The sequence below is a fragment of the Akkermansia sp. UNK.MGS-1 genome (assembly GCF_000980515.1).
GTDB lineage: Bacteria > Verrucomicrobiota > Verrucomicrobiia > Verrucomicrobiales > Akkermansiaceae > Akkermansia > Akkermansia muciniphila.
In genome coordinates, this window is record NZ_LBCB01000002.1 from 10,038 (window position 1) to 52,370 (window position 42,333).

At 49.0% G+C, this 42,333-nt stretch carries 55 protein-coding genes and 1 tRNA gene; 49 read left to right on the forward strand and 7 right to left on the reverse strand.

All coding sequences use genetic code 11. The annotated features are described in order from the left end of the window. Positions 1-219, reverse strand: a 219-nt coding sequence (locus WW58_RS12700) for a hypothetical protein (protein ID WP_288143384.1), incomplete at its 3' end; no start/stop codon positions are given. Between the two features lie 116 nt (positions 220-335). Continuing rightward, positions 336-461: transfer RNA gene (locus WW58_RS12705), tRNA-Pro, on the reverse strand. 150 nt (positions 462-611) lie between these two features. Between WW58_RS12705 and WW58_RS01150 the strand changes: the two genes are divergently transcribed. Together WW58_RS01150 and WW58_RS01155 are read left to right on the forward strand one after the other, a co-directional pair. Then, entirely contained in the window at positions 612-1,589 is a 978-nt protein-coding gene (locus WW58_RS01150) for a PA14 domain-containing protein (RefSeq protein ID WP_046434672.1), read from the forward strand. Between the two features lie 133 nt (positions 1,590-1,722). Then, positions 1,723-2,301 carry a hypothetical protein gene (locus WW58_RS01155; RefSeq protein WP_288143385.1) on the forward strand — a complete coding sequence of 193 codons (579 nt, stop codon included), beginning with the start codon at positions 1,723-1,725 and terminating at the stop codon, positions 2,299-2,301. Positions 2,302-2,369: 68 nt separating this feature from the next. On the opposite strand, the gene WW58_RS01160 is transcribed toward WW58_RS01155, so the two are convergent. Beyond that, positions 2,370-3,431 (reverse strand): DUF4190 domain-containing protein, encoded by a 1,062-nt coding sequence (locus tag WW58_RS01160; RefSeq protein WP_253822390.1) that lies wholly within the window; start codon positions 3,429-3,431, stop codon positions 2,370-2,372. Positions 3,432-3,548: 117 nt separating this feature from the next. Next, positions 3,549-4,064 carry a hypothetical protein gene (locus WW58_RS01165; RefSeq protein ID WP_253822391.1) on the reverse strand — a complete coding sequence of 172 codons (516 nt, stop codon included), beginning with the start codon at positions 4,062-4,064 and terminating at the stop codon, positions 3,549-3,551. A gap of 111 nt (positions 4,065-4,175) precedes the next feature. Between WW58_RS01165 and WW58_RS01170 the strand changes: the two genes are divergently transcribed. The 22 genes from WW58_RS01170 (at position 4,176) to WW58_RS01280 (ending at position 17,438) form a co-directional block, all read left to right on the forward strand. Then, entirely contained in the window at positions 4,176-4,373 is a 198-nt protein-coding gene (locus WW58_RS01170; RefSeq protein WP_046434680.1) for a hypothetical protein, read from the forward strand. Further along, entirely contained in the window at positions 4,370-5,338 is a 969-nt protein-coding gene (locus WW58_RS01175) for a hypothetical protein (RefSeq protein WP_046434683.1), read from the forward strand. Before WW58_RS01170 ends, WW58_RS01175 begins: the two co-directional genes overlap by 4 nt. A gap of 250 nt (positions 5,339-5,588) precedes the next feature. After that, the gene (locus tag WW58_RS01185; protein WP_046434686.1) at positions 5,589-5,774 is read left to right on the forward strand and encodes a hypothetical protein; all 186 of its coding nucleotides are present in this window, start codon (positions 5,589-5,591) and stop codon (positions 5,772-5,774) included. Between the two features lie 19 nt (positions 5,775-5,793). Then, positions 5,794-6,024, forward strand: coding sequence for a hypothetical protein (locus WW58_RS01190; RefSeq protein ID WP_046434688.1), 231 nt, complete (start codon positions 5,794-5,796; stop codon positions 6,022-6,024). 66 nt (positions 6,025-6,090) lie between these two features. Further along, a complete protein-coding gene (locus tag WW58_RS01195; protein WP_046434690.1) occupies positions 6,091-6,519 on the forward strand; it encodes a hypothetical protein in 429 nt (142 codons plus the stop codon). A 64-nt stretch (positions 6,520-6,583) separates the two neighbouring features. After that, entirely contained in the window at positions 6,584-7,456 is an 873-nt protein-coding gene (locus WW58_RS01200; protein WP_253822392.1) for a recombinase RecT, read from the forward strand. 5 nt (positions 7,457-7,461) lie between these two features. Then, positions 7,462-8,448, forward strand: a complete 987-nt coding sequence (locus tag WW58_RS01205) for a hypothetical protein (protein ID WP_046434692.1) — start codon at positions 7,462-7,464, stop codon at positions 8,446-8,448. A 14-nt stretch (positions 8,449-8,462) separates the two neighbouring features. Further along, positions 8,463-9,083, forward strand: a complete 621-nt coding sequence (locus tag WW58_RS01210; RefSeq protein WP_253822393.1) for a lambda exonuclease family protein — start codon at positions 8,463-8,465, stop codon at positions 9,081-9,083. A gap of 44 nt (positions 9,084-9,127) precedes the next feature. Beyond that, positions 9,128-9,616 carry a hypothetical protein gene (locus tag WW58_RS01215; RefSeq protein ID WP_253822394.1) on the forward strand — a complete coding sequence of 163 codons (489 nt, stop codon included), beginning with the start codon at positions 9,128-9,130 and terminating at the stop codon, positions 9,614-9,616. Then, entirely contained in the window at positions 9,613-10,032 is a 420-nt protein-coding gene (locus WW58_RS01220; protein ID WP_253822395.1) for a RusA family crossover junction endodeoxyribonuclease, read from the forward strand. The genes WW58_RS01215 and WW58_RS01220 overlap by 4 nt, the downstream gene beginning before the upstream one ends. Then, complete coding sequence (locus WW58_RS01225) at positions 10,029-10,325, forward strand: hypothetical protein (protein ID WP_046434698.1); 297 nt, start codon at positions 10,029-10,031, stop codon at positions 10,323-10,325. Before WW58_RS01220 ends, WW58_RS01225 begins: the two co-directional genes overlap by 4 nt. Next, positions 10,312-11,073 carry an N-6 DNA methylase gene (locus WW58_RS01230; protein WP_046434700.1) on the forward strand — a complete coding sequence of 254 codons (762 nt, stop codon included), beginning with the start codon at positions 10,312-10,314 and terminating at the stop codon, positions 11,071-11,073. The genes WW58_RS01225 and WW58_RS01230 overlap by 14 nt, the downstream gene beginning before the upstream one ends. 1 nt (position 11,074) lies before the next feature. Further along, on the forward strand, positions 11,075-11,434 hold the full coding sequence (locus WW58_RS01235; RefSeq protein WP_046434702.1) for a hypothetical protein: 360 nt from the start codon (positions 11,075-11,077) through the stop codon (positions 11,432-11,434). Further along, complete coding sequence (locus WW58_RS01240) at positions 11,431-11,826, forward strand: hypothetical protein (protein WP_046434704.1); 396 nt, start codon at positions 11,431-11,433, stop codon at positions 11,824-11,826. The genes WW58_RS01235 and WW58_RS01240 overlap by 4 nt, the downstream gene beginning before the upstream one ends. Continuing rightward, positions 11,819-12,238, forward strand: a complete 420-nt coding sequence (locus WW58_RS01245; RefSeq protein WP_046434706.1) for an ASCH domain-containing protein — start codon at positions 11,819-11,821, stop codon at positions 12,236-12,238. The genes WW58_RS01240 and WW58_RS01245 overlap by 8 nt, the downstream gene beginning before the upstream one ends. Further along, positions 12,235-12,570: a hypothetical protein gene (locus tag WW58_RS01250; protein WP_046434708.1), complete on the forward strand. Its 336-nt coding sequence runs from the start codon at positions 12,235-12,237 to the stop codon at positions 12,568-12,570. Before WW58_RS01245 ends, WW58_RS01250 begins: the two co-directional genes overlap by 4 nt. Next, positions 12,567-13,043 (forward strand): hypothetical protein, encoded by a 477-nt coding sequence (locus tag WW58_RS01255; RefSeq protein ID WP_046434710.1) that lies wholly within the window; start codon positions 12,567-12,569, stop codon positions 13,041-13,043. Before WW58_RS01250 ends, WW58_RS01255 begins: the two co-directional genes overlap by 4 nt. Beyond that, positions 13,040-14,734: a DNA cytosine methyltransferase gene (locus WW58_RS01260; RefSeq protein WP_046434711.1), complete on the forward strand. Its 1,695-nt coding sequence runs from the start codon at positions 13,040-13,042 to the stop codon at positions 14,732-14,734. Before WW58_RS01255 ends, WW58_RS01260 begins: the two co-directional genes overlap by 4 nt. Continuing rightward, complete coding sequence (locus WW58_RS01265; protein ID WP_253822398.1) at positions 14,731-15,333, forward strand: hypothetical protein; 603 nt, start codon at positions 14,731-14,733, stop codon at positions 15,331-15,333. The genes WW58_RS01260 and WW58_RS01265 overlap by 4 nt, the downstream gene beginning before the upstream one ends. After that, positions 15,330-16,115 carry a DNA adenine methylase gene (locus WW58_RS01270; RefSeq protein ID WP_046434712.1) on the forward strand — a complete coding sequence of 262 codons (786 nt, stop codon included), beginning with the start codon at positions 15,330-15,332 and terminating at the stop codon, positions 16,113-16,115. The genes WW58_RS01265 and WW58_RS01270 overlap by 4 nt, the downstream gene beginning before the upstream one ends. 2 nt (positions 16,116-16,117) lie before the next feature. Next, positions 16,118-17,155, forward strand: a complete 1,038-nt coding sequence (locus WW58_RS01275; RefSeq protein ID WP_046434714.1) for a hypothetical protein — start codon at positions 16,118-16,120, stop codon at positions 17,153-17,155. Positions 17,156-17,180: 25 nt separating this feature from the next. Continuing rightward, the gene (locus WW58_RS01280) at positions 17,181-17,438 is read left to right on the forward strand and encodes a hypothetical protein (RefSeq protein ID WP_046434716.1); all 258 of its coding nucleotides are present in this window, start codon (positions 17,181-17,183) and stop codon (positions 17,436-17,438) included. A 143-nt stretch (positions 17,439-17,581) separates the two neighbouring features. On the opposite strand, the gene WW58_RS01285 is transcribed toward WW58_RS01280, so the two are convergent. Then, positions 17,582-17,842, reverse strand: coding sequence for a hypothetical protein (locus WW58_RS01285; RefSeq protein ID WP_046434718.1), 261 nt, complete (start codon positions 17,840-17,842; stop codon positions 17,582-17,584). Positions 17,843-18,014: 172 nt separating this feature from the next. On the opposite strand from WW58_RS01285, the gene WW58_RS01290 reads away from it, so the two are divergent. From WW58_RS01290 to WW58_RS01315, 6 genes are all read left to right on the forward strand, one after another. Beyond that, positions 18,015-18,698, forward strand: a complete 684-nt coding sequence (locus WW58_RS01290) for a ParB/Srx family N-terminal domain-containing protein (RefSeq protein ID WP_253822400.1) — start codon at positions 18,015-18,017, stop codon at positions 18,696-18,698. After that, positions 18,688-20,076, forward strand: coding sequence for a ParB N-terminal domain-containing protein (locus tag WW58_RS01295; RefSeq protein WP_046434719.1), 1,389 nt, complete (start codon positions 18,688-18,690; stop codon positions 20,074-20,076). The genes WW58_RS01290 and WW58_RS01295 overlap by 11 nt, the downstream gene beginning before the upstream one ends. 1 nt (position 20,077) lies before the next feature. Continuing rightward, positions 20,078-20,374 (forward strand): hypothetical protein, encoded by a 297-nt coding sequence (locus WW58_RS01300; protein ID WP_046434721.1) that lies wholly within the window; start codon positions 20,078-20,080, stop codon positions 20,372-20,374. Next, on the forward strand, positions 20,374-21,006 hold the full coding sequence (locus WW58_RS01305) for a hypothetical protein (RefSeq protein WP_046434723.1): 633 nt from the start codon (positions 20,374-20,376) through the stop codon (positions 21,004-21,006). Before WW58_RS01300 ends, WW58_RS01305 begins: the two co-directional genes overlap by 1 nt. A 187-nt stretch (positions 21,007-21,193) precedes the next feature. Next, complete coding sequence (locus WW58_RS01310; RefSeq protein WP_102727710.1) at positions 21,194-21,787, forward strand: hypothetical protein; 594 nt, start codon at positions 21,194-21,196, stop codon at positions 21,785-21,787. Next, a complete protein-coding gene (locus WW58_RS01315) occupies positions 21,784-23,685 on the forward strand; it encodes a phage terminase large subunit family protein (protein ID WP_046434727.1) in 1,902 nt (633 codons plus the stop codon). The genes WW58_RS01310 and WW58_RS01315 overlap by 4 nt, the downstream gene beginning before the upstream one ends. Here the strand turns inward: WW58_RS01315 and WW58_RS01320 are convergent. Continuing rightward, complete coding sequence (locus tag WW58_RS01320) at positions 23,682-24,851, reverse strand: hypothetical protein (RefSeq protein WP_253822402.1); 1,170 nt, start codon at positions 24,849-24,851, stop codon at positions 23,682-23,684. The two genes, WW58_RS01315 and WW58_RS01320, sit on opposite strands and share 4 nt — an antisense overlap. A 124-nt stretch (positions 24,852-24,975) precedes the next feature. Here WW58_RS01320 and WW58_RS01325 point away from each other — a divergent pair, with 124 nt between their 5' ends. The 14 genes from WW58_RS01325 (at position 24,976) to WW58_RS01390 (ending at position 37,159) form a co-directional block, all read left to right on the forward strand. Beyond that, the gene (locus WW58_RS01325) at positions 24,976-25,260 is read left to right on the forward strand and encodes a hypothetical protein (RefSeq protein WP_102727712.1); all 285 of its coding nucleotides are present in this window, start codon (positions 24,976-24,978) and stop codon (positions 25,258-25,260) included. A 4-nt stretch (positions 25,261-25,264) separates the two neighbouring features. Continuing rightward, positions 25,265-26,881 (forward strand): phage portal protein, encoded by a 1,617-nt coding sequence (locus WW58_RS01330; RefSeq protein WP_046434731.1) that lies wholly within the window; start codon positions 25,265-25,267, stop codon positions 26,879-26,881. After that, on the forward strand, positions 26,865-28,067 hold the full coding sequence (locus WW58_RS01335; protein WP_253822405.1) for a head maturation protease, ClpP-related: 1,203 nt from the start codon (positions 26,865-26,867) through the stop codon (positions 28,065-28,067). The genes WW58_RS01330 and WW58_RS01335 overlap by 17 nt, the downstream gene beginning before the upstream one ends. Positions 28,068-28,087: 20 nt before the next feature. Beyond that, complete coding sequence (locus WW58_RS01340; RefSeq protein ID WP_046434733.1) at positions 28,088-29,179, forward strand: major capsid protein; 1,092 nt, start codon at positions 28,088-28,090, stop codon at positions 29,177-29,179. 34 nt (positions 29,180-29,213) lie between these two features. After that, complete coding sequence (locus WW58_RS01345) at positions 29,214-29,549, forward strand: Rho termination factor N-terminal domain-containing protein (RefSeq protein ID WP_046434734.1); 336 nt, start codon at positions 29,214-29,216, stop codon at positions 29,547-29,549. 14 nt (positions 29,550-29,563) lie between these two features. Then, entirely contained in the window at positions 29,564-29,851 is a 288-nt protein-coding gene (locus WW58_RS01350; RefSeq protein ID WP_253822407.1) for a head-tail joining protein, read from the forward strand. 5 nt (positions 29,852-29,856) lie between these two features. Beyond that, positions 29,857-30,411, forward strand: coding sequence for a hypothetical protein (locus WW58_RS01355; protein ID WP_046434739.1), 555 nt, complete (start codon positions 29,857-29,859; stop codon positions 30,409-30,411). A gap of 4 nt (positions 30,412-30,415) precedes the next feature. Then, complete coding sequence (locus WW58_RS01360; RefSeq protein ID WP_046434741.1) at positions 30,416-31,870, forward strand: phage tail sheath family protein; 1,455 nt, start codon at positions 30,416-30,418, stop codon at positions 31,868-31,870. Positions 31,871-31,902: 32 nt separating this feature from the next. Then, positions 31,903-32,412, forward strand: coding sequence for a phage major tail tube protein (locus WW58_RS01365; RefSeq protein WP_046434743.1), 510 nt, complete (start codon positions 31,903-31,905; stop codon positions 32,410-32,412). A gap of 31 nt (positions 32,413-32,443) precedes the next feature. After that, entirely contained in the window at positions 32,444-32,821 is a 378-nt protein-coding gene (locus WW58_RS01370) for a phage tail assembly protein (RefSeq protein ID WP_046434746.1), read from the forward strand. Between the two features lie 140 nt (positions 32,822-32,961). Beyond that, entirely contained in the window at positions 32,962-35,181 is a 2,220-nt protein-coding gene (locus tag WW58_RS01375; protein WP_046434747.1) for a phage tail tape measure protein, read from the forward strand. Beyond that, entirely contained in the window at positions 35,174-35,395 is a 222-nt protein-coding gene (locus WW58_RS01380) for a tail protein X (protein WP_046434750.1), read from the forward strand. The genes WW58_RS01375 and WW58_RS01380 overlap by 8 nt, the downstream gene beginning before the upstream one ends. A 124-nt stretch (positions 35,396-35,519) precedes the next feature. Then, positions 35,520-36,824 carry a phage late control D family protein gene (locus tag WW58_RS01385; protein ID WP_253822409.1) on the forward strand — a complete coding sequence of 435 codons (1,305 nt, stop codon included), beginning with the start codon at positions 35,520-35,522 and terminating at the stop codon, positions 36,822-36,824. 5 nt (positions 36,825-36,829) lie between these two features. Further along, a complete protein-coding gene (locus WW58_RS01390; protein WP_046434755.1) occupies positions 36,830-37,159 on the forward strand; it encodes a hypothetical protein in 330 nt (109 codons plus the stop codon). A 6-nt stretch (positions 37,160-37,165) separates the two neighbouring features. Here WW58_RS01390 and WW58_RS01395 read toward each other — a convergent pair whose 3' ends face one another. Beyond that, positions 37,166-38,113 carry a hypothetical protein gene (locus WW58_RS01395; protein ID WP_046434757.1) on the reverse strand — a complete coding sequence of 316 codons (948 nt, stop codon included), beginning with the start codon at positions 38,111-38,113 and terminating at the stop codon, positions 37,166-37,168. A 181-nt stretch (positions 38,114-38,294) separates the two neighbouring features. Between WW58_RS01395 and WW58_RS01400 the strand changes: the two genes are divergently transcribed. From WW58_RS01400 to WW58_RS01420, 5 genes are all read left to right on the forward strand, one after another. Next, positions 38,295-38,768, forward strand: coding sequence for a hypothetical protein (locus WW58_RS01400; protein WP_253822578.1), 474 nt, complete (start codon positions 38,295-38,297; stop codon positions 38,766-38,768). A gap of 89 nt (positions 38,769-38,857) precedes the next feature. After that, complete coding sequence (locus WW58_RS12710; RefSeq protein ID WP_253822581.1) at positions 38,858-39,028, forward strand: hypothetical protein; 171 nt, start codon at positions 38,858-38,860, stop codon at positions 39,026-39,028. Between the two features lie 169 nt (positions 39,029-39,197). Continuing rightward, positions 39,198-40,187, forward strand: a complete 990-nt coding sequence (locus WW58_RS01410) for a baseplate J/gp47 family protein (protein ID WP_288143388.1) — start codon at positions 39,198-39,200, stop codon at positions 40,185-40,187. Beyond that, on the forward strand, positions 40,184-40,840 hold the full coding sequence (locus WW58_RS01415; protein ID WP_253822589.1) for a phage tail protein I: 657 nt from the start codon (positions 40,184-40,186) through the stop codon (positions 40,838-40,840). The genes WW58_RS01410 and WW58_RS01415 overlap by 4 nt, the downstream gene beginning before the upstream one ends. A gap of 17 nt (positions 40,841-40,857) precedes the next feature. Further along, a partial coding sequence (locus tag WW58_RS01420; protein ID WP_046434764.1) for a phage tail-collar fiber domain-containing protein occupies positions 40,858-42,333 on the forward strand: 1,476 nt, incomplete at its 3' end.

The window sequence follows — 42,333 nt, forward strand, 5'->3', positions numbered from 1 at the left end:
CGGGGCTTTTTTGTGGAGGAGGTTCATTCTCCTGTGTTTAGGGGGGATGTTATAGAGTACTTCCGCAGCGGCTGTGATGCTGCCTGGCATAGGGGTGAGAATTGGGCATAGATAATTTTTCCTCTGCATCGGTAAATACCCCCGACATCCTCCAGGCTTAATTGAGAAGATTTGCCCGTTTGATTTTGTTCCTGTGAGGAGGGTAAATTCAATCAGCATGATGCTGTTTATTTGCCTTGGCGCAAAATAGGGGAAGTGCAGAGTTATTAATGAGTAAAATTGTTTTATATCAGTAAATAAGTAATCAAAAAGCCGCCCGGAGGCGGCTTGGAAATTGGTCGAGCTGACAGGATTCGAACCTGCGACCTCTTCGTCCCGAACGAAGAGAATTCATTTTTTGACTATTGATAGTCAATGGTTATGTTTCTTGTACCCTTTCCATACCCTTTATTTTCCGCTTGATTATCGTGTCGTTTTAACCTTCCCCTACGTGGTGAATGAGGGGTGAACTACGCGTTAAACGTGTTGATAAGAAACGAGAAATTTTTCAAGGTATCCATGAACTGAATGTTCAGTTCATTCAACAATAAACGATTAGAAAACATAACATTATGGCTATATCAACTAAACCATTTCACCCGCTGGATGCTGAGAACAACCGCCGTTACAAGGTGACGAAAAAAGCCGCCCCCAAGATCGCATGGCACAAGACGGAAGAAACCGGCGCCCATAACTGGGAAGGCTATATCCGCATCCCGGAAGAGGGAGATTATACCTTCTCCGTCACTTTGGATGATAACGGCTACATTGAAATCAACGGCCAGAAGGTCGTGGAAATCACGGGCACGAACTCATCCAAATCCAAGACAGGAGACCCCGTACACCTCAAGAAAGGATTCCACTATACCAAGCTTCAGCACCGGAACGAGGAAGTCCCGGAAGCCATCGCCCCATATCCCAATGCAGAGGAATTCGTTCCCAAGATGGGAGAAACTGATCTGGAACTTTGGGAAATTGATGCTCCCAAGAACCTGATGAAGGCTGCGGATGCTCAGAAGCTGCTGGGACATTACCAAGGGCTGGTGGATTACAAGACGATTCCTTCTGATCAAAGCGATAAGGTCTGGGAGAAGTTTGGAAAGAAGGTTGCTACGGATATGGCAGGAGAACAAACCTGTGCTACGCGCCTGAGCATTGCCCTGAACCGCTACGGATACCGGCTGAACGGGGCCAAGTACCCTAATGGTTCCCAGGCATCCAATAATGTGTTGAACATGGGGGGCGACATCGGCATTCTGAATCCCGGCATGACTCCGGAGAGCGATCCGTCCAGTTTAGGTAAGCATATTATCATCAGCGCCGAGGTCATGGCCGGGCACCTGAACGGCACCATCATGAAGAACATGGGATGCGATGGCTCGGATTACACTTCCCCCGAAGATTACAGTACCCCGCAGCAGGGGGATATTGTGATTTTCGGTGATTCCCTGCATGTGGGGATGTGCCCCGGTGACGATGAGAGTGTGGGATCATTCTTGTCTGGGGGAGTCTGGTTGCTGTACCGAAGCACATTGGACGATAAGGAATAAGCGGGCATCCCGCTTGTTTTCGGGGAGCAGGGCGACCTTCTCCCTTTTTTATTAGCGTGAAGCGGTGAAGAGATGTCTGGAAATGGCGAAACATTCGTTTGCATTTTCTTTATTTATGGGGTAGGTATTTTTTATGTTTCAAAAATTTTTATTGTTTCCTCTTTTAACGGCTTTTTTGTTGTGCGGAGCTTCCGCCCGCTCCGAGGTATTGAAAACGGTAGATATTGCACCAGAATCCTGCGAAGATGTGCTGACCGCTTACTTGAAGCGGGCGGATACTGTGTTGCTGGTATGTGTATATGAAGCGCGATTTTCTCCGAGAGCTGTCAGGAAAGGCGTTCTATGGGACAAGGACTATCAGTGCCGCATTGTCCAGACCTTGCGGGGGAAGGTTCCCATGGGGGGCCTGCTGGTTCTGCACAAGAAGGCGGAGAGTCTGCCTGACGCAGGAGTAGTGAGGACAGAGGGGGATAATCGTTTTATATCCGCCCTGGTGCCGGGAACGTTGTGGTATGTATTCCTGGATTCGCGTAAGCTGAAGAACTTGGGAAACAACAGTTGTGAATATTCGCTGGATACGATGTGGCTTAATCCTCTCTCCTGGTCTGACCGGGAAGGGCTAGCGGCTTTTAGAAAGCTGGTGCGCGTAGAAGAAGGTCGTATTACTGAAGAATCGGAAGCTGCCCGTTTCCAGCCGGAATCCGGCGAGTAATTCGGTCTTCCCTTCTTGCTTCGACTTAATTTGAATCATCCCCGCTCATGAAATATGAGCGGGGCTTTTTATTGCGGATTTTCAACTTGGTGCCTTTGCACATCTTCAATTAAAATCCCTTGGAAAGATGGCTCTGTACTTGTTGTTGCTTTTTCGTCAAGGAAAGTATCTTTGTCGTAGTCATAGACGACAACGGCGTAGTTAATTGCCTTATTGCCAAGAGCATTTTTTCCTCGAAATGCTTCTTGAAGTATGAGTTGTCCAAGGTCTGTTTTTTTCTTACCCTTTTTGAATTTACAGGTTAATGAAACATGCTCAAATGAGGCTGGATCGTGAAGGGTAGGTTTAATGAGGGATTCTAGGAGAGGGAACCTGTAAGTTCCTTCTCCAGACATGATGTTCAGAAACCTTTTTTTAAAAACAAAGAATGCTTGCTCTCTTTGCGAGAACGCGGCAAGGCAACTTTTCTCAGACAGTCGCCGGTCGGAAGCTCGTGGATCGTCATTTTGCTTTTGATGTTCCGCTTTGATATGAAGATTCAGAAGTTCTTCTCGTTCTTCTTCCGTTATTTTCAAGTGGAGGATATCATTTTTCGTATAAATTCCAGTCGCCGCTTGATACTTTCTGGCCATAAGGCATGGTGGAAATGCTGGTTCTTTGTATGGTTCGTCTATAGGAGCATCTGCTTCTTTTTTCTTAACCTCTGTTAGTCCATGAAGCCTTGACGGCTTCATGAATTCCTCCTTTAAAACTTCTGGTTGTAAATCATTTACTTCTAGATTTTTTTGATCCTCAATTGCGTCAGTTCTAAATGTTTCGGAAGTATGGTTTTGTTGAGGATTTTCATGTGTCGCCCCTTTGTTGACCGTCTCTGCAAGGGGACTCACAGAGTCCATAAAAATCATAATGGGAATGATCAGTATGAAGCCAAAGAGGGAAAGACTTGATAGAATAAGTCCGATCAAAGATGGCACTTTTCCGTATCCTGCTTGTTGATTTGCTTTCTTGATGCCTTTGATTCCGCAAATGAGTCCAGCTATGGAAGGAATCAAAAAGGGGAAAAGAGGGATGGAGGAAATACTTAAAAAGAGAGATATTTTACTTGCCTTGTTAGAATACTGAACATTCATGAGATATAGCGTAGCAACTCCCAAAATGTATCAGAATATTATGCCGGATTTCAAATAAAAAGCCCCTCTCTGCTTATGATGCAAAGCAGAGAGGGGTGGAGTTACCAATCCAGTAAGTTAATGATCTTCCCCTTGGGTAGTAGTCGTCTGATGCAGCGGATTGCTGCTCGGAGCATTTCCTTCTCCGATAACGACGGGCGAGGTGGTGTCTGTGTTGAAGGAATGACTTTTCTTTTTACTCACGTGAAGAGAGGTAATTTCAGTTCTCATTTCTTCGTTGGAGGCAGCATATTCCACAGCCAGGGAACAATAAGCCGTAACAGTCAGTCCCAGTCTGTAGGCTTCTTGGTGGACTAAATCCTGAATATTGGGTTCAAGGGTAATAAACATCTTTCCGAGATTTTCTACAAATGGAAGATCTTCTAATTCTTGATGCTCATTAGAAAATATTTGTGGAATTAGGTTCATAAGAGCCAGTTTTGTTTTTGCAGAAATAGGTTTTTTACTCATTTGTGCTCTGAGTGATTGTCCTTTCAAACCTAGTTTTGTCGCAAGTTTTTCTTGAGTATATTTATTGTCTTTGAGCCATGCTCGGACTTTTTCTCTGATTTTGTCGTCTGTCATCTCATGCATGGATGTAGTGTAGCCTAAAAATCAACACATAGCAAGACATTTGAGAATGGCAGTGGATAAAAAGACCACAAATGTATTGACTCGTGGTCAAAAAATCTACATAGTCGGGGCATGCAACCGAAAAAAGAAATAGTCCCATACGAAGCAAGCCAGCGAAGCAACGAAGCAAACGCGTTTGTACTTAGCGTCGCCGCCGAAAAAAATATCACTCCGCAAGATGCCTTGGCTCTCATTGTGGAAACCGTTGCCCGTGGCAAAAAGAACGTTACCCGGAACACCAACGCTAAGAAGGAGGAGGTAGAAGCATGAGTGATTTTCATTCTTACATGAATGATATTGTGCCTGGGTTTGCTCGCGACGCATACCAGGCTGCAAGCTGGGATCCTGAAAAAAGAGGAGAGGAATTTAGGAAAGCGTATGCTCAGGAAGTCATCAAATTCCGTGATGAATTATATGCGTTGGCTGAAGGGCATCCTGAACGCATGGAAGAAGTAGATGAATTTTTTGAAGAGTTCCGTGCCGGTTATCTTGAACGTGCAAACATTTTGTTGAGGGCTATTTCTCGGACGGCATCTTCCGCAGTTGTTGGACGTTCCAATTTCCCTGTTCGACAGAATGAGAAGCGTCTCCAATCAGAACAGAAATGGAGAGTCGAATATATCAAATATCCCGCAAATCGAATGGCCTGCTTCAAGCGTCATTGGGGAATACGAAAAAGTACAGCTATCAGGACTGAGGATGATGATGCCGTTATCCGCATGGAGGCAAAAATCAAGAAGATGGAAGCCATTCAGGAACGCATGAAAAGAGTGAATGCTATTATCCGGAAGGCGAAGGGAAATGACAATCAGGCCAGAGAGGAAATCAGCAAGGAATTCCCGAAGTTATCACACAAGGAAATAACCCTCCTTTTAATGAAAAATCCTAACAGGGGCCAATTCCGGAAGGGGTATCAGGCTTATGAAATGAGCAACAACAACGCCAACATCAAAAGATGCCGGGAACGTTTGGCGAAGTTGAAACGCGCCAAGGAAACCCAAGACCAAGAATTTGCGTGCCAGGATGATATCTCCGTAGAGATATCCCATTCCGAGAATCGGGTGAAAATCTTTTATCCTGATAAACCGGATTTAGAGACACGGCAGAACTTGAAGTCTTCCGGATTCCGTTGGGCTCCATCTGAGGGCTGCTGGAAGGGATATGTAAACAGAAACACATTAAACTTTGTGAAACCCATTGTGGCCGCCTCTATGGCCTCCAAGCCCGCTATTTGATTATGTACGAAGAAACAGACATTTTGACCAGCGCGGATCTTGTGAAAGAGTTCCCCAAAACATTCAGAACACAAAATTCCGTCGCTTATATGGTTCGGAAGCAAGGGCTGCCACACCGCCGTTTATCTGCCAGGAAGATTCAGTTTTCCCGAATAGCTATAAAGTCGTGGCTTGCATCAAAGGAATTTGGAAAGACGAAAAGCAAGGCAGCTTCCAAGATTATATTTTAACCATCAGATAATAAAACGATATGAATAACGATTTCGATGAAGAGATGGGGCGAATTTGGCTGAATGAGCAATGGATGAACCACGAACAGGCAACCGATTATTTAGAGAGTTTGCGCGAACAGGTCAGCGATCTGGAAGAAGACCTCTTTGAATGGCCCGGACCTCTTAAAGGATCTTCCAACCCGGACGGTCACCGAGACGAATGATCTTAATTCCAAATCAGTCATGAAGAAAAAATATAAATCTCCCTACAAGGCGCTGAACCCTAAAACTCGGTTTGAGTGCAGTCTTTCCCCACAAAAAACACACGTCAAAATAGATGGATTCTACGGCGAATCCTATTGCGAAGAAGACCCCATGAGGCCCGCCCGCGGAATTGTCCAAAGCCTGGTTTTCTCTGCGTTGCTGGTGGTAATCGGAACCATTGCTTGGTTCGTTTGGCGCGCAAGTTTTTGACGGTTTATCAAACCGTTCCGCTCTCCACGGATTGGAGAAAGTAATAACAAACAGAAAAACAATACAATGGACAATACAACCGAAGATAATCATACGCAAAACGGCACGCCGGAAGAAGGCTGCTGCTGCGATACCGCCGAACAAGCACCCGTTACTGTGGAGATGATCGAAGAAGCTTTTGAGTATCTGAATAACATGGTGAACCGATGCCAGACCCCCGTGTTGGCGCATATACTCATTGAGAAAGGAGACCGTGTAGACGGAAAGAGCACCACCTGTGAAGCTGTTGTGGAAATGTCCGGACCAAAAGGTACGGAATGGCTCGCGGCTCGCGGTTATATCTTTGCTTCCGGAAATTGTTTCTCCGGCAATCCCGAAACTATCTCCCAAGGTGTGAAGCTCGCTTTTAAGGAGGCTCATAAGAGAGTTGGCACGAACCCCATTGTGACCGTGCTCGAAATCGCTGGCTGCGAGTGCAAAGAATGCCAAGACTGATTCAGTTGGCTGGGGTCGGCGGCCACCGATCCCCAGCCCGTTACAACAAACCCGTCGAAAGATTATGAGTAACACAAAACCTTATAAACCAAAATACGAGGACAGACAAGGACAACAGGCCCTTACCCTGTCAACCCCGAAAGAGCTTGCTGGCTTTTTAACCAGGTCAAAAACCTCCATTGCCGCCGCTCTGCCGGCCCATCTCAACCCGGACCGTATGATTCGTCTCGCGGTAACTTGCTTTTCACAAAACCCAGCCTTGCAGCGGTGTTCCGCTGTAAGTATCTTTTCCAGCTTGCTCATTGCCTCCCAGCTTGGGCTTGAGCCGGGAGTAGCCGGGCAGGGATATCTTATCCCCTACAAAGGTAAGTGCACCTTTGTTCCCGGCTGGCAGGGCCTTGTAGGACTGCTCAACAACACGGGCAGGGCTACCGCCTGGACGGGGGTAGTTTACGAGGGCGACCAGTTCCAATTTGAGCTTGGAGCCTATCCTATCCTCCGCCACATCCCCGGCATCAACTACGGGGATGAGAACAAAATGACATGGGCCTATGCCTGCGCCCGGGTTAACGGAGCGGAAACCCCTGTCATTGAGGCATGGCCCATGGAACGCATCTGGCGCCACAGAGACGCACACAACGAGGTCGGAGAAAAGCATTACTCCTACAAAAACCGCGAAATGTACGCCCGCAAGGTGGTTCTGCTGCAAGTTCTCAAATACATGCCGAAAAGTGTGGAAGTGGCAAATGCCATTGAAGTCTCCCATGCCGCGGAAACGGGACGTGTCGTCAAAATCGACGACGGCGTTGTCATTGACGGCGAAATTGTATCGAAAGATGACCCCGGCATAGATGACTACCCGTTAGACCGTCAAGACCCGACCCCGATGCCGGAACCGGCCCCAGCCTCCGAACCCTCCACCACAAACCTCCTTTAAACGCCATGAGCGAACAACTTGTAATTATCCCCCTGAATGTGAGCGCCAAAGGCGAAGTGCTCTCTTCCAATCTTGCCGAATTCCGCGCCTCCGTCAAAACCGTCCTGGACAGTATCAGCCTCACCCCCGAAACCGATGAAGAATTCGGACTTGCTGAACAAAACGTCAAAATGCTCAAAGGAGCTGAAGATACTGTCAAGGCGGCCAGGGAAAAAGCCCTGAAGGATGCCGAGAGCCTCCATGAATTCTTTGCCGCGCTAGACGAATCCAGTGAAGAAATCCGGCAGGCACGGCTTACCCTGGAAAAGAAGATCGCCGGGGAGAAAGAGAAAATCCGCAACAAGCTGATCGATGACGCCCTTGACCGCCTGGAATGCGCTCCCCATTTGCGGAAGAAAGTATTTGGCGGCACAATGGCGGAAGCCATCAAAAGCAAGCGCACCATTAAAAGCATTGAGGCCGCGCTTGATGCCGCCGTGGCAAAAGCAAACAAAGACATCACAACCAATCGTGAAATCATTTGTGAATTCATTGATTTGTACGGTGGCAACCTCGTGTTGGACGAAGACGAACTTGAAACGAAATCCACTATCTATGTTGAGGCTGAGCTGCGTCGCCGTCAGGATGTTGCCAAAGCCGCCGCAGAACGCGCCAGACTGGAGGAAGAGGCCCGAAAGGCACGGGAAGAAGCTCAACGGGCAAAAGCGGAATTGGAAGAACAGGGCAAACCTCCTGTCCCTCCGGCCCCCGCCTCCATCAACATGACCGCGTTTGACCAGGAACCGGTACAGGCTCCTGCAACATTCCCGGCTCCAAAGAGCGAATCAGAAGAATGGAGGCAATTCCAGGAATCCGTTTTTGAAGCCTTTGCAAAACTCAAGGATGCCCGAGAGAAGCTTACTCACCCCGCCAACAAAAGCCGCGTTGCCTATTTTGCTCAAGCCGTCAACGAGGCCTGGAAAGCCTGCATAGCGGAAGGAGGTGAGAAATGAAAATCTGGCCCTCCATGGAACAACGTTCGGAAGCTTGGTTCCGTGCCCGTGCCGGCCGTCTGACAGCCAGCAATTTTCACCGGGTTTTAACTCCCTCGGGAAAAGACTCTTCCCAATGGCGAGAACTTGCCATTGAAATGTGTTGCAGCCGCATCCGTCCTGATGAAATACAGTGGGAAGGAAACCGCCACACGGACCGCGGGGAAGAACTGGAACCGGAAGCGCGGGAAGAATTCAGCCGAATCATGGGGCTGGAAGTGGAACAGGTGGGATTTATCGTCCAAGACAATGAACTGGTGGGCTGCTCCCCTGACGGCATGATCAAGATCAATGGTCAGTACGCGGCGGGTGTGGAGCTGAAATGCCCTCTTGCAAAAAATCACGCGGAATACCTGCTGGACGGCGTATTACCCGGCCAATACAAGGCGCAGGTACACGGTTCCATGATTGTGACTGGATTGCCCTACTGGTACTTCATGAGCTACTGCCGGCGTCTCAAGCCCCTGATTTTACGGGTGGAGAGAGACAGCTATACCGACACGCTACAAGATGCCCTTGAACGGTTTATCATTTATTACGCGGACGTTTATAAGCGCATCATGCCTATCCTTTCCGAAGGGCAGAAGGACGCATGAGGATGTCATTTGAATTCATAAATTAAACATTAACTAACAATATTATGCAAAAAATAAAAAAAGTCTATCTGGTCCCTTCTATGGGAGAAAATATTCTGGCCTTCACCAATTTTTCCGGGGCCTGGGAAAACGTCTGCCAGCACCCTGACCGACGCGTTTACACGGTCAAGGGGAAACTAGCTGCCCGTTACGCCCCTCTGCAGGTTCGTCCTTCCGTCCTGACGGCGTGCGAGAGTGTTCCAAAAGATCCCCACATGGAGAAGCTGAAAGGAGAGATTGATGCCGTAGCCTGTGCTATCGTGGAATCCTGCAACCTCAAGAAGTACGACAAAATCCGACAGGAAGCCATAGAAGCGTTAGTACCCCTGTCCTTAAGTTTTTCTGTAAAAGTGGATTATCAGAAATTCCGGGCCGATGCCAGCATGAGCGGAAGCATCAAAGTGAAGGGAGAAGGTGTAGCCCTCCTTCCGGATGATTGCCAGCCGGAATTCAATTTTGATGAAGATGAAAATGAGGAAGGAGGCGAAATATGAAGATTTTCCTCCCCATCGTCCCGCCGAAGACAACACACCATTCAAAGAAGATTGTCCGCATAGGAAAGTTTCACAAACTTGCCGACAAGCCGGAGTTGACGGAGGTCATTAGTGACTACATGTCTCTATTACAGCCCTATGCTCCCCCTCGTCCCCTCTCCGGACCAATCATTCTGAACCTGGAATTTGTATTTCCTTGGCGAAAGTCGGAACCGAAGCGGAACCGCATTTTAGGAAAGATCCCGATGACATCCAAACCGGACAGGGACAACATGGAAAAGACTCTCAACGATGTGATGACCAAGCTTGGCTTTTGGACGGACGATGCACAAATCTTTGACGGTCGAACATCCAAATATTGGGGCGATAACGTCGGAATAACCATCGAATTTGCAGAATGGAGACCAACCAAATGAAGACCATACCGCGAGAATTCAACAAGCATGGCTATTCTTACACGCTTGTCACACGTATCGGAGATATTGCCATTTACAGTCAGGAAAAGGAATCACACCGGAATTTTGAGGTCATGGTTATTCGAAAGCGCAAATCTGACAATGACTTTGCCGGAACAAAGGCTGGTGATGAATACATGCCAAGTCCTGAAGAGTGGGGAATTTATGGATGGACATTGACCACATACGAGGAAGCCATTCGGAAAGCGAAAACATGGTTACAAAAAGGAGTTCCCGACTATGAAAGCAGATGAAGAAGACAAGCTGTTTCATACTGACGGCGCTTGGTGGACTTTTTTGAAATCCGGGAAGTGGAATGGAGAAAACGACTACACCCTTTTTGTGGAATTTGTGGATTTGATGTTCACGGCTCTTACACAAGGAAAAGTCGATTGGGAAAAACGTCCTATGTTCATAAAAGATCAGGACGAGAAAATAGCCCGAATTCAGAAGTCCATGATTCTTTTGGGAAATGAGATGGAACGTCATCCATTTTCCGATATTCTTGGTTCTCTTCATCAGGAGCTTTCAAGTTTGAGCCACCGTAGTTCCTTGGGTTCGTTTTATACTCCGGATTCGGTTTGCCAAATGTGCGCGGGAACTGTCAACTCTGCCGATTTGCGGAGAAAGATTGAGAATGGGAAAACCGTCTCGATTCTTGACCCTGCTTGTGGTTCTGCGCGGATGCCGCTTGCTATGGCGGCCGAGCTTGAAGACGTGCGTAATCGCCTACGCATAACCTGCGTAGATATTGAACTTTTGGCATGTAAAATGGCCTATGTCAACCTTGCTTTTTGGGACATTCCGGCAACGATCATACATGGAGATACCTTGAGATGCAAAGAATGGGGAACTTGGAAAACTCCATCTTTAATTATTGCCGAACAAGAAGAAAAGTTCAGGCAAAAGTGGGAAGCCATTATTGACTTCTTTAAATTTCAACAAGAACAATTCTCTTCCAATGTGGGAGAATTGAAACAAATGGAACTTCAATTTAACTAAAATGAAAGATATTAAATGCCCGCTGTGCAAAGAAAAATTAGAGCAATTTAACGTATTGCGAGATGGAACACTCGTGGAAGTTGGTTGCCACAAATGCAAATGGTCAACACATCCAAATTCCCCGGAAGAAGCCTGGAAGGAAGTTGAAGAATTTATATCCCTGTTCCCTCCATTTATGCGAGTAAATCAGGGAGACAATATCAAGTTGGATTTTGAAGACGATATTTTAACTGTCATTGGTAAAGATACCGACCGCTGTAAAATCTATCTTGAGGATTGCAATGGAAATACAGAGATAGCCACGCCGGATGACGTGGAACAATGGCCCTGGGAGCTTAACAGGAAGGAGGGCCAGCAATGATGCAGAACACATTTTATTGGGAGGCCGCCCGGTACATATCCGTGGCGATCATACCCGGTGCGGGGGCAAGGTATTTCACTTACGCCAACGAATCTGACGCACGCCGCCATGAAACCAGCATGAGGGAGTGGCACGGCTCCCAGGGAAGTTTCACATATTACACCATCCGAGACGCCGGGAACATCCTGCGGGCGGCGGAACATTGGACCATGTGTCGGGATTGTAAACGATGCCGACCCTCCCGGCCCCATCTCCGCCAACCGGGGAAGCAGCATGAATGCGACCTCCTGGGAACGGATGGGCACTGGTACGTGGACCCGGAGAAGGACGGCTGCACCTGGGGAACCAGAAGGGAGGAAGAACACAAACCGGAAACCAACAGCAATGATTAACATCCTCTTATCCGTCAGGCGGCCTTTCTCCGGGAAAATTCTGTCCGGGGAAAAGAGATGGGAGTTGCGGAAAAACGTACCGCGCTTAAAAAAAGGCGACTCCGTAACGCTGTGGCTCTACGAGTCCGGGAAAGACGGAAAACGGGCCATCATCGGCAAGTGCCGGATGGTTTCCTATGTGTACATGCGCCACATGCCATTCGGGAAAGCTCTTGGATTATTCATCAAAGATGCTTGCGTCTCTAAAACTCGCCTGCGGACCTATCTCCCCTGCTACGCCTGGGGAGTCCAGGACCCCGTGAGGCTCCCCGCCGCCGTGCCCCTGTCTGATATTGGACTGACCCGGCCGCCGCAGAGCTGGCAGTATATCACGAACGAGCAAGCGGCGATACTGGAAAGGAGGCTCGCATGAAAATGACGCCTGAACAGAAAGCTTTTTACGAATACGGGCGCGCTCGCGCTTGGCTCAAAGCGCACAGATTAAAAGAGTTGCTTGTTGATGTGCCCGATATGGGGCTTTCCTTTTGGCATATGCAGCGCAACATGTGCGGATTAAATGCACTCATCCGCGACGCATGGCAGAAGCGGGCCGCGTGCCGGGTGTGGCAGGTTAAAGAGAGGTACTGTGGGAATTGTAAATATTCAGACTATTCTGAATGGGATGTTCCATGTTGCGAATGCTCTCATGCCAATATCGCAGAAATCATGGACCGCTGGGAACCGAGAAAGGAAGGGGAATCATGAAATACCTCTTTGACCTGCCACCCCGTGATCATGCACGGAAACCCTATGCCGCGGGACTGCCCCCGGAAGTGGATGCCTGGGCCAAGGCCAACAAGCACCGTATCGGAACGTATCGATCTTGGTGCAGGCCGCAATATTCCGTTTTTATCGGGAATGTCGATATGCTCCAGGAATTGTGCAACCTGTATGATGACTATGGGTTTATTGCCTACGGCAACACCAAGGGCGCTGCCGTTCAGCAACTTTACAACAATCTCCAAATGCGAAAAGCCACCGTGGAAGATGCCCTGCGTTTCCTGCTGGGCTATCTCCATGCCGATGACGTTAAAAAATATGCCGCGACTTTTGGCCTGGAAGAGGCGGCGGACGCCGCGGGGGAAAATCCGGGTAGGAATCCTCATAACTCATTGGAAAACGTCAAGGCGCCGTGGGGGAAAACCATGGCGGACGGAAAGGAGGACAAAAGCGAATGAATCTCCTGTACATTGACCTGTTTTGCGGAGCAGGCGGAGTGACGACGGGCATTTCTCAGGTTCCCGGTGTGCATGTCGTGGCCTGCGTGAACCACGATGCCGATGCGATTGCCTCCCACGCCGCCAACCACCCGCGCACCCTCCACTACACCGAGGACATCAGGACTCTGGACACCGCGCCGATGGTCTCACGGCTGGAAACGATGCGGGCACGGTATCCGTGGGCGAAAACCATCCTTTGGGCCTCCTGCGAATGTACCAATTTCAGTAGGGCGAAGGGAGGCAAGCCGCGTGATCCTGACAGTAGAAGCCTCGCGGAGCACCTTTACCGTTACATTGAAGCTCTTGAACCGGACTACATCCAGATTGAAAATGTGACCGAATTCCTCGAATGGGGGCCGTTAATTGAACAGGACGGCCAACTGATGCCGGATCCCGACCGGAAAGGAGACTCTTTCCGCGAGTGGTTCTCCCACATTGAAGGGATGGGCTACAAGGGCGGTTGGCGCATCTTCAATTCCGCCGACTTCGGGGCGTACACCTCCCGAACCCGCTTGTTCATCCAATTCGCCCGGATCGGCTTTGCCCTGGCATGGCCGAAGCCGACCCACCGGCGCGAAAACTGGAAAGCCTGCCGGGAAGTTCTGGACCTTACCGATTTTGGAAAATCCATTTTCACGAGGAAGAAGCCTCTTTGCGACAATACGCTGCGGAGGCTTACTGAGGGAATCAGGAAGTTTGCGAATCCTCAATTCGTCTTCCGCTACATGACTGGCCCGGGGCATGTACACTCCCCGGAGAAACCTTGTGTCACCCTGTGTACGCAGAAGAACCTGTATCTGGCTGCCGGAAAGTTCATGACCAGATACTTTTCCGGCAAGGGGCACAACACTTCCCTGGACGGCCCCTGCGGAACTCTGACAACCATTCCCCACCAGTACCCCGTTACGGTAACTTTCATGGACAACTACTTCGGCAACGGATATCCTACCTCCATTGACGAACCGTGCGGAACTCTTTGTACCAAGCAGCAACGGTTCCCCGTCACGGCAGTCTTCCTGGCAAACTACTATTCCGGAGGCGGCCAGCTTGCCAGCACGGAATCCCCGTGCCCGACGCTGACGACCAACCCCAAGCCCCGCGTGGTCCGCTGCCAGTTCCTGGACCAGCAATACAGCCAGAGCGGCCCGGCATCCCTGGATTGTCCGTTTCCTACCATCACGACCAACCTCCATCACGGAGTTGTTACGGCATCCTACATCCGCGCCATGATGCGCCCCAGGGCCAAGGGACTTGTCCATTCCGTGGACGAGCCCATGAAGACCCTGCTGACGAGGGATTATTTTTACCTGGACACCTGTCGGTATTCCTACATGGGATGCCCGGTTTACAACCAGCCCGCCCCCGGAGACACGGCAGCCATGCTTGAACTCAAGTCAGCCATGCGGGAACGGGGGATTGCCGACATCTACATGCGCCCAATCAGCGTCCGGGAAAGTCTGCGGGTCATGGGATTCCCCGAGGACTACCGCCTTTGCGGCACGCAGACCCAACAGCGAAAATGGATTGGAAATGCCGTTGAGGTGAAAATGGCCCGGAACATGGCCCAGGCATTGGCCGATTCCATGCCCGGCGCCGTGGAAGTTCACGGCAGGCAAATGGCTTTTGAATTCAGAAAGGAGACAGCATGAAAGACTGGACCGGCAACAACCGAACCCTTGGCGCCACGCTGGGCGCATCCAGTCACACCACCGAGAATCGGCAACGGGAAGATTATTACGCCACCGATCCGGACATGGTGAGAGATTTACTCAATGCCGGCGCGCCCCTCCGGCAACGTGTATGGGAACCAGCCTGCGGAGCTGGTCATATCGTCAATGTCCTGCGGGAGCGGGGGCATGAAGTCTGTGCAACCGACATTGTTGACCGTGGATGTCCTGATTCCTGCGTACAAGATTTCTTGTGGGAGTTCGACGATGGCGAGATAGGAGACGTGGATATTATGACCAATCCTCCCTACGCCACAGCCCTTGAATTTGTCGAGCGTGCGCTTGCCTGCGTCAAGAACGGAGCCAATGTCTGGATGCTTCTCCGGCTTCAATTTTTGGAGGGCAAGGCCCGGCGCCGTCTATATGACGTGGCGCCGCCCGCGGACGTGTGGGTATTCAGCGAGCGGCGGACCTGCGCCAAGAACGGGGATTTTTCCAAAACCGAAGGCGGCGCCATTGCCTACGCTTGGTTTCACTGGGTCAAAGGATATAACAATCAAACTATTGTGAAGTGGTTATGAGAGCCGTCCTTAGATATCTTGGAGCGAAAAATAGAATTGCCCCATGGATTATCCGTCATTTTCCGGACCATACCTGCTACGTAGAACCGTTCTGTGGAAGTTTGGGTATCCTGTTCAACAAAGTACCGGCCCAGGTGGAAATCTGCAATGATAAGGATAGCGAGATTGTTAATCTGTTCCGCGTACTCCGAAGTGCGGATGCCTCTAAGCTGATTGAGGCGGTTATATTGACTCCCTACAGCCGTGATGAGCTGCGAGACTCCGCTCCTGCAGGTGATGCCGTGGAGCGTGCTCGGCGTTTGCTGGTGCGGTCTTGGATGGGGATTGCCAGCGACTCCTATCGTACTGGCTGTTCCGGCTTACGAGTAAGCCGGAACAGAATACCATCCGCTGCTGCAGATTGGTGCCGCTTACCAGAAACCCTGTGGCTAGCTGTACAACGTCTGAAGCACGTTCATGTCGAGAATCGGGATGCTTTGGACGTTTTGAAGGCCCATGATGGCCTCGGTACCCTTCATTATATTGATCCTCCTTATCTGGCCACCACTCGGACGCGAACAGGAAAATACACGCATGAATACACAGAGGACGATCACAGGAGATTACTTAATGCCTTGCTTACCTTGCAAGGAAAGGTGGTCTTGTCCGGTTATGACAACGATCTTTACAATTCCATGCTACTTGGGTGGAACAAGGCATCCTGCAACACTCTTTCCAACATGAGTAAACGGCGTCAGGAAGTGCTTTGGATGAATTATAATCCTCAACTGACACTTTTTTAATTATGGCAAATAAATCTACAGGAGCTTTAAAATATTACGCAATAGACGTTAACATGCGGTCTGCTCTTGCTGAACACGGCGAGGCTTGCGTAGGACGTTGCGCGTTGCTTTGCCTCTATTGTGCAGAGCAGGTCAATGGGGGGATTATTCTGGATTGTGGAACATGGAATGCCCGGCAATGGATGATCCGTGTCGGATTGGAGGGTAGGCCAGAAGATGTACCAGGGCTTTACCATTGGGAAGGAGACAACCTCGTGGTAGAAACCTACAACAAGGAAGCTGAAGAGAAAGCCTTGAACCACCGGCGCGGCGGAAAGAAGGCCGCAGAAGCCAGGTGGGGTAAGAAAGAAGATGAAAGCGGTATTACGGAATGCAATGACCTTTCTAATACAGAGAGTAATGCAAAACGCATACCACAATGCAATGCAGATAGTAATGCGGACTGCATTACACCCGGCAATGCTAAGGAAAGGAAAGGAGAGGAAAGGAATATAGGGAGAGAAACTACTACGGTGGACAGTACACCGTGGGAAGATGTTCCTCCACCGCCTCCTGTCTTTTCCTCTCCCTCGCGGCCTCGGATTGCTGACAATCATCCTGCAGCAGATCCCAGGGCATGGCAGTTCATTGTGGCATGTTTACAGGTCAATCCTGTGTGGAGCAAGACGATGCCAACTGCCCAAGAACAGGGGATAGCTCTGGAAGCCTGGGAAAGCTGCAAGGGAAGTGTGACCCCCAAAGATATTCGGCTTTTGCAAGCTTACTATGCTTCGGACCTAGACTCCGACAGAAAAGGAAAACCGTTTTGGAGGCCCGATTCCAGAAGCAGATTTTGGGAGAAGTTCAACGATGTGCTTACACACGCCACACGATGGGCAAAGGAAACACGTTGGAAGCCCAAGACACAACAGGCCACAAAGTCAAAGGATGAACCCACGGATGCCGTCAGCGCAGAAAATAGCTTATCCATTGAAGAAGCTTTGAAAGCTCTGCATGACCCAAATTGGAACCCCAACGAAAATATGCATGAAAAGAAGTAAAAGCCTTATCAACGAACGAATTAACATGGCTCTGTTTTACATGGAGCAAGGAAGCTCCAAGCAAGATGCCTGTTTGGCTGCGGGAATCACGGCAGAAAACCTTGCTTATTACACTCGCCGGGATCCTGTATTGAAGAGGAAGGTTGACCTGGCAATGTCCAAGGGAGGATTTAGAGCTTCAAATGGTTCCTTTTTTACACGTAAGCCCCCTCCTGGACGTAAAAAGAATGTCAGTTTATCCGAGATACAGCGGAAATGTGACGAAAGGTTGTCAGATGAATAATGAAACGCCGTCCCGTAAAAAGGGCGGCGTTTCTCTTGACTTCGTGGAATGCTTGAGGTAACTACTCCGCAGAACGGTTTAGTCGCCGTTTTGTGTGTGGCGGCTTCCGGGGGCAGTTTGCTGCCGGGAGCCGTCATTGCACATCATTTGGCATGGGCCTGCTGAACCTCCTTTGTGGGAGTGTCACTATTCAGGCAGTCAATCCATTCACTTTCTTTGCCGGTGCGTTTAAATGCCCGAACCGTTTCCTTGTTTGAGTCGGCAATGATGATTGTTTCAATCCATTCTCCCTTCTCTACGCAGTGATCTCGGGCCGCTGCAATAGCATTTTCAATGGAGGTTGTCGCGGAGGTTGAGCTGTTGCCGTTGTTGCTTGTCGCAATCCACCTGTATTCGTTGTTCATTGTTTAGTCGTGTTTTGTGTTAATGCCGGAATTTTATATCCGGCATTGAAAGTATGTTTAACCTGATAATAGACAACAAGCATTTTCTTCAAAATTCGTCATATTTATTCAAAATATAATTCCTGATAATTTTTTGATTGCGCTCTATAGTCAGTTTCCTTTCAACATAAGTATGAAACGTCTTGATGTTGAAGAAAAGGCCAGGGTTATTTTATCAGGAGTGCCGGTATTCTGTCGCTACGATGAAATACGGAAAGTAGCTGACTTGAAGGAAAATCCGGATAATCCGAACCGTCATCCTGATACGCAGATTGAACGACTGGCTGAAGTTATCAGGCTGGCCGGATGGAGAGCTCCTATTACTGTTTCTGACCTTTCCGGTATGATCGTCAAGGGGCATGGCCGCTTGGCGGCGGCCAAACTGGCCGGATTGGAAGAAGTGCCTGTAGAGATACAGCACTACGAAACGCCGGAACATGAACGGGCCGATTTGATTGCCGACAACCATATCGCAGAATTGGCTGACTTGGATGACGACGCCTTGAAGCTTCTTATACGGCAAATGTCTGAATCAGGTGAATTCCCTCTTACTTTGACCGGTTTTTCCGACCGTGAAATTGATGATATGTTAAATGAGATTCCAGAGGACATTCCAGAAGATTTGAACCTTGAACGTGATGAAGCCGGTTCCACATCTCAGAACTTTGTCAAGTTTGGAACAATCAAAATTATCTTGAGCGAAGAAGAGGCCAGACGCTTCAAGGAATTCTATGATCGTTACCTCAATGATAACGGTAATGTGATGGGGATATTCACAGAATTGTTGAACAAGGGAGACAAACGGTATGCGAATTGAGTTCATTGAACGCTATCCTATTGCGGCCTTGACTCCGGCTGATTACAACCCCCGGAAACTGGCCGAAGATAAATTCCTGAAACTGCAAGAGAGTATCCGGAGATTCGGAGTCATCAAACCTGTTATTGTGAATGGAGATAACGGTATTTTGACTGCCGGACACCAGCGTACACGTGCCATGATAGCCCTGGGCATGACGCATTGTCCCGCGGTCAGAATCAACGGTATTACCCAGGTTGATGAAATCAGGTTCAACCTGTTCCACAACAGCGTAGAAACCAATAAGAGCAAAGCTCGCGTGTGCGGAAACCTTTCTGCAGGACAATACCATATTGTGCAGCCAGACCACCTTTCCTACGAAAAAAATGATAATGCGACCATCGTCTTTGAAATGGGCCGCCTTATCATGAAATATGGGGAATGGGGTTCCATCGTGTGCAATACACGGGGGGATGTGCTGCTGAATAGTGACTATGCCGTTGCCTCCAAGCAACTGAAACGTGAGGTCATTTGCTACGTGATCCGTGATGAAGACGAACAGGACATGCTTGAACTGCTGGGAATTGAATACGGACAGTATTACTATGATTCCCTGGGCGTAAAATCCTACAACCAGCTTCTGTGCCAGATGCACCGTCTCAACGGAGGCGGGAAACGTGACCTCAAATCGACAACATACGAACGATATGTGATTCCCAGGTTGCGTAAGGACATGCGGATTATTGATTTTGGGGCGGGCCGTTGTGCGTATGCTCAGATTTTGGCAGGAAAGGGATATCACATTTTACCTTATGAGCCACACTTCCAGAGGGAGGAAAAGCTTGATGTCCGTGAAGTAGTTCGTCAAATACGCCTCATTGAACGAGACATTGCCAGATCCGGACTATTTAATCTGGTCGTTTTGGATAGTGTTCTCAATTCAGTCGTCAATTCCAAGTTTGAGCATTACGTCTTGACTGCCTGTAATGCCCTGGCTTCCAAGAATGGCATGTTGATACTCGGCACGCGCAATAAAGGGTTTCTGGATAAGGCTTTAGACTACAAATACACGAACGCCCCAAGCCGGAACATTGAATTTCTTGATAAAGAAAACTTCTCTGCCACCTTCCGGGCCGGGGTATGGACCATTCAGCATTTCCACACCCACGCCACATTGAGGAAATTGCTTGAGGAATACTTTTACGACGTGGAAATCATTGGTGTAAGGTCTGCATCTCAGATTTATGCAATAGCCAAACGTCCGCGTAAGCTTGACGATGACAGAGTAAGGGAAGCTCTGGAAATTGAGTTCAACATGGAGTACCCGGGGGAATATCGCCATAACCAGCATAAGGGGCTGGTGGAGCTTATCATGACCCGTTTGAAAGGAGAGAGATAACATGAGAGCATTAGATTTTGGATTTGGATTGCTGAAAAACGTTTGGTCCATCAGGCCGGGGCAGAAAGCCCCCTTGCTGGATATTCTCATTCTCGTCGCCATTCAGAAGGGGTGTGTAACCAGAAAGGCTATTCTGTCAGATGTGCCGGTCAATGAAGGATCATTCTTCGGTTCCATCCGTTCCCTGTTGAGAAATGGCTTTATCACCCGCAAGGAAGATGGACGGCATCACGTCAATTACAGATTGACTCCGAAAGGGGAATCCCTGATTGCAAAACTCTATACCGTTACCAAATAATGGAAATCAAGATAGATGCCAGCGATTTATTGAACCAGCTTGATATGCTGGATGAGCGGGCACGTAAGGTCGATGATCTGACGGTAAGAGACATGAAACGTCGCGTGCCCGGCGCCGTCTCTGCTGCTACTGCCAGTGTGTACAGAATCAAAAAGAGTGAAGTGGCGTCATGCTCAGCCTACGCTTACGATCACACAGGGAGAGGGAGAAATGCCGGAAAGGCCCATGTTCGTACCAGTTTCCAAGGCACGACGATAGCCTCCTTTGCTGTAGCCTTCAAAGGCAGGAAGCATGCAGAGTGGAAGACTGCCCCCAAGAGACGGCCCAGGACAAAGATAACGGTCCGTAAGAACGGAGTACGGCGTAGAGTACCCAAGCCCTACGAGGTGACGGTTGAAACGTTCAGAGGGAAGCCAGCGGTCATCAAAGGTAAAAACGGGAACAGAGTATTTGTTGTGGATGGCAGGAATCGGGCATTCGTAGTTGGTAAGAGCAACCGCCCGATGGTTCATGCGTCCACGTCCGTTCCTCAGGCCATTACAAACAAGAAGGTCAAGGCTATATGGATGCCCAAGCTCAATCGAGACTTGGAGAGCCGGTTTTACCACCATTTCAACAGATTGATGCGGTGATGGGAATCGGAATGGTCAAGGGGCGGCGGCCGAGGGGCCAAGGTACTGTCCGGCAGCGTTGCTCCATGCGCTGGGCTCCACCCCAAATAAGGCGCATTTTTCAATTTTTTTTTCGTCGTTTGGTTCACCCCCCATGCGTCGATTTTCGGAAGAGAGGGGAAAAAGCACGAAATGCTGTTGAAACGGCATGAAACCGCTACAAAAGAGCATGAAAGAAGAGGCCACTAAATCCGAAGAAGCCGGGAAGGGTTACATTACGGCTGAGAAGCTTGCCAAGCTTCTTGACCTTTCCGTCCGCCGTGTTCAGGCATTGCGAGCGGACGGGGCGTTTGTGACCGAGGACACACCCATGGGAAAACGATATGTGTTCGGAGCATCCCTCGTTTCCTACATCAAGTACCTGCAGAACCGCCAAGAGACTTCTTCTCTGGAACGGCAGCGCCTTGAGGCGGAAGTCCGATGCAAGAAGGCCAAGGCGCGGATTGAGGAAATCAAGCTGGCCCTATTGCGTGGCGAAGTTCACAAGGCCGAACATGTTCGCACTCTCATGAATGGAATGGTCCAGGAAACGAAGGCTGCCTTCATGGCTATTCCTGGGCGCTGCGCGGTGGATTGCGCCGGAGCCTCACCGAATGAGGCAGCGATTATTCTGCGAAAAGCCATTTTCGGGGTATTTGAAGAGCTGGCCGCCCATACGTATGACCCCTCACGATTTTCAGACCTCATGAAAGAAGACGGAGACCAGATGTCCAACGGAGACGAAGAGGAGGAAGAATCATGAATTCCCGGGAGAAAAGACATCTTGCAGATCTATACAATGAAGCGGTGAGTCTGTGGCTGCCCCCGGAGGATCTCTCCGTTGACCAGTGGGCGGACAAGTACCGCCGTCTGGCTGGTGGATTATCTGCAGAAGCCGGTCAATGGAGGACGAACCGAACCCCCTACATGCGGGAACCGATGTGTGCCTTTTCAGATCCGAACATCGAGGAAATCGTTTTTGTGGCTCCTTCCCAGGTGGGGAAGTCGGAATTGGAATTGAATATCATTGCCTACATTATTGACCAGGACCCGGGAACCATTCTATACGTCCAACCGAGAAAGGAAGATGCCATGTCGTTTTCCCGTCTCCGCGTGGCTCCCATGCTGAAAGCATGCGATAAGATTCGTGATAAAGTGCGTGACGTGGAGAAGAAGGGGCGGGGAGCAACTTCTACTGTTTTGCAAAAGTCCTTTCCGGGAGGTATGCTGACCCTTGTTGGTTCCAATAGTGCGAGCGATTTGTCTTCTCAGCCGGTGCGCTACGTCATCGGTGACGAGCTTGACCGCTTTGCTTTAAGCGCCGGCAGAGACGGGGATCCATGGGAATTGGCAAAACGCCGTCAGAATACCTTTTACAACCGAAAGCGCGTTGCCGTTTCTACTCCCACAATCAAGGGGGCGTCTCAAATTGAATTCCTCTATACGCAGGGCACACGCGAACGGTGGAAGACGCGCTGCCCACGGTGCGGAGAATATCATGAGGTGCGCTTTGATGATATCCAGTTCAAGGCCAAACCGAAACGGATAGCAGGGAAGGAATCGTGGTATGTTGACGTTACTGGATGGAAATGCCCCGGATGCGGGGAAGTCAGCGAAGAACAGGAGGTCAAAAAATCAGATTCCCGCTGGGAAGCGGAGAATCCCGATGCCATTCGGAATAACCGTTGCCGGTCATTCTGGCTCGGAGGCTTTGCTTCACCTTGGCGCCCGTGGAAAGATATCATCCAGAATTTTTGCAAGGCAAAGAAAGATCCGGAACGGCTCAAAGTGTGGAAGAATACCGATGTGGGTGATTTGTGGGAAGAGAGGAATACCGTCGCCGATGAAACTGAATTGCTGAAACGGGCAGAGAAGTATCCGGAGAATGCAGACTTGCCGGGGGAACCTGGTTGCGGCCCCCTGATTTTGACGTGCGGCGTGGACTTCCAGCATAAATATGCCCAATATGAAATTGTTGGGTGGGGACACTATTATGAGAGCTGGGGGGTACAGTCCGGATATATTACCGGGTCTCCGGATTCAGACGAGGTGTGGAAACAGTTGGACAGTCTCATTTCCCGTCCCTACAAGTTTGCCAACGGCAGAGCTTTGCGGGTTGTCATGACTTTTGCCGACTCCGGCGACGGCAAATTCACGAATGAAATTGCACGGAGGTGCAAGGAAAGGCAAAAGGCCAATGTGTTTGCCGTAAAAGGATGGGGTACTCATGGGCGTCCCTTTATCACACCTCCGAACCGTGTACCGATTGCGGGCAACAAGAATAACACCTACATTCTTTATAATCTCGGGGTGAACGCCGGCAAATCCGCGATTATGTCTGCCGTCCAGGTTCAGGCTCCGGGGCCAAATTACATGCACTTCCCCGACGAGTCGAGAGGGTACGACATGGCCTATTTTACCGGGTTATTGTCAGAAGTGGAAGTGGTAGAGGGAAATGTGATGAAATGGGTAAAACTTCCCGGACATGAAAGAAACGAGGCTCTTGACTGCCGGAATTACGCACGGGCAGCGGTGAAGGTCATCAACCCGGATTTTGATGCATGGGAACGAGCGCTCCGGGATGCTCCGTCCAAGACTGTCAAGGTTTCTACTCCACGCCGTCCGCGGCGCTCATCTTTCAAAGATAGGCTTTTTGATTAGATATGATAGCTGTCTATATCAATGGCAAAAGTATCCATAATATAATTTTTTAAGTTTTTATAACAATCATCATGTACTTTAAAATATTTCCTGATCTTGATTATAATGTCATCAATCGGATTAGCTAATTCTGGATTGTCATTTTCAAATTGCGATGTTATATCTAAAATTGCTTTAGATTTTGTGGTGTACGAAGATATTGCTTCTCTACTATATGATAAGGTGCATTCGTATTCTTTGGGCATTAGGTTTGTGATATCTTCTAAATCTTCTACGTCTTCAAGCATGTTATATAGTAGATAAAAAACACCTTCGGATTTGAATTTTTTTAGATAAAAATCTCTCTTGGAGTATATATTAGCATCGCTGTATGATTTTAAATATATATCATATTCTCTTATAGTGTTTAGATAATCTTCTGCAATACCTTGAAGGTTTTTTCGACTATCAGAGTAATAATAATTATAGCATTTGAATAGAGATATTAATACTTCTATTTCATATTTGTTGTATATATTTAATTTTTTGTTGCAAAATTCTTGTAAATGAGGCCATTTATAAAAGTGATAGTATGAAAGTTCAAGGATTTGATTTGTATTATAATTGAAAACAAGATGGAATACGGCAGATGTTATTTTCAATAATTCATGCTTATCTAATAAATCTTGAGTTAGATATTTTTTATTTATTTTAAAAATATAATTGATGTTTTTTTGATTTAAATTATCTTCTGTTAATTTTTTTATATCTTCTTGCTTAATGTATAATTTGTTTTCTAATTGAATAATATTTGTTTGAGGCAGGGTATCTGCATTAGAAGTTTTTTCTGGATATTGGTTAGGCGTTAAGTATGGTGTTAATAGAGGTAATACTAGGGGAGTAATTCCTCCGATAGCATTCCAGTTTGGGTATTTTTTTCCACATCTTTTTTCTATAAATATTGTAATAATATAATTCCAAAAGGAAGAAGCTCGAATAGTTTTATAAGATATAAAAAATTCTAATATTACAACAAGTATAAGAAAAGATATTGAGATGCGCGAGGATATATATGAGATACAATACAAAAAAATTATAGCAGCAATAATAAGAAAATTTATTACAAAAAGAAGAGGAAATCTTTTTCTTTTTGATTTTATTTTTTTGTGCAGAGTGGAAGTCCTCATAAGAAGTAAAGTGTACAATAGTCGAATAAAATTTCAAGAGTGCTATTCATCTAAATACAGCACAGTATTGTTGCTTGCGGAATGACTGAGTCATATACACGTTGTTGTATTTTCCGGCGCCATCATGATTGCCGTAACGATGGCAACCACGCGCACCAGCAAACTCCGGGAACGCCTTGTTGAGTTGAATGAGGACAAGAGCGCCGTCAAACAGGCGATCAGAAATGTTTTGTCCGGCAAGGCGCAGAGCTACGGAATCGGTACACGCAACAAGGCTGCGTATAATATGTCCCTTGGGGAATTGAGGGTTTACCTCCGTGAAATTGAAACGGAGATAAGAGAGATTGAGCGTGAACTTTCCGGGGGTGGACGCAGATGCATTGCCTTTTTTGTCCCGAAAGATTGTTGAACATATGGGAAAGAAATATACAGCGAAGGTTCGGAAGCAGTTCAGGAATTACGGCTATGGAGATGCCGGAGCTTCCAAGACGCGCCGCGCCTTCAAGAAATACCACGCTGTTTCCGGCTCTCCCAAACAGGATATTGACCGTCACAATTCCGTCCTCCGCAGCCGGGCGCGCTCCCTTTACATGTCGGCGCCACTGGCGACTTCCGCCATCAAGACCTTGAGGACGGCTATTGTCGGGCCGGGGCTTTACTTGCATGCACAGGTGGACGGCAAGATGCTTGGCATTTCAGAAGATGAATCCAAGAAGCTGAACAAGCTTCTGGAAATGGAGTTTGAGTTGTGGGCGGCTGACCGCAGGTCTGCCTCCGTTTCCGGGTTAAGCGATTTTTACGAACAGCAGCAAATTGCCCTGATGGCCTGGAAGACATCTGGAGATACTTTCGCCCTGTTTGATGTAGGTGAGACTGATATTCTGCATCCCTACAGCTTGCGCCTGCGGCTGATTGAAGCCGACCGTGTTTGCACTCCGAGTACCACCAATGTATCCCCACTATCTACCTATGGGAAGAATACCGATACCGGTAATAATATTTATGATGGGGTTGAGGTAAATGAGAAGGGGCGTGTAGTCGCATATCATATTCGCAATACTTTTCCGGGTGAATTGTCAACTGAAACAGTAAAATGGGCCAGAGTTGAGGCAATCGGTAAAAGAACCGGAATGCCGAATATTCTCCACATCATGGATGCCGAACGTCCTGAACAGTACCGTGGTGTTACCAGTCTTGCGCCATGCATTGAGAATATCATGCAGTTGGGACGTTACCTGAACAGCGAAGAAGCCGCCGCCCTCCTGCAAACCTGCTTTACCATTTACGTTACAACAGAAACGGATGGTGACGGACCTGCCCTGAAACCTCAAGGTCTGTCTTCCGATGCCGACGAAGAGGGGGGCGATGAAGATGACCGGAATCCTGAGGATTATGAGATGTCTCCCGGTGGTGTAGCCTTCCTGCGTCCGGGAGAAGATATCAAGAGCGTTGACCCCAAGCATCCCACGAATAGCTTTGACGGCTTTGTCAGGGCTGTTGCTACACAGATTGGCGCCGCTATGGAGGTTCCGGTTGACGTGTTGCTCAAGAGCTATAATACGTCTTATAGCGCGGCCCGTGCTGCATTGCAGGATTTTTGGAAGAAGGTTGTGATTGACCGGATAGAGTTTGCTTCCACCTTTTGCAAACCCGTTTATGAGGCATGGTTCTGTGAAGCTGTTGCCAGCGGGCGCATTTCCGCTCCCGGCTTTTTTACCGATCCTCTGAAACGCGCCGCCTATCTGGCTCATGAGTGGAATGGCCCGTCGATGCCTCACCTTGACCCGGTGAAGGAGGCTACCGCCATGGAGATCATGGTTCGGAATGGCTGGAAGACGAATACCCAGGCAACAACGGAGCTGAACGGCGGAGATTTCAACAAGAATGTGGAACAACTTCTTCAGGAAATGGACCAATTCGCGCCCCTGCTTGTGATGATTTCCGAGGCAGTTTCTATCAGAAAGAGCTTGTCATCAGACAGCAGCAAGAAAGATACCGAACAACAACAAGAAAATGAATACACCACCTAAATTCTGGAACGTGGTTGCGGATGAAAGGTCCGATACCGCGGAGATCGTGCTTTACGGCGATATTGTTTCCCAGCAGCCCGTGGACTTCTGGACCGGACAGGCTATTGAAGGGAATTATATCACCCCGGAAGGCTTTCTGGACGATTTGTCCAAATGCAAGGGAAAGAACAATCTGACTATACGCCTCAACAGTTGCGGCGGGGATCTGTTTACCGGCATTGCCATTCACAATGCCCTGAAAGGGTTCAACGGCAAAAAGACGGTCATTGTGGAAGGGATTGCCGCTTCGGCCGCCTCCGTCATTGCCTGTGCAGGTGACGAGGTTCAGGTTTATCCCGGCAGCATCACCATGATTCACGGCGTTTCTACGTTTGTGTTTGATGCCCTGAATCTGTCCGACATGAAGAAGATGGTCAAGGCCATGGATTCCATGGAAAATGCCATTGCCGCCATTTACTCCGCCAAGACCGGAAAGGAAGTAGGAGAGCTCCGCAATCTGATTACGCGTGAGACCTGGATGACCGGCCAGGAAGCCATTGACAACGGATTTGCGGATACTCTTATCGACGGAGAAGTGGCGAACAAGCTGCAGCTCGTCGCCTCCGCTTCCGGAAAGTTTGTGTTGCAAGCCGGTGGGCATGTTCTGTCTTCCGATTTTCGGGCAGCCATACCGGATCGGTTCCATGTCGCCGTCATCAATTCCGTTCAATCGGAACAGACTGCCGAAGGAGATTCTTCCGAGGATGACCTTCAGGCAAAGTTGCTGCAGGCCGAGCAGGAACTTGCCGCTGCGAAATCCGAATTGGCTGCCCTGCAGGAGAAGATGGCAACCAGTCAGGAGCCGGACGCCAAGGTAAAGGAGGAAATTATTGCTCAGGCCATTGCTGAGGAACGCAAGCGCCTTTCCGACATTGAGGCCATTGCCAACGGTATTGACCCGGAACTTGTTCAGGATGCCAAGTTCGGAGAAACGCCTATGACCGCTCAGGAACTGGCATTCAGAGCCATGAGCTCCGGCAAGTTTTCCGGCGCCAACTTCCTCAATTCCCGCGCTGCGGATTTGCAGGATAGCAATACTGGAAGAGTAACCATTGCTCCCACAGGAAACGAGGCCGGAGGTAATTATACTTCCAGGCTGGCAGAGGCCATCAAAGCCGCCAACGAATCTACCAAACCCAAAAAATAAACCATAGAAAAACCATTAGTATGGACCCAAATGCAGTAACCACCATTGATCTCACAGATCCGCAGACCTTGATCGCCATGGTCCGCGGGTTGGAACCGGCGCCGAGCTTCCTGCTCGATACCTATTTCCCCTGTGACCCAGGCACAGATATTTTCCACAGTGACAAAGTGCTTGTGGACTATGATACCCAAAACAAAAAGCTGGCTCCTTTTATCAAGGTAGGCAGCGTCAATAGTGACCGGGATACGTTTTACACGGATGAATTTTCCCCGGCCCGTATCGCTCCTTCCCGGTTGTTGTCTGTCGATGACCTGAAGAAGCGAGGGTTCGGAGAATCCCTCTTTTCCGGTATGGCGCCAGACCAGCGCGAAGCGGCTATTGCCGGACGTGATTTCATCGACCTTAAAGACCGCATCCGCCGCAGAAAAGAGAAGATGGCCGCAGATTGCCTGACGGCGGACGGCTACGAATGCCAGTATATTGACAAAGACGGGAAGCCCACGGAGAAGAAGACTGTGGCATTCCACGGAGATGTCAATGACTGCCTTTATACGCCAGGCAAACTATGGGATGCCGCTGACGCCAACCTTTTTGGTGACTTGAAAGCCATGAGCCGCGTGCTGACGTCCAAGGGCTGTGCCGCCGCTGACGTGATCGCCGGCGCGGATGCGGCCGAACTGATTCAGTCCAATTCCTACATTCAAAAACTGTTCGACAACCGCAGATTTGAAATGGGTAAAATTGAGCCGAAGCTTCAGGAGTCCGGCGCTCTCGTGTTGGGATTCATGAACGTGGACGGCGTTCTTCTGCGCGTTATCCAGTACATGAAGGAATACGAAGACGAGGATGGAACCATGACTCCCTTCATCGCCCCAAGCAAAGTCATCATGACTGCACCCAATGCCGGAAAGACCCTGTATGCCTCCGTCACTCAAATGGATGAGCCGGGCGGTCCGTTCAACACCTACGCTGAAAAGTACGTTCCGAAGTATATTTCCAACCATGAAGACGATATTCGGAAGTTCATCCTGTCCAGCCGTCCGCTTCTTGTTCCCAAGAAGAAGGGATGCTGGGTGTGTGCCGACGTGCTGACGGCCTCCGCAGGTGCATAAGTCTTACAAATATTACCGGAAAGGAATAACGATTATGTTTATTATCAAGGTAAAAAGTAATTACGGGCAACACGAGGGAGGACGTGTCATTCTCCGGCGCCCGCAGGATCCTCCCTTTGAAATTGATCCTGACAAAGGGCAGGAATTGATTGACCGCGGCATTGCCGTATTGGTGTCTTCCTCATCTTTTGAAGATGAGGAAGAGCAGAAGCCGGATTTGCGTAAGCTGAAAGTGGCCGAGTTGCGTGAGCTGGCCACCAAGAGCGGCATTGAAAATGTGGAAACCATGAGGAAGGATGATCTGATTGCCGCGCTGGAAGCATTGGAAGCAGACATTCCGACCGTCAATCCCGAACACGGCATCGAATGAGCCTGAAAGCCGACATGAATGCCGATATCTCCGAAGTCTTCCTGAATCTGGAAGACTTCGGGGAACGGCATGTCGTGGATGGGAAAGAGATCATTGCCGTTTTCTATGATGAAGAGCTTATCCCGGGAAACCAGGATTACGGCCTTACCGTCAAAAAGCGGACATTGCAGGCGGCCACGGCAGACATGCCACAGCCGCAGGAAGCAGGATCAACGCTTGAAGTTGACGACCGGGTGTACCTGGTCGCGGCATGGCGTGAAGAACTTGGGATGTCCGTGGTTTCACTCACGGAAAATATCTGACGATTATGACAACACAAAAAGCTCTCGATGACATTGCACAATGGCTACGTGACAACGTGGTCAATGATCTTGAGTTCAAGGTTCCCCCGGAACTCAAGTCAAGCAATGCGGCCAAGTATGCCTACAATATGGGGCATCCAACCGTTTTCACGATTTTCACTCCGCCTGATTCTTCCAAATCCGAGAAGGAAGATTACAAGGCACCGAGTATTATCGTGCAGCTTATCGAGGGAGAACATGATGTCGTAAAAAGGTCCGGGTCTCTGGATGTTCGCCTGATTCTGCAGGTGTGGAATCCCGGCCAACACACGCCGGGCAAGTTCACGCCAAACGCCGAGGGATGGCGGGACCTTGTGTCTTTCATTGACCTGACGAGGGATCGCCTTGAAAGAGCCGTCATCATCAACGGCCACCGTATCAGGACGGATACCCTGACTTTTGGACCCATGCATGAAAACAGGGTACTGATAGACCATTATCCGTTCTTTGTGGGGCACATTTCTTTTTCCATCGACTTTCACAGTTCCTCTTCTGATTTTTTAACAAACTTATCATTATAATATTATGGCTACTACATACCTACACGGCGCGTATGGAGGCATTGGGGCGACCCAGGCCAAGAGCGCGATCCAGTCCGGGACGATTCCCGTTTATTTCGGGACCGCTCCCGTCAACCTCGTGAGGGGATATGCCGATTCCGGCGTCATCAATACCCCCGTGAGGCTTACCAATTTCACGCAGGCCCAGGCGGTTTGCGGGTATTCGTCAACCTGGGCATCTTACACGCTTTGTGAGGCTGTGAGCGCCCATTTCAACAATCCGCTGGGAAATTGCGGACCTATTTACATCATCAATGTTCTTGATCCCGACAAGCACCGGAAAGCGGAACAAGTGGAGAAGGTTCTCACGTTCACGAATGGTCGTGCCGAGTTCATCAGCGACGCAATCATTCTTGATACGTTTGCCTTGGCCGATATGGCCGAAGGAACGGATTATTCCCTTGATTACGATTTTACACGTTCTTGCGTGATTGTGACCGTGAAGGACCGCACGAAGACGACGGTGAATGCCACTTATCACGTTGTGGACAGCTCTGCCGTTACGGCAGAAGATATCATCGGCGGCGTGACGTCCGGAGGGGAGTATTCCGGAATTGGAGCTCTTCCCCTCCTTTATGCTCAGGAATTTCAGGTTGCGAATTTGCTGGCCGCCCCCGGGTGGTCCCATATTCCAGCCGTGTATAATGCCCTGATTACCGCCAGCCAGAAGATCAACGGTCATTGGATGGCTTTCGTGGCGGCTGATATCCCCTTGGAAAATGCAGGAACCATAGAAGCCGCCAAAGCCTGGAAGAAGGCAAACGGGTACACATCTGAATATTCCAAGGTGTTCTGGCCCCAGGCAAAGACCAGCACCGGAGAGATTTACCATCTTTCCACACTGGCCGTTTGGGTGATGCAGATGGTGGATAATGACCACGATGGCGTTCCCGGCGAGACCTGTTCCAACAAGGCGGTGCCGGTCATTTGCCAGTATTTCGGCGATGGTGCCAAGAACAGAGGTTTTGACCAGGAGACGGGGAATGCACTCAACGAAAACGGCATCTCCACCGTGGCGCCATTCAACGGGAAGTGGGTTCTTTGGGGCGGCCATACGGCAGCCTATGCGTTCGGGGTAACGTCCGATGCCCTCCATATCTTTGACACGAATATCCGGATGCTGGAACACATCGTGAACAGCTTCCAGAAGGAATGGGCACCAAGGGTTGACAAACCGATGACTATTCAGCTTCGGGACGAGATCATTCACCGGGAAAATGACAAGCTGGCCGGGTATGTGGCCCAAGGATACCTTGTCGGGAATCCGGAGTGCATTTTCCTTCCGAGCGAGAATGCCGATTCCGACATGATGAACGGAGATTTCCGCTGGAACCTGTCCGCCACGCCCACGCCACAGTTCAAGAGTGGCACCATCTCCGTTTCCTACACGGATTCCGGTCTGTCCGTTTATTCAGCATAACACTCAATATAATATAGAAAGGATTACTATTCATGAAGTTTCAAGAATTGAAAGGGGCTTGTATTGCTTCCTCCGTTTACGCGAAAGGGGAACAGATAGGGTACAATATCCCCATCAAGCTGCCTGAAGTTACCCCCGTTATAGTAGAAATCCAGGCGGCTGGCGGCAAACTGGAATTGCCAGTCTGGCAGCAGGTGGAGGCTATGGAGGCATCCATTACCAAGACAGGCGTCAGCAAGGAATTCCTGGAATCCCTTACTCCGGAGCCGTTTGATCTGATTTCCAATGTCGCCCAGCAGAGCGTGTCCGCTGACGGTACCAGTACCGCCCAGCATATCAAGGCGTTCATGCGCGTGATTCCCAAGTCGGCACCCGGAGTGGAGATTACCGCGGGAGAAGCCAGCGAAAACGAACTTCCGTTTACTGTCCTCTCCTATCAGCTTTACGTGGACGGAAACAAGTATCTGGACATTGATGTCGTCAAAGGCGTGTGCTGGATCAACGGCAAAGACTACTCTGAAAGCATCCGCAGCATGCTTTAATATCAACAATTAACCATCAACACACCATATTATGGAAAAAATAGAATTACAGTATCCGTTTCAGATCAACGGTCAGGATATCCGGGAAATTGAATATGATTTCGGGGAGTTCACGGCCAATGATTATTTCACCGCCATGAAGAACCGCCGCGGATATTCTCCTGAGGTCACTCCCGTGAATGACTACGGAATGAATTATTCGATTGGCGTGCAAGTCATTCTGGCGAGCAATAAGGGGAAGGGATGGACCGTGGAAGACTTCGACCGCCTCCGGGGAAGTGACGTTTCAAAGGTCATGCTGGTTGGTCTGAATTTTTTTGGAGCCACGCCCGAGGAGCAAGCGAACGAGACCTCCGAAGGGCGATCCGAATCTACTCCGAGCGATTCCACGCTACCCGAAAAGAGCTGATGGAAATGCCTCTCGTTGATTTCTGGACGGAGTTTCAGGAAGCCGCAGAAGATGCCGAGAAGGAACGCCAGAAGGCGGAAAAACAGAACGCGCACCGGCGTAAAAAAAGGAGATAGACCATTATGGCGCGGGAAAAGACTATGAAAGCGACCGTAAGCATCGGCGGGGTAATTCACCCGTCTCTGCAACGGACGCTTTCCCGTGTCCATAAAAGTGTTGGATTTCTGGTGTCCAAGTACAAAGCCCTGGGCGCCATTACACTCACGGGGGCGGTTGCCGGTGTAGCCTCCCTCGGCGCGATTACGGCAAAGTCCGTTGGTCAGGCCATCGAACTTCAAAAAGAGATGTCCAATGTGGCAACCCTTTTGGACGGCGATGTTCACAAGAGGGTTGGAGAGCTGCAGAAGGATGTTCTGGATCTTTCCGACACGACATCCGTTTTTACGAGCGACCTGACCAACGGACTTTATGAAACCATTTCCGCTTTTGGGGACAACGAAGAGACGATCAAACGGGTGGGCATTGCCGCGAAAGCCGCGAAGGCCGGGAATGCAACCACCATTGAGAGCATTCGTTTGTTGTCTGCCGTTACAAAAGGGTATGGCGATACCTCCGCCGCCGCTATGGAAAAGGCGGCAGACATGTCTTTCCAGATTGTCAAGCTGGGTCAGACTACCTTTCCGGATCTGGCCGCCAGTATGGGACGTGTAGTGCCGATGGCCGCAGCCATGCACATCAAACTGGAAGAGTTGTCCGGGGCGTATGCTACGTTGACAGGCGTGACTGGTGGCGCTGCCGAAGTGTCAACACAACTCCGAGCCGTCATTCAGGGGTTTGTGAAGCCAAGCAAGGAAATGGCAGCAGCCATCAAGCAATCCGGCTACAAGAGCGGTCAGGCCATGCTCCAAACGCTGGGTCTTCACAAGTCATTACTCCTACTCAAAAAAGGTTGTCGCGGGAATGCCTTGGCCTTGACCAGTTTATTCGGCTCCGTTGAATCCGGAACTGCAATTTTGGCCCTCGTTGGTGCTCAGTCCGACAACATGGCTGCCAAAACAAAGGCCATGTTTGAAGCTTCCGGGATTGCAGAGAAAGCCTATACGGCACAGATGGATAATTTCGCTGCCAAATGGGCGAAGATTGTCAATATTGCCAGAAATTTCATGACCAAGATAGGGATAAAGATTCTTCCCCTCTTGGAACGCATGGCTGATAAAGCTCTGCCGCATGTCATCAACTTGTCAGAAAAGTTGGTCAAGGTTCTGGATTCGGCAGGGGAATCCATTACCAAGTATCTTGAAGAGGTGGATTTTGAGAAAGTCATTCATGGACTTAAAGATACCTACAAATTTGTTGTCAAGAACTGGAAGTTTTTCGTCGGAGTATTTGGCGGCGCTCTTGTTGTGGCTATCGGTGCTGCCGTCGTCGCCATCGGCTGGATTCCCTTTGCTATTGCCGGTGTAGTGGCTGCCGCTGCATGGCTGTGGAATAGTTGGGATGATATCTGCGGCTGGATCAATGACCGTATCAGCAGCGTTGTAAACTGGTTCCAGACAAATATGCCGGGGCTCGTCGGCGTCATGCAGCGGGTTTATGAAGGCATCAAGGAAGTGCTGTCCTGGTTGTATGAGAGGTTCCGCGTGGTGTTTGATGCCGTTTTGGCCGTCGTGAAAGTGATTGGGCCCCCCATTCTGGATTTCATCAAGGCGACGTTGAGTGTCGTTCTGCAGCAGGTGGAGGTTTACATCAAGAAGGTTATTGCCTGGATTGAACGGATATGCACAGCTTTCAATAGAGTGTATGATGTAGTGAAGCCTCTATTCCCGCTGATTGGCCAGATGCTGGAAACGGCATTCAGAAATTCCATTCAGAGAGTCATCGACATGTTGAAAGTGCTGATGAAATGGATTCAGAATGTGTTTGCCAAGATCAATTCCATGATCGAGAGCGTTGCAAATATACAGCAAGCTGTTACTGGTAAGGTAAAAGGATGGTTCGGATTCGGTGGTGAATCCATGCCGGCCAAAGCAGCCGGCGGTTTTACGTCCGGACCGTCTATTTGTGGAGAGGCAGGAACGGAGGCTGTTATTTCCTTTGATCCCCGTTACCGGGCGGCCAACCAGGGATATTTGATGACTGCGGCGGAAATGCTGGGGATGGATGTTGCCACCCCCGTGTCGGAATCCAGACAAAGCGTTGTGAACTACAACGTAGGAGGCATTACTTTTTCCCCCGTTATCAAGGCCGGGGAAGGAACCAGCAAGCGTGATATTATCCGGCAACTTCGTGAAGTCATGCCCGATTTGATTGACATGATTGAAGACGGGTTGAATGAAAGGAGCAAGGGACGATATGCCTGACGATTATTCCATTTACACAGCCCGAGGGGGTGAGACCTGGGACAAAATAGCTTTTGATGCATGGACGGAGGAAGCTCTGATGCACGTGCTGATTGCCGCAAATCCGGATTTGGCCCATATCGTCATTTTTGAAGGCGGGGAGAAGGTGCGGATTCCCGTCATGGATGAACCTCAGAATACGGAGTCCCTGCCTCCGTGGAGAAAGGGGGAATGAAATGTTCGGAGCTCAAGTAACATGGCAGCTTTTTCCTTTTGGCCCCATCCTGGGCCATTTTCTGCCAGTTTCAGATTTTGAGGCTTCTGCAGGCATCAAGATCGAAGAGGATACTGAAAATGGTATGTCCCGTGTAACGGGGCGGGAATTACAAACGTGCGGTTTTTCCATCCATGTTTCCAAACTGACGGGTGGGAATCCCTGGCTGACGTTTGAAGCGTTGAAACGCCTGAAAGGAGTGAGTGCTCCCCTCTACCTGAGCAGTGGCGCCGCCTGGAGCTTGTCCAATTCCGTGCTTGATACATTGCAGACATCCGACTGGCGTCAGGCTCTTACCTTGAACGGTGCGATAGATCTGGCAAAAAGTCTGTTTTCCGGCACGTCTCTTGGAGGCGTTTCGTTCATGCTGACGGACGTTTCTTGGGAAGTAGGCATGATCGGGAAGGATGGAGAGATCATTGATGCCATGATTTACCTTTCTTTCACGGAAGATGCCGGAGAGCGGCAATCAGGCGGTTTGCGCGTATTCATCAATGATGATGATATTACGTCCAGTATTTCCGTCACAGGGTGCATTTATGAGATGCACGCCGAAGGGGAAGCCGATTCCCTTGAAATACATTTTGCCGATACCAAACGCCGATGGGTAGGTTGGAAACCGAGCAAGGAAGGGGATACCGTCAAGATTACAGACGGAGTGGTCAATTCCGGTGTGATGTTCATTGAATCTCTCAAGCCTTCTTCCGGAGAATACACTTTGCGGGCTTTCAGCGTGCCGAAGTCGGCTACAAACAAGAAGAGCCGGAGCTTTGAAAACATGTCCCTTCCCCAGTTGGCCGCTACTGTAGCCCGGGACAACAAACTTTCCGTGAAAAATTACGGCGTGAGCGATATCAAATACCCGTATGTACAGCAGCGTGGGAAGTCTGATTTGGCTTTCTTGCACGAACGGTGCAAGTTTGCCGGGGCATCTTTCCTTGTCTATGACAAAACGCTGTGCCTATATGATGAGAAGACCATGGAGAACCGGGACTGTGCCAAGATTTTGACATTGGGGCCGACCGTAGAGACCAAGTTCACGGATGACGCCCATACGGCCTACAGCTCTGCCAAGATACGGAATTCCTCTTTTACCGGAACCGGCGCAGATGGAGATGTGAAAACGGGGAAGGAACTGGTCACGACCATTTCCGAAATGGCATCTACTCAGGCTGTCGCCAACCGGATATCCCAGGCCATTCTCCGGGATGCCAATAAGAAGAGCCGCCGTGGGGAGGTGTGCATGAACACGCAACGGGAGTTGGCAGCTGGAAGCGTTGTCCAGATTATTGCCAACGGATGGATGGGACCTGCCTTTATTTACCGTTGTCGCCACGACCTGAAAGCCAAGAAGACGCGTTTCTGGATCAGGAAACCTCTCTCATATTGACGACTATGAACGTACAGAAGGGAAAAATCCACAGTATTATTGATGGCAGGAAGGCCCGTTGCGTGCCTGATAATGATCCTGGCATTGTGACTCATGAACTGGTGATTCCGTTTTACTGGCGAGAGACGATGGGGAATATCCGCGTTGGAGAATCCGTCTATTATCTGGAAGATGAATCCATGGGAGGATACGTCATAGGAAGATGTGACGGTGAATGGGACGGAACCATCCGGGGAAGTCTGACGGTGATGGAGGATGTGACCGGAAAAGGTGTCAGTCTGGCCGAACATACGCATACGGATTCCCAAAATGGAGAGACTACATCTCCGAAATAGATTACATTACTTATCTTTTTTAGATTTACCATAAAATCCATTAGCAAGTTCAAACGCCTGGAAGAGTTCTTGTGCCGGACTTACACATTCTTTTTTATTGAGTAAACGGGTAGGATTTTCTCCAAAATTATTTATTGCTGTGCGAAGGAGTTCTCTTTTCATTTCTGTATCATGTTCTACTTCTTTTTTATATCCCACAAATGACATTGCTGAAGTTGTCTTAAATGCATAATCTTCTGCAATCTTATTAACATTAGCATATTGGCGTGCTGCGAACCAAGTCGCCCATACTATGGGAATAATAATATAAATTTTAATAAAAATATGTTGTATAATTGCTTCTATCGAAATAGGATTGTTAGATGTTGATATTTCAAATGTTGATACAAAATGAAGGGATGCTAAGATTATTAATGATAATCCGGAAAAGAATATTAATAAAAAAATAATTTTAGATTTTTCAAGTTTTTTCTGACGTTTTAAGAAAGCTTGTGCGAGACCTATTTGAGCTGCTCCTTCTAGTTGTTTATCTATAGTTTTTTGTGTTGTTGACAGCTGGTTTTCTAATTGAGAATATAGTTCATGACAGGATTTTTTTAACGAATCTAATTCTGCTTTTTCATTTTTATATATATCTAATATATCGTTATATCTATTGTTGGGTGGTAGTTTAGAGAGTATTATTTGAGATATAGTATTTATATTTTCAGATGTTATTTTTTGATTTGCTAAACTTAATGTTGTTTTATATATTGTATTTATAATGATAGTATTTATATTGCTTTTTCTTGTTTTTAAATTTGATATTATTCTTTTTGTTTGATTTAAATGAGTGAGTAAGTAATCGCAAAATTGAATATCTCGAAAATTGTTGTTTTTGAAATTTATAATGTTTTCTTTTATTAATTCTATATTACTGTCAATTTCAGAAAAAATATGATCATTGTTTTCCATGGAGATTTATGATAATACTTGGTATTTTTTATCAGTCAAGTTGGAATGAGTAATTCTGAAGTGAGTAATATACACGTTGTTGTTCCGCTGTGATGGATTCAGGCTTGGGACAATGATTGGGTTTTGGGGGACACATGTTTTTGAAGTTTCAGAGCGGACAAATAGCCCGTTGCTGGACGGCATGAGGCTTGATTCCAGTCTGGAAGTGGAACAGCAGGAATCCACGGAAGCCCAAAATCCTCTTGATGTGAAAGGAGGCGACCAGCCGCAGAGTTTCGTCGTGTCGACCATGAGCAGCATTCATGCCGGTGGTTTGCCTCCGATTACGGAGTATAATTCATGGGTACGTGACCTTGGAAAGTCCATGCCATTTATCCTTGGAAACAGGATTTACGGTCCTGTCCGGTCTATCCTCATGAAGGTGGATATTACTAATTGCGTATTTGGACCAACGGGTGAAATGATGTCCTGTGATTTATCTTTGGAGTTTATGGAGGACAAGCCCCTTTCCGTAACCGGGAAAGACGTCAAGGAACGCAGGAAAGGCCCCTCCAAGGGGGAAAAGAAGGCCAAAAAAGGAAGTATGTCTTTCGCTTTTACAGATGCGGACAGAGCTGAGGCGAAGAAATTACAGAAGGAGGCCGGAATTAAATGAAAAGTTCAGGAAATGGATTGCCTCAACTTTGCCTTGTCAACCTGTTCAGGATGACGCGTGGAGAAGTGCGATTTGATGTATTGCGCGGCATGGACAGTTCCATCACGGACAAACCAGAGACGGCCGCTCGTCCGTTGCTGATTGCGGAAGGGTACTGGCTGGCCGCCCAGTATGAACCTCGGATATCGTTCAACGGAATTGATGTGGACGGTATGCCCGAATTGGGGAATTACGATTTAACGGCAAACGGAACCATCTAACAATATGCAGGAGGAACCCATCAATTTTACCGATATCGACGCTGGGAATCTCAAAGATAACCTGTTGGCACAGATGGAAAATGCCACGGGTGAATTGCTTTATCCCGGAGACGAACGGAGGATTTTTGCGGAGGGTATGGCATATGCTCTTTCTGTCCTGGTATCCAGTATGAACGAAGCCTGCAAGTCACGCCTGTTGACCTATGCTAGGGGTAAGGTTTTGGATGCGCTCGGTGAACGTGTCGGGTGCAGCCGATTATCTCCAACGCCGGCCAGAACCATTCTCAAGTTTTCGCTGGCTGCTGAAAGAACGGTGCCGACGATTATCCCAGCGGGAACACGATGCACAGCAGATAACACGATATATTTTGCCACAGATTCAGCGGCCATGATACCTACCGGAGCTATGACCGTGGAAGTGGCGGCCACCGCTACGGAGGGAGGGATAAAGACAAACGGCATACCTGCAGGGGGAGTTCAGACGTTTGCTGATGATGTACCGTTTGTGGCCGGGGTTGTCAACATTGCAGAGAGCGCAGGAGGGGATGACGGGGAGCCTTACCCGTCTGCCATTGATCCGGTAAATGGGGATGATGGAACCGGTGATAACCATTACCGGGAACGTATCAGGCTGGCGCCATCAGGATTCACGACAGCAGGCACAGCCGGAGCTTATTCTTATTTTGCCAAGTCAGCGAGTGCCAATGTGGCTGACGTGAAAGTGATTTCCGAGCAGGAGGCCGGAACCGTGTTGCTTGTCATTTGTGAAGCCCATGGAGCAGATCCCTCAGAAGCCACTCTTCAAGAGGTCTTCACCGCCGTGACTGCCGATGATGTCAAGCCGCTGGGAGACAAGGTGAGCGTATCAGGACCTTCCCCCATCGAATATGGCATCGAACTGACTTATTACTGTTCCAAGGCTGAGGAATCGGAAACTGTTCAGGCCATTGAAGGGGCAGGGGGGGCCATTGAACAATACCGCGAATGGCAGAATAGCGTGATAGGGCGCGATATCAACCCGGACCGGTTGAGAGCCTACCTGCTGGATACCTGTATTCGTGTGGATGTGAAAGCTCCTGTTTTCACGTCCGTTTCCGATTTGCAGATTCCCCGCTGGAATGGACGAATCAATGTGTCCCATGTAACCATTGAAGAATGAACCTGGAAGACATAGATATCAAGAAACTCCTTCCCCTGTTCATGCGAGCGGGAGAGGATAATTGCGCTCTGGCTGATGGATTGTCCGAAGTGTTGCAGCCGCTTGCTCAGCAAGTCAAAAGGCTTTCCACCTGGGACCAGTTAGGCATGCTGGGGAACGCTGAACTTGACGCTCTGGCGGCCGAGCTGAATATCTTCTGGTACAATTCCGATTACTCCCTTGAGCAAAAACGAGCCACGATTCTCAATTCCGACAAAATTTACATGAAGCTCGGAACCGTAGGGGCCGTGGCTGATGTGGTGAATGATATCTTCGGAGGGGCGCGCGTTGAAGAATGGTTCAATTACGGCGGCCAGCCCCATTATTTCCGCATTATTGTAGATAATCCAAGCTCCATGTCCAAAGAGAATGAAGCGAAGTTTTTGCAGATCCTTGAGCGTGTGAAACGAAAATCCCAATGGCTGGAAAAGGTAGTCAATGAGATTTTGGCGGGCATCCCGATGTATATTGGGGCAACCGTGGCCATCCATAAATCATTGAGCGTGCGGGTAGACGTATGGCAGGAACACACGCCGGACATTGGAATCAATGCAGGATTGGCTTTTTCTACACGTCAAGCCGGTTCCGAATCTCCTAAAATTTATATTAAGTAAATTATTATCAAAATATTATGGCATCTTTTCAGAATATGGTAATCACCACCGCAGGGTTAGAATTGCTTCAAGATTTGATCCTTGAAGGCGGGACGCCATTGACTTTTTCCGGAGTAGGCGTTGGAGATGGTTTGTTGGAGGATTCCGATATAACGGCCAAGACTTCCCTTGTCCACGAAGTTCACCGTCTTCCCATTGAAAAAATCGAAAAACAGGAAGGAGGGCATATAAGGGTTTTTGCGCGGTTGGCTACCGACATTATTACCACCGATTTCTATCATAGGGAATTGGGGGTATTTACTAGGTACGGCGAGCAAGAGATTTTATTTGCATATGGGAATGCTGGGGATGATTACGATTTTATTCCGGCGACGGGAAACAATGCCTCTATTTGTAAAACCATTGTGACGGAATTCACGGTAGGGAGTATGAAAGCTGTTTTCCTTCCTCTGGATTCAAAAGATTTTGTTACTCACGAGGCGATGAATGCTCAAGTTGAGGAAGTAATCACCCGAGAAACGAGGAAAGTTCTCAAGGCTATCCCGCAAGTGGATGCCGCGGGCAATATGACGCTGGCCGGAGGTCTTACGGCGGCGGGGGCTATTAACGCCAACGGCGGCGTCAACATCCCGCTGGCTGTGGGCGCGCCGACGGATACGTCAGCGGTCAATCGCCTGCATGCCGCAGGCTTGGCCGGAGTGACGGACATTTTTTCCCAGCACGCCTACCTCAACACGGGCAGCATTACGGCGACAGGGACGGCGGCAACTACCGCTTTCATTCCCGGCCAGTATGCGCAGGTTAGAGTGCCTGCCGGGACTCACAGCACGATTGTCTTTCCCTTCACAGGGCCTAACGGTCAACATAATTATTCCAACTTTGCGGGATTCTCCATTCCGTGGCGCATACTCGGCGCAGGCAAAATTACCATAGGCATCGGACGAGGCAGCAAAACGACAAGATCTGATTTAACGCTGGATTCTTACAGCGTCATCCCCGGTAACAATCTGGCCCACAACAGCGGCGAAATTCTGGACATTACCTTTGATAATATCAGAGACACACAGCGCAACGGCTATACGGTGCGAGTGCGTGAGATTTACGCGCTGACAGCCGCAGATGGCTGGAAAGTGAAAACCACAACCAGCTTTATTCCGGCCTCCCATAACGAGCCTATACCTTCAATCGTTAATAAAATTATCTATCATCAACGAACCCAGTACAAATTCGAGAGCGAATATATTTCGTACGGCAGCCTCTATTTGCTGACGGGCGGAGGGCAGACGGTGCAGCTGCATAAAATTGCGGCGGTGCGCGGCGTTAATGCCTTTGAAACGGGCGTAGGGATTAGTTCGATAGTTACTGATTTGCCGGGGAACGCGAGCGGGGATGTGTACATGCAGGTGGGGTCTGCGGTGCGCACCCTCTACCAGCCCGGCAACATCAATCCCGTTTATTACGCGCTGGAAGCATTGGCAAGAAACGATATTGAA

Coding starts and splice junctions, on each gene's coding strand:
- WW58_RS01150 (WP_046434672.1), top strand. CDS start 612: ATGGCTATATCAACTAAACCATTTCACCCGCTGGATGCTGAGAACAAC.
- WW58_RS01155 (WP_288143385.1), top strand. CDS start 1,723: ATGTTTCAAAAATTTTTATTGTTTCCTCTTTTAACGGCTTTTTTGTTG.
- WW58_RS01160 (WP_253822390.1), bottom strand. CDS start 3,431: ATGAATGTTCAGTATTCTAACAAGGCAAGTAAAATATCTCTCTTTTTA.
- WW58_RS01165 (WP_253822391.1), bottom strand. CDS start 4,064: ATGCATGAGATGACAGACGACAAAATCAGAGAAAAAGTCCGAGCATGG.
- WW58_RS01170 (WP_046434680.1), top strand. CDS start 4,176: ATGCAACCGAAAAAAGAAATAGTCCCATACGAAGCAAGCCAGCGAAGC.
- WW58_RS01175 (WP_046434683.1), top strand. CDS start 4,370: ATGAGTGATTTTCATTCTTACATGAATGATATTGTGCCTGGGTTTGCT.
- WW58_RS01185 (WP_046434686.1), top strand. CDS start 5,589: ATGAATAACGATTTCGATGAAGAGATGGGGCGAATTTGGCTGAATGAG.
- WW58_RS01190 (WP_046434688.1), top strand. CDS start 5,794: ATGAAGAAAAAATATAAATCTCCCTACAAGGCGCTGAACCCTAAAACT.
- WW58_RS01195 (WP_046434690.1), top strand. CDS start 6,091: ATGGACAATACAACCGAAGATAATCATACGCAAAACGGCACGCCGGAA.
- WW58_RS01200 (WP_253822392.1), top strand. CDS start 6,584: ATGAGTAACACAAAACCTTATAAACCAAAATACGAGGACAGACAAGGA.
- WW58_RS01205 (WP_046434692.1), top strand. CDS start 7,462: ATGAGCGAACAACTTGTAATTATCCCCCTGAATGTGAGCGCCAAAGGC.
- WW58_RS01210 (WP_253822393.1), top strand. CDS start 8,463: ATGGAACAACGTTCGGAAGCTTGGTTCCGTGCCCGTGCCGGCCGTCTG.
- WW58_RS01215 (WP_253822394.1), top strand. CDS start 9,128: ATGCAAAAAATAAAAAAAGTCTATCTGGTCCCTTCTATGGGAGAAAAT.
- WW58_RS01220 (WP_253822395.1), top strand. CDS start 9,613: ATGAAGATTTTCCTCCCCATCGTCCCGCCGAAGACAACACACCATTCA.
- WW58_RS01225 (WP_046434698.1), top strand. CDS start 10,029: ATGAAGACCATACCGCGAGAATTCAACAAGCATGGCTATTCTTACACG.
- WW58_RS01230 (WP_046434700.1), top strand. CDS start 10,312: ATGAAAGCAGATGAAGAAGACAAGCTGTTTCATACTGACGGCGCTTGG.
- WW58_RS01235 (WP_046434702.1), top strand. CDS start 11,075: ATGAAAGATATTAAATGCCCGCTGTGCAAAGAAAAATTAGAGCAATTT.
- WW58_RS01240 (WP_046434704.1), top strand. CDS start 11,431: ATGATGCAGAACACATTTTATTGGGAGGCCGCCCGGTACATATCCGTG.
- WW58_RS01245 (WP_046434706.1), top strand. CDS start 11,819: ATGATTAACATCCTCTTATCCGTCAGGCGGCCTTTCTCCGGGAAAATT.
- WW58_RS01250 (WP_046434708.1), top strand. CDS start 12,235: ATGAAAATGACGCCTGAACAGAAAGCTTTTTACGAATACGGGCGCGCT.
- WW58_RS01255 (WP_046434710.1), top strand. CDS start 12,567: ATGAAATACCTCTTTGACCTGCCACCCCGTGATCATGCACGGAAACCC.
- WW58_RS01260 (WP_046434711.1), top strand. CDS start 13,040: ATGAATCTCCTGTACATTGACCTGTTTTGCGGAGCAGGCGGAGTGACG.
- WW58_RS01265 (WP_253822398.1), top strand. CDS start 14,731: ATGAAAGACTGGACCGGCAACAACCGAACCCTTGGCGCCACGCTGGGC.
- WW58_RS01270 (WP_046434712.1), top strand. CDS start 15,330: ATGAGAGCCGTCCTTAGATATCTTGGAGCGAAAAATAGAATTGCCCCA.
- WW58_RS01275 (WP_046434714.1), top strand. CDS start 16,118: ATGGCAAATAAATCTACAGGAGCTTTAAAATATTACGCAATAGACGTT.
- WW58_RS01280 (WP_046434716.1), top strand. CDS start 17,181: ATGGCTCTGTTTTACATGGAGCAAGGAAGCTCCAAGCAAGATGCCTGT.
- WW58_RS01285 (WP_046434718.1), bottom strand. CDS start 17,842: ATGAACAACGAATACAGGTGGATTGCGACAAGCAACAACGGCAACAGC.
- WW58_RS01290 (WP_253822400.1), top strand. CDS start 18,015: ATGAAACGTCTTGATGTTGAAGAAAAGGCCAGGGTTATTTTATCAGGA.
- WW58_RS01295 (WP_046434719.1), top strand. CDS start 18,688: ATGCGAATTGAGTTCATTGAACGCTATCCTATTGCGGCCTTGACTCCG.
- WW58_RS01300 (WP_046434721.1), top strand. CDS start 20,078: ATGAGAGCATTAGATTTTGGATTTGGATTGCTGAAAAACGTTTGGTCC.
- WW58_RS01305 (WP_046434723.1), top strand. CDS start 20,374: ATGGAAATCAAGATAGATGCCAGCGATTTATTGAACCAGCTTGATATG.
- WW58_RS01310 (WP_102727710.1), top strand. CDS start 21,194: ATGAAACCGCTACAAAAGAGCATGAAAGAAGAGGCCACTAAATCCGAA.
- WW58_RS01315 (WP_046434727.1), top strand. CDS start 21,784: ATGAATTCCCGGGAGAAAAGACATCTTGCAGATCTATACAATGAAGCG.
- WW58_RS01320 (WP_253822402.1), bottom strand. CDS start 24,851: ATGAGGACTTCCACTCTGCACAAAAAAATAAAATCAAAAAGAAAAAGA.
- WW58_RS01325 (WP_102727712.1), top strand. CDS start 24,976: ATGATTGCCGTAACGATGGCAACCACGCGCACCAGCAAACTCCGGGAA.
- WW58_RS01330 (WP_046434731.1), top strand. CDS start 25,265: ATGGGAAAGAAATATACAGCGAAGGTTCGGAAGCAGTTCAGGAATTAC.
- WW58_RS01335 (WP_253822405.1), top strand. CDS start 26,865: ATGAATACACCACCTAAATTCTGGAACGTGGTTGCGGATGAAAGGTCC.
- WW58_RS01340 (WP_046434733.1), top strand. CDS start 28,088: ATGGACCCAAATGCAGTAACCACCATTGATCTCACAGATCCGCAGACC.
- WW58_RS01345 (WP_046434734.1), top strand. CDS start 29,214: ATGTTTATTATCAAGGTAAAAAGTAATTACGGGCAACACGAGGGAGGA.
- WW58_RS01350 (WP_253822407.1), top strand. CDS start 29,564: ATGAATGCCGATATCTCCGAAGTCTTCCTGAATCTGGAAGACTTCGGG.
- WW58_RS01355 (WP_046434739.1), top strand. CDS start 29,857: ATGACAACACAAAAAGCTCTCGATGACATTGCACAATGGCTACGTGAC.
- WW58_RS01360 (WP_046434741.1), top strand. CDS start 30,416: ATGGCTACTACATACCTACACGGCGCGTATGGAGGCATTGGGGCGACC.
- WW58_RS01365 (WP_046434743.1), top strand. CDS start 31,903: ATGAAGTTTCAAGAATTGAAAGGGGCTTGTATTGCTTCCTCCGTTTAC.
- WW58_RS01370 (WP_046434746.1), top strand. CDS start 32,444: ATGGAAAAAATAGAATTACAGTATCCGTTTCAGATCAACGGTCAGGAT.
- WW58_RS01375 (WP_046434747.1), top strand. CDS start 32,962: ATGAAAGCGACCGTAAGCATCGGCGGGGTAATTCACCCGTCTCTGCAA.
- WW58_RS01380 (WP_046434750.1), top strand. CDS start 35,174: ATGCCTGACGATTATTCCATTTACACAGCCCGAGGGGGTGAGACCTGG.
- WW58_RS01385 (WP_253822409.1), top strand. CDS start 35,520: ATGTCCCGTGTAACGGGGCGGGAATTACAAACGTGCGGTTTTTCCATC.
- WW58_RS01390 (WP_046434755.1), top strand. CDS start 36,830: ATGAACGTACAGAAGGGAAAAATCCACAGTATTATTGATGGCAGGAAG.
- WW58_RS01395 (WP_046434757.1), bottom strand. CDS start 38,113: ATGGAAAACAATGATCATATTTTTTCTGAAATTGACAGTAATATAGAA.
- WW58_RS01400 (WP_253822578.1), top strand. CDS start 38,295: ATGAGGCTTGATTCCAGTCTGGAAGTGGAACAGCAGGAATCCACGGAA.
- WW58_RS12710 (WP_253822581.1), top strand. CDS start 38,858: ATGGACAGTTCCATCACGGACAAACCAGAGACGGCCGCTCGTCCGTTG.
- WW58_RS01410 (WP_288143388.1), top strand. CDS start 39,198: ATGAACGAAGCCTGCAAGTCACGCCTGTTGACCTATGCTAGGGGTAAG.
- WW58_RS01415 (WP_253822589.1), top strand. CDS start 40,184: ATGAACCTGGAAGACATAGATATCAAGAAACTCCTTCCCCTGTTCATG.